We start from the raw sequence: 44,353 nt of genomic DNA on the forward strand, positions 1-44,353 counted from the left end.
GACCGACGCACTGATCACACGCTGCATCGCCGCCGACGTGATCGTCAGCGATCGTCGGGTGCCGAGGCGATGCCGGGCGAGGTGGCTGACGCTCGATCGCGACACGCTGCGCTCGACCGGCGGGGTCGCGATCGACTTCGCCGCCGGCCGTGTCACCGCCGTGCGTCAGCCCGGTGACCTACATCCCTGGATCGCGGCCCCCGATCACCGATCCGATCGATGGCGATGGCGCTGATCCGGCGCGACGCGGCAAATCTGCGCGCCGCTCAGTCGTAGCGGCGCAGGATCCCCGCCAGCTTGCCCTGCACTCGTACCTGCGCGGGGGCATAACGCTGTGGATCATAGGCCCGGTTGGCTGGGTCGAGCCGGATCATCGCGCCCTCGCGCCGAAAGAACTTCAGCGTCGCTTCACTTTCTTCGATCAGTGCGACGACGATCTCACCGTCGCGCGCGATCTCCTGACGGCGGATCAACGCGAAATCGCCGTCGAGAATTCCCGCCTCGACCATCGAATCGCCCGCGACCTCAAGCGCGAAATGCTCCCCGCTGCCAAGCAGCGCCGCCGGCACCGGCAGCATCGTCGACCCTTCGAACGCCTCGATCGGCACACCGGCGGCGATCCGGCCGTGCAGCGGGATCTCGACCACATCGTTGGCGGGTTCGGGAACGACCCGCCGCGTGGACGGCGGCGCGGCCTTTTTCGGTTCGGGCCGTTCAGGCGTCTTCAGCACCTCCAGCGCGCGCGCACGATTGGGCAGCCGGCGCAGATAGCCGCGCTCTTCCAGCGCGCTGATCAGGCGATGCACCCCCGACTTGCTCTTCAGGTCAAGCGCCTCCTTCATCTCCTCGAACGAGGGGGACACGCCACTGTCGTTAAGGCGGTCTTCGATGAAGCAGATCAGTTCGTGCTGCTTGCGCGTCAGCATGGTTCGGGTCCCTTCCAGGTGCGAACGGATTGGGAACCTTTATGGAACACTTTGCCGCGCGTCAAGCGATCCGCAGGATATCTGCCGAGTCGCCCGCGCGTGCGGGTGGGGCGTGTGGCGGGCGGATGATCAGGCAGGTCGAGCGCGCAAGGGTGCGCAGCATCGAACTGTCCTGAATGGTCGACGCGAACGCCTGTCCGTCGCGCAGTTCGCCCCGCAAATAGTCAGTGCGATCATTGTTGGCGGGCAGCGCCTCGCCCAGGGTGACGCGGATCGGCCGGGGGAACGGATCGGCGGCCCCCGCAAGATGCGCCACCAGCGGACGGACGAACAGCAACGCGGTGACGAAGGCGGAGACGGGATTGCCGGGCAGCCCCAGCACCGCCATGCCATCCGCCCGTCGACCGGCCAGCATCGGCTTGCCAGGCCGCAGCGCGACCCGCCAGAAATCCAGCGCCACACCAGAGGCTTGCAGCGCCGGTCGGACGAGGTCGTGATCGCCCACCGATGCGCCCCCCGTCGTCACCAGCATATCCGCCGTCGTTCCCGCGAAGGCCGTGGTCAGGGCGTCTAGCCGGTCGGGCAGGATGCCCAGATCGACGATCTCGACCCCCAGATCCGCCAGCAATGCCCGCAGCAGCAACCGGTTCGATTCGGGCAGCATATCGGGCCCGGCGCTGCCATCAGGCTCGGCAAGCTCATCCCCGGTGGCGGCGATCGCGACCCGTACCCGCCGCGCTACCGGGATCGATGCCGCTCCCCCGGTCGCCGCCACCGCCAGTCGCGCCGCGGTGATCCGCTCGCCGGCCGCGATCAGGGTGTCACCCTCGGCGAAGTCGAGTCCGCGATGCCGCACGTTGCGGCCGAGATATGCCGGTCCCTCGCCGTCGAGCATCAATCGCTCGCCATCGCGCGCCGCTTCTTCCTGCACCATGACGGTATCGGCCCCCATGGGCATCGCCGCGCCGGTGAAGATGCGAACCGCTTCGCCCGCTCCGACCGATCCGGCGAAGGGGGCGCCGGCGGCGCTCTCGCCGATGACGCGGAACGGCCCGGGCAGATCGTCGAAGCGCAGCGCATAGCCGTCCATTGCCGACAGATCCCGGGCGGGCTGCGTCCGCGCCGCAATCACCGGGGCGGCGGCATAGCGGTTCAGCGCGTCGATCAGCGGCACGCGCTCCCCGGCGACAGGCGTGCCGAGCGCCAGAACGCGGCGCTGGGCTTCGACGATGGGAAGTAAGGACATCGTGGCGCGATCGCGAGCCACGCCCGCCGGGTCAAGCGATTCGGCCAAGGCGGCGGCCGCAGCATCGCAGGCGATATGGGGCCCGATGAGCCCCGTCACTGCCGCTCAGGCCTGCCAGTGCCCGGATCGGCCACCGCGCTTTTCCAGCAGACGAATGCCTTCGATCCGCATCGCCTTGTCGATCGCCTTGGCCATGTCGTAGATCGTCAGCAGCGCGACCGAAACCGCGGTCAGCGCCTCCATTTCCACGCCGGTCTTGCCATCGGTCGCCGCGGTCGCGGTGGCGGTGACGCCATCGTCCTCCACCGCCAGATCGAGCGACACGCGCGTCAACGGCAGCGGGTGGCACAGCGGGATCAGGTCACTGGTGCGCTTTGCGGCCATGATCCCCGCGATCCGCGCCACCGCGATCACGTCGCCCTTCTTCATCGTGCCGGCGCGGATCGCGTCGATCGCGGCGGGGGCGATCAGGATGCGGCCGGTGGCCACCGCCTCGCGTCGCGTGATCGCCTTGTCGCCGACATCGACCATGTGCGCGGCGCCATCGGAATCGAGATGCGTGAGATCCGCCACCTCAGCCGACCATGGCGCGGGTCGCGGCGGTGATGTCGTCCTGCCGCATCAGCGACTCGCCGATCAGGAAGCAGTGCACGCCGTTCGCCGCCAGTTCGTCGAGATCGGCGCGCGAGGTCAGCCCGCTTTCCGCAACGAAGGTGCAGCCGGGTGGTGCGTCAGCGACGAGATCGAAGGTGCGGCGGAAATCGACCTCGAACGTGCGCAGATCGCGATTGTTGACCCCGATCAGGCGGGAGCGCAGCCGTGCGGCGCGTTCCATTTCGCCCCGATCGTGCACCTCGACCAGCACGTCCAGCCCCTGTTCGATCGCCGCAGCCTCGCATTCCGCCAGCAATCCATCGTCAAGGGCAGCCACGATCAACAGGATCGCATCCGCCCCGATGCTGCGCGCCTCGATCGCCTGCCACGGATCGACGGTGAAATCCTTGCGCAGGACAGGCAGGTCGCACGCGGCGCGCGCCGCGATCAGATAATCCTCATGTCCCTGAAAATAGGGTGCATCGGTAAGGATCGATAGGCATGTCGCGCCGCCGTCGCGATAGGCGCGGGCATGCGCTGGCGGATCGAAGTCGGCGCGGATCAGCCCCTTCGACGGGCTCGCCTTCTTGATCTCCGCGATCAGCGCGTGGCCCCCGGCGGCGACGCGACGATCGAGCGCGGCGCGGAACCCGCGGGGTGCGGTCTGCGCGGCGGCACGGGCGGCAAGGTCCGACAGCGATGTGGCGGCACGGCGCGTGGCCACCTCATCACGCTTGGTGGCACAAATCGTATCGAGAATGGTCATTACCAGGCGATCCAGCGATCGAGCAGAATGTTCGCCGCCCCCGAATCGAGCGCCTCGGCGGCGCGCGCGGCGGCATCGGTCAGCACCGGGTCCGTGCCGGCAAGGATCAGCGCCGCGGCGGCGTTGAGGATAACGGCGTCGCGATAGGCGCCGCGCTCCCCGCGCAACAGCCGGCGTAACGCGGCGGCGTTATAGGCGGGATCGCCGCCACGGATCGCCGAGGTCGGATGGCGCGCCACACCGGCATCTTCCGGCACGATCCGCGCGGCGATCGGCACCTCGCCGACGACGACCACGCGCGTCGGGCCCGCGCCGGAGATTTCGTCCAGTCCCTCTTCCCCGGACACCACCAGCGCGGCATCGCTGCCGAGCTGCGCGAGCGCCTCGGCATAGATCGGCGCGTAATCGGGTCGCGCGATGCCGATCAGTTGACGTGTGACGTGTGCGGGGTTGGCAAGCGGCCCCATCAAATTGAAGATCGTCCGGCGGCCGATGCGCCGGCGGATCGGGGTGATCCGCCGCATCGCGGGATGATGGTTCGCTGCGAACAGGAAACAGATGCCAAGCTCGCCCAGCGTAGCCTCCGCCTGCGCGCCGGCACGCTCCATATCGAGCCCGAGCATCTCCAGCGTATCCGCTGCCCCGGCCTTTGAAGAGGCGGCGCGATTGCCATGTTTCGCGACCGGCACGCCGCATGCGGCGACGACCAGGCTGACCGCCGTGGAGACGTTGAGCGTGTGCTGGCCGTCGCCCCCTGTTCCGCAGACGTCGATCGCCCCCGGTGGCGCGACCACGGCGATCAACCGCTCGCGCATCGCGCGCGCTGCTTCCGCGATCTCGACGCTGGTCTCGCCACGCTCCGACAGACGTATCAGGAATTCGGCGATCGCCTCCTCGCTGACGCGCGCGTCGAGAATGTCGGCGAACGCCTGCGCGGCGCTCTCGCGTGACAAGGGAGATGACGGATCGGGTAACTGGATCAGCCCGGTCATCCGTGAGGGAACCCCGCCACGCGCAGGAAATTGCCGATCAGCGCATGGCCATGTTCGGTCGCGATGCTTTCGGGATGGAATTGCACCCCGTGGATCGGCAATTCGCGATGCCGCACCCCCATCACCGAACCATCCGGCGCAGTCGCATTGACGGCCAGTGCCTCGGGTACGTCGGTGACGATCAGTGAATGGTAGCGGGTCGCGGTGAACGGAGACGGCAGGTCGGCGAACACGCCCGTGCGGTCATGCTCGACAGGGCAGGTCTTGCCATGCATCAGGCCGCCACGCACCACCTTGCCGCCGAAATGCTGGCCAATCGCCTGATGTCCCAGGCATACTCCGAGCAACGGCCGGCGCGCCTCCGCACAGCCGGCGACCAGATCGAGGCTGATGCCCGCTTCGTTCGGGGTGCATGGGCCGGGTGAGATCAGGATCGCCTGAGCACCGCTCGCCAGCGCGTCAGCGGCGCTCAAGGCGTCGTTGCGGACGACACGCACCTCGACCCCCAGCTCCATCACGTAATGGACGAGGTTCCACGTAAAGCTGTCGTAATTGTCGATTACCAGGATCATGGGCGCCAGGATCATGGGCAACGCCATAGCCGATCGACGCGGCACCGCAACTGTTGCGGCGCGGCAATCAAATGTCATGCGGTGGCGATGTCGCTGGGGGAAAGAAGTGCCAGGCCGCGCGTTGGCACGGAAGAGAAGGAGTTTGTCATGCTACGCTCGCTGGTTACGCTCGGTTTGCTGATGATGCCGATCGCCACGGCACAGGGCGTGGCGGCACAGGGCGTGGCGGCGCAGACGGTCGACGCGAATGATCGCGGACGCGTTCCGCAACGGGTACGCAGTATCACGCTGGAGGGCAATGAGGCCTGTCCCCAGGCGCAGGGTGATGAAATCGTCGTGTGCAGCCGGATCAGTCCCGACGAACAATTCCGCATCCCGAAGCAATTGCGCAACACCGCCGAACCCAGCGCGCGCAACCAGGCATGGACCAATCGCGTCGCCGTCGCAGACCGCGCGGGCCGAGTGGCGGCGGGTATCCCGGACACCTGCTCGCCGGTGGGCACCGGCGGACAGACGGGGTGTTCGATCCTGTGGAACCAGGCATTCGCTGCGGAGAAGAAGGCCGCGGAAAAGAACGACTCGATGATTCCGGGCGGCCGATAAGCGATTCCGGGCGGCCGATAAGCGTCGGAATGGGTACGGCGGCATGTCGTACCCCTGCTGGTTCGCGTCTGGCCGTTCGCGTGTTCGCCCGTACTGATGACGGGCGAAGCGGTTCGGCGTAAACCTCGCGATATGTTCATCGGCCATTACGCCCCCGCCTTTGTCGCCGCGGCGCTGCCGCGCTCGTCGCGTCTGGGTCCTTTGTTCGTCGCCGCTCAGCTCGTCGATATCGCCTACTTCCTGTTCGTCCTTCTCGGGATCGAGCGGATGCGGTTGACGCCCGGACTGACCGCGATGAACGCGGGCGACTTCTGGTACATGCCCTATACGCACAGCCTCATCGGTTCGGCCGGCTTCGCCGCCGCCTGGGCGATCGTCGTGCGCATGACGGGCGGATCATGGCGGGTGGCCTGGATCGGGGCGGCGGTGGTGGCATCGCATTGGTGGCTCGACTGGCTGGTACACGCCCCGGATCTGACCCTGCTGGGGGTGGGCCGGCGCCATGGGCTTGCGCTGTGGAACCGGCCGATGGTCGCCATGCCGCTCGAGCTGGGTCTGACGGCACTGGCAGTCACTTTCTATGCCTCACGGACCCGCGCGCATGGACTCGCCGGGCAGATGATGCTGGCGCTGCTCGTATCAATTCTGGTGACGCTGCAACTGATCGACTGGCTGACCCCGCAGCCCGCGAACATGATCGATCCCGCACCGGCGACGGTGCCGCTGACCGCACTTGCCGCCTATACGCTGCTCGCCCTGCTTGCCTTCGCGACGCAGCACTGGCGGCGTATCGGGGGTGGTAACGCCGCCGCTATGCTGTAGGAACACCCGCGCGCTACCGCGGCGCACAGGGCGACACCGGCGGACTGAGGGGCGATGAAGGCGACGATCTGGCACAATCCCCGCTGTTCGAAGTCGCGTCAGGCGCTCGATCTGCTGCGCGATGCCGGCGTCGAGGTAACCGTGGTGGAATATCTGCGCACGCCGCCGACCCGCGACGAACTGGCGCGTCTTTATGCCCGCGCCGGCATCGCGCCGCGTGACGCCTTGCGCAAGGACGCGGGCGCGGTGGCGAATGATGACGCGGCACTCGACCTGATGGTGCGTGATCCCGCGATGATCGAGCGGCCGCTGGTGGAAACCGCGAAGGGCGTTCGTCTGGCGCGGCCGCCCGAGCTGGTTCGGGACCTGCTGTGATCCTGCCTGACCGCGCGTTCTGGCGAAAGGCGCGCGCTACCCGCGCCAGCGTGATCGTCGATGCCGACGCCTATTTCCGACGCGCGCGGGAGGCGATGCTGAATGCGCGGCACCAGATCATGCTGGTCGGCTGGGATTTCGATGCCCGCATCACGCTCGCTTTCGAGGATGATGCGTCCGAGGTGCCCGTCACCGTCGGCGACTTCATCGGCTGGCTGGTGAAGCGGACGCCGGGGCTGGAGGTCTATCTGCTGCGCTGGGACAAGGGCGCGCTGAAGACGCTGTTCCGCGGGCAAACCTTGTGGACGCTGATGAAATGGCGCTTCCTGCAGAAGCGGATCCACCTGTTGCTCGACGGGCATCATCCGGTCGCGGCATCGCATCATCAGAAGATCGTCGTCATCGACGACGACTTGGCCTTTTGCGGCGGCATCGACATGACGGACGAGCGCTGGGATACGCGCGCGCATCGCGATGACGATCCGCATCGCCGGTCGCCGGGCGGCACGCCCTACAAGCCGTGGCATGATGCCACCACGGCGCTGGAGGGGCCGGTTGCGGTCGCGCTCGGCGAACTGTGCCGCACCCGCTGGCAGGTGGCGGGGGGCGAGGCGATCGTGGCACCGCCACCGCGTCGCGGCGCCTGCTGGCCGGCCAGTCTCTCCGCCGACTTCACCGATGTCGATGTCGCCATCTCCCGCTCCCAGCCGGATCATGGCGGCCTCGCGGCGATCCGCGAGATCGAGGAATTGTATCTGGCGCTGATCGCGGCGGCGACCACGTGCATCTATGCCGAGAGCCAGTATTTCGCATCGCGCCGGATCGCCGAGGCGATCGCGGCGCGTGTGGCGGAGGATGATCCGCCCGAAATCGTCATCATCAATCCGGTCAGCGCGCAGGGCTGGCTGGAGCCGATCGCGATGGATACCGCGCGGGCACGGCTGGTAGAGCAAATCCGGCGGCGCGATCATCGCGGCCGGTTTCGGCTATATCATCCGGTCACCGCGCGCGGCCAAGCGATCTATTGCCATGCCAAGGTGATGGTGGTCGACGATCGCGTCATCCGGGTCGGCTCGTCCAACTTCAACAACCGCTCGCTTCGGCTCGACACCGAATGCGATGTGACGATCACCGACGAGCCCGAGACGATCCGCCGCATTCGCGACGACCTGCTGGCGGAGCATCTCGGCGTCGCGGTCGACCGGGTCGCGCGCAGCGTCGCGGAGGAAGGCCTGATCGCGACGATCGAGCGGCTGCGCGGACAGGGGCGCACGCTGATCGCCTACGAAACGCCCGAATTGAACGGTGTCGAGGAATGGCTGGCGGACAATGAGGTGCTGGACCCGGAGGGGCCGGAGGAAATGTTCGAGCCGTTCACCGCGCGGCGGGGCTTGCTGCGGCGGTTGCGGCGTCGATAGCCAGCGGGGCGCCCGGTCTCGGCGCGGGGAATGGCGGCGGTGGCCGACGGACGGCGCGCTTGCCCTTTCCCCGTCGCTAGCATGCCGCTATGCGCCCGCACCATGACCGTCATCACTCCCGAGATCGTTGCCGAACACGGCCTGTCGTCCGACGAATATGATCGCGTGCTGCACGCGCTGGGCCGCGAGCCCAACCTCGTCGAACTGGGCATCTTCTCGGTGATGTGGTCGGAGCATTGCAGCTATAAATCCAGCCGCATCCACCTGAAGAAGCTGCCGACCGAGGGGCCGCGGGTGATCTGCGGGCCGGGCGAGAATGCCGGCGTGGTGGATATCGGCGACGGCCAGGCGGCGATCTTCAAGATGGAGAGCCACAACCATCCGTCGTATATCGAGCCGTATCAGGGCGCGGCGACCGGGGTGGGTGGCATCCTGCGCGACGTCTTCACGATGGGCGCACGGCCGGTCGCGAACATGAACGCGCTGCGTTTCGGCCGCCCCGACCACCCGAAGATGCGGCACCTGATTTCGGGCGTGGTACACGGCATCGGCGGCTACGGTAATTGCGTCGGCGTGCCGACGGTGGGGGGGGAGGTGAACTTCCACCCCGCCTATGACGGCAATATCCTCGTCAACGCGATGACGGTGGGTATCGCCGATACCGACAAGATCTTCTATTCGGCGGCATCCGGGGTCGGCAATCCGATCGTCTACGTCGGCAGCAAGACCGGGCGCGACGGCATCCACGGCGCGACGATGGCCTCCGCCGATTTCGGCGAGGACGCGGAGGAGAAGCGGCCGACGGTGCAGGTCGGCGATCCCTTCACCGAAAAGCTGCTGATCGAGGCGTGTCTGGAACTCATGGCCTCCGACGCGATCGTCGCGATCCAGGATATGGGCGCGGCGGGGTTGACGTCTTCCTCGGTCGAGATGGCCTCCAAGGGTGGGGTCGGCATCGAGCTGATCATGGACGACGTCCCGCAACGCGAGGACGGCATGACCCCCTATGAGATGATGCTCTCCGAATCGCAGGAGCGCATGTTGATGGTGCTCAAGCCGGGTCGCGAGGATTTCGCGCGCGCGATCTTCGAGAAATGGGAGCTCGATTTCGCGGTGATCGGCCATGTCACCGACACCGGGCGGATGGTGCTGAAGTTCAGGGGGGAGACCGTCTGCGACATCCCGCTCGGCCCGCTTGCCGACGACGCCCCGCTCTACGATCGCCCGCACGTGCCGACGCCGCCCGCCAAGGCACTCGTCGATGTGCCGGAAAGCAGGGATCCGGCGGCCGACCTGCTGGCGCTGATGGGCTCACCCGATATCGCCTCGCGGCGCTGGATATGGGAACAATATGACCATATGGTCGGCGCCGACACCGTGCAGCGCCCGGGCGGCGATGCGGCGGTGGTGCGGGTGCACGGCAGCGGGAAGGCGCTGGCGATCACCACCGACTGCACGCCACGCTATTGCTTCGCCGACCCGGTGGAAGGCGGCAAGCAGGCGGTGGCGGAGACGTGGCGCAACCTGACGGCGGTCGGCGCCGAGCCGCTGGCGATCACCAACTGCCTGAACTTCGCCAATCCGCAGCGGCCGGAAATCATGGGGCAGATCGTCGGTTGTCTCGACGGCATGGCACAGGCGTGTCGCGCGCTCGATTACCCGATCGTGTCGGGTAACGTCAGCCTGTATAACGAAAGCAAGGCGACCGGCGGCGGCTCGGCGATCCTGCCGACCCCGGCGATCGGCGGCATCGGGCTGCTACGTGACTGGCAAAAGAACGCGACGATCGCGTTCAAGCAGACCGGCGACATCATCGTCGTGGTCGGTACGCGGCGTGGCGATCTCGGCCAGTCGCTCTGGCTGCGTGAATTGCACGGCCGTGAGGATGGCCCGCCCCCGCGCGTCGATCTTGAGGCGGAGCGTCGCACCGGCGACTTCATTCGCGCGCAGATCGCCGCGGGGCATTTGGGTGCGGTGCATGACGTGTCTGACGGCGGGATCGCGGTGACGATCGCCGAAATGGCGCTGGCGGGCAATATCGGCGCGATGATCGATCGCGCCTTGCCGTTCGACACCGCCGCGTCGCTGTTTGCGGAGGATCAGGGCGTGTATATCGTCACGGTCCACGATCACGCGCTGCTCGACTTCCTCCAGGCCGCGCTCGACGCCAATATCGAGGCGGAGCCGCTTGGGCGGACGATCGGCACGCGGATCATCTTCGAGTTGCGCGACGGCGATTATTGCGTGCCGCTGGATGACCTGCGCGCCGCCCACGAAGGCTTCTTTCCGAAGCTGATGGATGGAGAGGTGGCGGTCTGAGGCGCGCGTCCGGCCCCCCCGTCAGGGCATAGACCGGACGGGGGCGGTGCGGATCATTGCCCGAAGCCCGGCGCGTTTGCCTGCGCGATCGCTTCGCGCGCCGCCGCCAGCAGCGCCCCCGATTTGGCCTCGCACTCGCGCTGTTCGTACTGAGGATCGCTGTCGGCCACGATTCCCGCCCCGGCCTGAACGTGAATCGTGCCGTCCTTCACCACCGCGGTGCGCAGAACGATGCATGAATCCATCGAGCCGTCGGGCGAGAAATAGCCCACTCCCCCGGCATAGGCGCCGCGCTTTTCCTGCTCCAGCTCGGCGATGATCTGACAGGCGCGTACCTTCGGCGCGCCGCTGACCGTTCCGGCGGGGAATCCCCCCAGCAGCGCGTCGATCGCGTCATGGCGGGGGTCGAGCCGCCCGACGACATTCGAAACGATGTGCATGACGTGGCTGTATAGTTCGACCGCATAGCTGTCGGTCACCTGCACCGTGCCGGGCAGCGCGACGCGGCCGACGTCGTTGCGGCCCAGATCGAGCAGCATCAGATGTTCGGCGCGTTCCTTCGGATCGGCCAGCAGGCTGGCGCGATGGGCGGCATCCTCCGCCGTGGTGCGACCGCGCGGACGGGTGCCCGCGATCGGACGGATCGTGACCTCGCCGTCACGCGCGCGCACCAGGATCTCTGGGCTGGAGCCGGTCAGCGCGAACCCGGGAAGATCGAGGTGATAGAGGAAGGGTGAGGGATTGATCCGCCGCAGCGCGCGATACAGTTCGAATGCGGGCAGCGGGAAGGGCGCGGTAAAGCGCTGCGCCAGCACCACCTGAAAGATGTCGCCCGCCGCGATATATTCCTTCGCCGTGGTGACCATCTCACCATAGCGCCCCTCGGGAAGCACCGGCGTGAGCGCCGGCTCGCTATATTCGGCGCGGACACGTGGCGGCAGCGCGTCCATCGACAGGCGCGCTTCGACCCTGTCGAGCCGTTCCTCCCCCGCCGCGATGATCGCCGCGGGATCACGTGTGGCGTCGGGCCATACCGGCGAGACGAGGAACAGCGCGTCCGCGAGGCGATCGAAAACGAGGATCACCGTCGGCCGCACGAACATCATGTCGGGCAGGCCGAGCGGATCATGTGCGGGGGGCGGTATCTTCTCGACCAGCCCGATCGTCTCATATCCGAAATAGCCGACCAGACAGGCGAGGGCGCGCGGCAATTCGGGCGCGACATCCATCCGGCATGAAGCGACGAGTTCGCGTAGCGCCGTCAGCGTCGGCTTCTCGCAGGGGACAAACGCGCTGCGGTCGACCAGCCAGTCGCGGTTGATCGCGGCGACGTCACCCTCGGCGCGAAGGATCAGGTCGGGGGCAAGGCCGATCAGGCTGTGACGGCCGCGCACCGCGCCGCCCTCGACCGATTCGAGCAGAAAGTCGCCGCGCCCCGGTTCGATCAGCTTCAGCGCGGCGGCGACGGGTGTCTCCGTGTCAGCGATCCGCCGGCGCCACACCAGCGCGGGATGCCCGGCGGTCAGCGCGGCGACCGGGTCGATGAACGCGGCGTTATTGCTCCCCGCCACCCAGAAGGTCCTTCTTCAGCTTGTCGATCGCGGTCTGGTTGCGCTTGGCCCCCTGGAAGGCGGTTACCGCGCGGGCGAATTGCTCGGCATATTCGCGCCCGATCACCCGGCCGAGATCGGCGCGCGTGGCCGCCACCGCCATTGGCTGTTTGGCAACATCACCGGGGACGATCCGGTCGAGCCGGGCGATCAGCATGCCATTGGCTTGCGGCGCTTCCAGCGTGCGCGCGGTGCCCGCCTTCATCGCGAACAGCAGCGTCAGCACCGGGTTGGGATTGCGCGGATCGATCTGTGCCCGTGCGGCGTCCACCGGCTGGGGGGCCGGCCCTTTGACGCCGGCCTGGGCGAGCGCGGCGGCCATGGGTGTGCCGGCATTGATCTTCGCCACCACCGCGCGCGCCGCGGCACGCGCCGCATCGCGCTGACGATCGGCGATGATGTCCGCCACCACCTTGTCGCGCACCTGCGCGAGCGGCACCGGCGTGGCGCGAACGATGCGATCGAGCGCGACGACCGCGAAGCTGCCGTCGTTGCCGAGCGGCGTCGTGGTCGGGGTGTCGCCTTCCTCGGCCGCGAACCCGGCGGCGATGATCGGCGCCAGTTTCGGATCGGGTTGGGCCTGCGGTTGATCGGGGTTGATCCCGCTCGACAGCAGCGCGGGAGTGGTTTGCGCGGTCAGCTTCTGGTCCGCGACGACCTCGCTGATATTGGCGTTTTCGCCGAGCGAGTCCTCGATCGCATCGCGGATCTTGCCGATCGCCTCGTTCGCCTTCTGCTGGCGGAGCTTCTCCACGATCTCGTCACGCGCCTGTGCCAGCGTCTTGCCCGGCACCTGCGTCACGCCGTCGACGCGTGCGACGACGAAGCCGATCGCGCCCCGTACCGGCCCGACCACGCTGCCCTTGGCCGCCGCGAAGATCGCGTTCGCCACGCCCGGCGATGCCTGCGTCGACAGCGCGGTCCGATCGGTCTTGGTGACGGTGCGCGGTTCCAGCCCAGCGGCGCGCGCCGCGGCGTCGATCGGCGTACCGGCCTTCACCTTGGCGGCGAGCGCCTGCGCGGCCTTTTCGTCGAGCACGGTGACGAGCGTGACGTCGCGCTGCTCTTTGGCGGCATAGGCCGCCTTGTCGCTGTCATAGGCACGCTGCACCTCGGCATCGCTCGGGTTCGTCTGCCCCGCCACCAACTGCGGGCTGACGATCGCATAGCGGATCACCCGGCGCTCCGGCGTGGTGTAGCGCGCGATCTTCGCCTTGTACGCCCGTTGCACATCGGCATCGGTGGGGGCGGGGCCTCGATCCATCGTCGCATAGGGAATCAACCCTACCTGACCGGTGCGCCGTTCGAGCAACAGCCCGGCATAGGGCATCGCCAGCTGCTGCGGCACCTGTCCGGCGCCGACGGTCGGGACCATCAGGAACTGCGCCATCGTCTCGCGCGCGATATCCGCCTGTACCTGGGCGTCGGTCATGCCCTGTTGCGCGATCAGCCGCTCATAGGCGCGCTGATCGAACTGTCCCGTTGGGCCGGCGAAGGCGGGAATGTTGCGCAATTCGCTGCCGACCAGTGCGCGGCTGACCCGCATTCCCTGATCCTGCCCGAACGTATCGAGCGCAAGCCCGGTCAGCGCGCGGGTGACAAGCCCGTCGACCCCGCCCTGGGCGACATATTGCGCCATATCCAGATCGGGCTGTTGCTGCCGCGCGAAGCGCAGCTCGTCCTGCGCGCGCTTGCGCAGGTCGGCTTCCGACACGCTCTTGCCATCGACGCTGGCGATCGGGTTGCCGAACAGCCCGCCGCTGGAGGAGGCAAGCCCCGTCACGTCGCCGGCCGCGAACGCGATCGCGATCACGAGCAGGATGCCGAAGGTGACGATGACGCCGACCTTCGAATAAATGATCCGGCGGATAAAGCTGAGCATGTAGGCGGGCGCCCGGTACAGAGTGGTAAAGTGGACGCGCTTTAAGGGCGCAGGGCAGTGGCATCAAGCCGGCAGACTGCTATCGCGATCCCCGGAATGACCACGACCACGACGATCAGGAGGGACAGCGGCATGGCGCGACGTAAGCTGGTGGCAGGCAATTGGAAGATGAACGGCGATCGTGCCGCCCTGGCGGAGCTGGATGGTATCGCCGCCGCCGCCGCCGTGCATACCGACGTCGATGTTGCCGTGGCGGTGCCCGCGACGCTGATCGCGGGGGCGGCGGAGCGCGTCCCCGCGCTGGCGATCGGCGCGCAGGATGTCCATCCGGCGGATCGGGGCGCCTATACCGGCTGTCTGTCGGCGCCGATGCTGATCGAGGCGGGCGCGCGCTTCGCGATCGTCGGCCATTCGGAGCGGCGCGCCGACCAATGCGAAAGCGATATATTGGTCGCCGCCAAGGCGGAAGCGTTGCACCGCGCCGGACTGCAGGCGATCGTCTGCGTCGGCGAGACGCTGGAGCAGCGTGACGCGGGGGAAGCGGAGCGGGTGGTGACCGCCCAGGTCGAAGGCTCGCTGCCCGAGGATGTGAGCGCGGACTGGTGCGCGATTGCCTATGAGCCGATCTGGGCGATCGGGACGGGGCGGACCCCGACGATCGACGATGTCGCCGCGATGCATCGCGCGATCCGTGCCAAGCTGCGCGACCTGCTGGGAGAGCGGGCGGACGGCTTCCGCCTGTTGTATGGCGGCTCGGTAAGCCCGGACAATGCCGCGGCGTTGCTCGACGCTGAGGATGTCGACGGCGCGCTGGTCGGCGGCGCTAGCCTGACCGCGGCCAAGTTCGTCCCGATCATCGCGGCGGCATCGCGCTGATCGCGACGCGGCGCCACGTTGCCCCTGCTTTACCCGAACCGCGTCTTCAGCATCGTATAGGCGGCGCGCAGGCCATAAGCGTCGCCGCCCCGCGGCCGCGCCGGCTTGCCGACCGGCCGCCACGCGAACGTATCGAGATGCGCCCAGGGGATTGACGCGGGGACGAAGCGCCGGAGGAACAGCGCGGCGGTGATCGAACCGGCGAAGCCGCCCTCCGGCGCGTTGACCAGGTCGGCGATGTCGGACTTCAGCATATCGTCGTACCCGTCCCATAGCGGCAGCCGCCAGAGCGGATCGTGCGCGCGGGTGGCGGCGTCGAACAGGTCCGCCGCCAGCTGTTCGTCCTGAACGAAGGTGGCGGGCAGATCGGGGCCGAGCGCAACCCGCGCGGCGCCGGTCAAGGTGGCGAAGTCGATGATCAGGGCCGGCGCGCTTTCGACCGCCTTGGCGAGCGCATCGCCGAGGATCAGCCGACCCTCCGCATCGGTATTGGTATTCTCCACCGTCAGGCCCGCGCGCGTCGGCAGCACGTCACCGGGCCGGAAGGCATTGCCAGCGATCGCATTCTCCACCGCCGGGATCAGCAGGTGCACGCGCACCGGCAGCCGCGCCTGCATCACCAGCGTGGCAAGCGCGAGCGCGTGTGCGGCGCCGCCCATATCCTTCTTCATCAGCCGCATGCCCGCCGACGGCTTGATATCGAGACCGCCCGAATCGAAGCACACGCCCTTGCCGACGATGGCGATTCGCGGGTGGGCTGGATCACCCCATTCCAGCTCGATCAGGCGGGGCGCGCGATCCTTGCTGGCCGCCTGTCCGACGATATGGATCATCGGATAGCCGGTCGCGAGCGCATCGCCGCGCGTGACGGTGACGGTCGCGCCGTGCACCCGGGCCAGCGTGTCGGCCTCCGCCTCCAGTTCCGCCGGCCCGAGGTCGCTCGCGCCCGTATCGACCAGATCACGGAGCCGTGCGGTGGCGGCGGCCACCCGCACGGTTTCGTCGATCGCGGCCACGTCGCGAGTCAGCAGGATCCGTGGCCCGACCGGCTCGACCTTGCGATAGCGGGCGAAACGGTGCTGCCCGAGCAGCCAGCCCAGCCCCGCCGCGCCGACCTCCCCGTCGCCTGCCAGGCGGTAGGTTCCTTCCGGCAACCCGTCGCCCAGCGACGCGATCCGCCAGGGCGAGTCAATCGGATCGTTGCATACCAGCAGGAACGACCAGTCGTCGGCATCATCGCCGGGCAGCACCGCGCGATGGCCAGCCTTGCCGGTCACCTTGTTGGCAGCGACGGCGGCGCGGACGCGGGGCGGCTGCCCCTTCAGCCAGGCATCGAAGGCATCGGGGCGGACGACGTGGATCGCGCGGGCGGTCTGGCCGCGATCGGGCTGCAACATGGCGGCAAAATCGGTCATGCCCTGACCAAAGCAGGACTTTAGCGGCTTCGCAACGCGTGGTTCCCTTGCGCTGCCCGGCATCCTACATCGCGGGCATGACCACGCACTCGACTCGCATGCTGATCCTTGGTTCCGGCCCTGCCGGTCTGTCCGCCGCCATCTATGGCGCGCGCGCGGGAATGCAGCCGATCGTCGTCCAGGGCATCCAGCCGGGCGGCCAGCTGACCACCACCACCGACGTGGAGAATTATCCCGGCTTCGCCGACGTCATCCAGGGCCCGTGGCTGATGGAACAGATGCAGAAGCAGGCCGAGCACGTCGGGACGCGATTGATGTGGGACACGATCGTCGCCGTTGATCTGTCGCGGCGCCCGTTCCGGCTGACGGGGGACAGCGGCGATGTGTACGAGGGTGAGGTGCTGGTGATCGCGACGGGCGCGCAGGCCAAGTGGCTGGGGCTCGACAGCGAGGAGGCGTTGAAGGGCAAGGGCGTGAGCGCCTGCGCCACCTGCGACGGCTTCTTCTATCGCCGCAAGAAGGTGGCGGTGATCGGCGGCGGCAATACCGCGGTCGAGGAGGCGCTGTACCTGACCAACCATTCCGATGACGTCACCTTGATCCATCGCCGCGACAGCCTGCGCGCCGAGCGCATCCTGCAGGAGCGTTTGTTCGCGCATCCGAACGTTACGGTGCTGTGGAACAAGGAAGTGCGAGAGTTCGTCGACGGCGGCGGCATGAAGGGGCTCGTCGCGCTCGAGCTGGAAGATACGGTGACCGGCGAACGCTCACGGATGGATGTCGATGGCGGGTTCGTGGCGATCGGCCACCATCCGGCGACCGAATTGTTGCGCGGTCATCTGGAGCTGGATGCGGATGGCTATATCGCGGTGCAGGCGGGTTCGACACGCACCAGCGTACCGGGCGTGTTCGCGTGCGGCGACGTAATGGACAAGGTCTATCGCCAGGCGGTGACCGCAGCGGGAACCGGCTGCATGGCGGCACTCGATGCCGAGCGATTCCTGGCGGCGGCGGAGTTCGAGGAAGTGAAGGAAGCGGCCGAATAGGCCGATCCGCTTTCGCGACGCCGGATCGCTTACAGCGCGGCGCGAATGATATCCTCCAGCGCTGCCATGTCGCCCGGGCGGGCGAAGCTGTGCGAGTCGCTGGCGATCCGCTCGATCCGCAGCCCCCGGTTGCGCGCGGCCGCGTCGAATGCGCGGGCGGTATGATCGCGCTCCGCCAGCACGATGGTCGCCCGATCGCCCCAGCCGATGATCGCTTCGATCACCGCCGTGTCGGCCGTCGCCGCACGCAGCGACTTGCGCACCCCGCGTGCGAGCTTCCGCAGGTTGACCCCGCCTGACAGCAATCGTCGCCATTCCGATGGCCGGCGCAGTTTGTCCGCATAGGTCGCGCGGATCGCGGCGGCGGGCGGGAGGGTATCGCTCTCCTCCATCAGCCAGGGATTGGCGAGGACGAGGCGATCGATCGGCAATGTCCCGCCGGCGCGCGCGAGCAACGCGGCCGCGTCGCAATTGCCGAAGGCGACGATCCGCGTCACGGGGGCGTGACGGCGGAAGATGTCCAGGGCCGCGGCCAGATCGGCCGTGCCCTCCGCATTGCCACGGTTGATGCCGGCCGAATCGCCCACGCCCCGCCGGTCGTAACGAAATACCGGGATGCCGTCCCCGGCCAGTCGCGCCGCCAGCAGCGCCATGCCGCGATGTGCCCCGGCGCGCACTTCATTGCCGCCCGATACGATCAACAGCCCGGTCGTCCCCGACGCGCTGTCGAGTGAGCCGACCAAGGGCTCACCGGCGGCCTCGAAGACGATCGCGGAGCGGGTCATGCCGCGCCGATCCACGACGCGATGTCGGCGGCGCATCGGGCGGCAAGCTGACTATCGACCTCGGGTTCGCTGCGGCGCCAGGGCGGAGCGGCGGGGAAGGTGATGTCGGCTTCGCGCGGATCGTCCGCCAGCCGCGCCACGCGCACCCGCCCGTCGGTCAGCGGCCGCGCCGCCGTCAAACCGGCCAACAGGTCCGGATGAAGGCGATTGCCGCCATGATCGGCGCCACCGCTGGCGATCCGCAAACGCTCCAACTCGCGGCGTTGGGCTTCCCCGGACAGGGGTGACAGATACCAGCGTGACACGGCCGGTACGTCACCGTCCAGCAACGCGGCCCCGCGCAGGGCGACGATATGGATGGGACCCGGCAGGCGGTGCGCCGCCGCGACGAGCGCGGCGCGCCAGTCCGGCAGGCGCGCGTCCTCGGTCGGTATCAGGCTGTCGTTCTGGCCCGGCAGGTCGGGCAGCGCCCCGCCGATGCCGTGCACCGCCAGCAGGCGCAGGATCGCGACGATCAACGCGCGGGTGCGGTTGGCTTCCTCGAACAGTGCCGGCAGCGCCAGCACCGTTGGCCCGTGCCGCGGCCCGAGACGGAGCATCGCCTCTCGTCCGCGCGGAGTGTCGATATATTCGACCGCAAGGGTCAGGCGGTCACCCGCTCGGCGGCGAAGCGGGTCAGCGCCCCGAATGTCTCCAGCATCTCGCCATCGACCTCGTCGTCTTCGATCACGATGCCCAGCCGGTCCTCGAGTTCGGTCAACACCCCCGCGACCGCCATCGAATCAAGCTCCGGCAGCGCGCCGAACAATGCCGTGTCGGCGTCGAAGGTATCGACCTGCGCATCCGGCAAGGCCAGCACATCACGCAGCACGCCGCGCACGGTGTCCTCCACCCTGTTCATCGCCTCAGGATCCACGCGCCCTCCCTCGTTCATGCCGCAGTGGCGAAGCGGCGAAGACGATCGCGTTAAGGCCGGGGGATGAAATCCGCAACGGCTTGGCGCTATGGCAGGGCGATGGTGCCGCTCGACCCTGTCCCGCTTCCGATCGACCACGTGCTGCGCGGCGCGCCTGACGCGCCTGCGTTGATCGAGCGGCAGGGGGCGCTCGATTATGCCGCAATGGAGCTGGCGGTCGCCCGTCTGGCGGGATGGCTGGCGGCGATGCGGTTCGCACCGGGCGCTCGGGTCGCGACATGGTTGCCGAAGACGCGCGCCGCCTGCCTGATGCCGCTCGCGGCGGCGCGTGCGGGCCTGATACATGTACCGATCAATCCCGTCCTGAAACGCGCGCAGGTGGCGCATATCCTTGCCGATAGCGACGCCTCGCTGCTGCTGACGCAGCCCGCCCGCGCGGGGACGCTCGAACCCGGCGATCTGCCCGCCACCTGCCGGCAGGAGACGGCTGACGGTGCGGGTGATGCTTTGCCGCGGAGTACCCTCGATCCCCAAACGCTTGCGGCGATCCTCTATACCTCGGGCTCGACGGGCCGACCGAAGGGGGTGATGCTCAGCCATGCCAATCTTTGGCTCGGCGCGGTCAGTGTCGCGCACTATCTGTCGGTAACGCCCGACGATCGCGTGCTCGCGGTGCTGCCGCTGGGCTTCGATTACGGCCAGAACCAGCTCTTCTCGACATGGCTGGCGGGCGCCGCGGTGGCGCCGCTCGACTATCTTGCCGCGCGTGACGTGGTGAAGGCGGTGGAGCGGGTCGGTGCCACCTCGCTGGCGGGGGTGCCGCCCTTGTGGACGCAATTGCTGGATGCCGTCTGGCCCGAGGATGTCGCCGCCAGATTGCGCCGCCTGACCAATTCGGGCGGTGCGTTGACCCCGGCGATGGTGCGGGCGCTGCGAGCGCGCTTTCCGGCGGCGCGATTGTTTCCGATGTACGGGCTGACCGAAGCGTTTCGTTCGACGTACCTCGACCCCGATCTGGTCGATCGCCATCCTGATTCCATCGGGCGCGCGATCCCGTTCGCCGAGGTGATGGTGGTGACGGCGGACGGAAATGCGGCTCGACCGGGCGAACCGGGAGAGCTGGTGCATGCCGGGCCGCTGGTGGCGAAAGGCTATTGGCGGGATGCGGAGCGTACCGCGCTGCGCTTTCGCCCGGCGCCCGGCTTTTCGCGCCAGGGCGGGCTTGCGGTCTGGTCCGGCGATACGGTCATCGCCGACACCTCCGGACTGTTGCGGTTCGTGGGACGCGACGACGAAATGATCAAGACCGCCGGCCACCGCGTCAGTCCCCAGGAGATCGAGGAAGTGGTGACCGCCGGCGATGAAGCGCGCGAAGCGGTCGCGATCGGTGTGCCCGACGCACGACTGGGCCAGGCGATTGTCGTCATCGCACGCGGCGCGGCCGCCGCCGAGGCAGCATTGCGCGCACGACTGAAGCGTGATCTGCCGACCTATATGCAGCCTGTGCGGATCGAGTGGCGCGACGAACTGCCACGCAACGCCAATGGCAAGCTGGACCGGGCCGCGATCGCGCGGGCGGCGAAGGAACAACAGGAATGAAACCGACCGGCCCCCTGCCGCCCGAATTTGCCGGACAGCGCGGCATGCTGACGATCGCCGGTCAGCGCGCCGACGATCTGCTCGCTGCTTATGGCTCGCCGCTGTTTGTCTATGACGCCGCGATCATGGCGGCGCGGGTGGCGCGGTTTCGCGCGGCGATGCCGCCAGCACTCGATCTGCATTTCGCGGTCAAGGCCAATCCTTATCCTCCGGTCGTGGCGGCGATGGCTGCGCTCGTCGATGGACTGGATGTCGCGTCCGCGGGGGAGCTGGACAAGGCGCTGTCGGCGAAACCGGCCGCCGCGATCAGCTTCGCGGGCCCCGGAAAGCGCGACCACGAGCTGGATGCCGCGATCCGCGCGGGAGCGACATTGAACGTCGAATCGGAGGGCGAGGCGCGCCGCGCACTGGCGATCGCGGAACGCCATGGCGTCACCCCCCGGCTTGCGGTGCGCGTCAATCCTGATCTCGAGCTGCGCGGTTCGGGGATGAAGATGGGCGGCAGGGCGTCACCGTTCGGGGTCGATGCCGAGCGCGTACCCGCGCTGGTGCGCGCGATCGTCGCGGGTGGCGGGGACTGGCGGGGCTTTCATATCTTCGCGGGGAGCCAGGCGCTGGATGCCGGTGCATTGATCGAGACGCAGGCGGCGACGCTCGCGCTGGCGGCCCGGCTGGCGGAGGAGGCCGGAATGGCACCGCCGCTCGTCAACCTTGGCGGTGGTTTCGGAATCCCGCATTTCGCGGGCGATCGACCGCTCGATATCGAGCTGATTGGCGACGCCCTGGCGACCGCGCTGGACAGACGCGCGGCGGTGCTGTCCGACAGCCGCTTTGCGATCGAGCTGGGCCGCTGGCTGGTGGGGGAGGCCGGCGTTTATCTGACGCGCGTGGTGGACCGGAAACAGAGCCGGGGTGACACCTTCCTCGTCACCGATGGCGGGTTGCATCATCAACTGGCGGCAAGCGGCAATTTCGGCACGGTCGTCCGTCGCAACTATCCGATCGCGGCGGCCACACGGATGGGGGAGCCGGGAACGGAGGAAGTGTCGGTGGTCGGCTGCCTGTGTACCCCGCTCGACCGGCTGGGGGATCACGTGCTCCTGCCCGAGGTGGAGGAGGGCGGGATCATCGCGGTGTTCATCGCCGGTGCCTATGGCCTGACCGCCAGCCCCAGCGCCTTTTTGGGACACTCTGCGCCCAACGAGCTACTGCTACACACACACTAAACGCTATCTTCACCTCTCCTGTGCATAGCGAAATGTGATCGTGGCCGCGCGGATGACCCCGTCGGGCGCGCAAGGGAGGTTGGCATGCGTATCGGAACGGTATCGAAGGGCGGGCTCGCCATGCTGGCGGCGTCGGTGACGCTGACCGGCTGCGCTGGGGCCGGCGGCCGTCCCGAACTGCCGCCCGCGACCTTCGTCGCCACCAAGGAGCAGCCGGGCGAGGAATATGTCATCGGCCCGCTCGATCAGCTCAGCATCTTCGTGTGGCGCAATCCCGAACTGTCGGCGAAGGTGCAGGTCCGCCCCGACGGCCGCATCACCACGCCGCTGATCGCGGACATGCCCGCGGTGGGCAAGACCCCCGCGATGCTGGCCACCGACATGAAGCTGGCGCTGAGCGACTATATCAAGGATCCGATCGTCTCGGTGATCGTCGAGGGGTTCAGCGGCACCTATAGTCAGCAGGTGCGGATCGTCGGCGCGACGCAGAAGCCCGCCAGTCTGCCCTATCGCGCCAATATGACGCTGCTCGATGCGATGATCGCGGTCGGCGGGCTGGGCGAATATGCCGCGGGCAACAAGGCGCGGCTGGTCCGCTATGATCGGCAGACCGGCAAGCAGCGCGAATATGCTCTGCGCATCAATCGCCTGCTCAAGGACGGCGATCCTGCCGCGAATGTCCGTCTGGAGCCCGGCGACGTCATCATCATCCCGGAAAGCATGTTCTGAACGATGGGCGGCTTGTGGGAAGAGGTGCGAATCGCGCTGCACACGATCTGGGCGCGGCGCTGGCTGGGCCTGGGCGTGGCGTGGGGCGTGTGCCTGCTCGGCTGGCTGGTCGTCAGCCAGATGCCGAGCCGCTATGATTCGCGCGCACGTGTCTTCGTGCAGATGCGTACCGTGCTGCCGACCGGCAGCGACCCCAACGCCGCCAATGACAGCGCGCGCGACGTCGACACGGTACGGCAGACGCTGACCAGCGCGGTGAACCTGGAGAAGGTGGTGCGCGGCACCGATCTGGCGCAGACGGTGGCGAGCGACCGCGATGTCGCCGATCGCGTCGCCGGGTTGCAGAACGCGATCAAGATCGTCGCGCAGCAGGACAATCTGTTCGAGATTACCACCACCGCCGCGACGCCCCGGCTGGCCGCCGCGATCACGCAGAAGCTGATCGACATTTTCGTCGAGACCAACCTGTCCGACGATCGCACCCAGAACACGCAGACGTTGAGTTTCCTCGACGGCCAATTGCAGGAACTGGGCCGCAAATTGCAGGATGCCGAGGGCAAGCGCGCGGATTTCCAGAACCGTTATCTGGGGGCGCTGCCCGGCACCGGCACGGTGGGGGACCGGATCGGCGCCGCGCGCGCGCAGATGAGCCAGGTCGACGGCGATCTGGCGGCGGCGCAATCCAGCCTTGCCGCGGTATCCGGCCAGATGGCGGGGACGCCGCGTTCCGTGGCGGGGGGTGGTGGGATCGCCCCCGGCGTCGGCCCGGCGCGCGCGCGGCTGGCGGCGTTGCAGGGGCAATTGGCGGATGCACGGGGTCGCGGCTTCACCGATAATCACCCCGATGTCGTCGCGCTGAAGCGCCAGCTGGCCTCGGCGCAGGCCGCCGCGCGTGGTGAACCCGTCGGTGCTGGGGCCGACGGATCGGTGCCCAACCCCGCCTATCTTTCGCTGCAGGCGATGCTGGCCGACAAACAGGCGACCGTCGCCGCGCTGCAGATGCGCAAGCGGCAGTTGCAGGCCGATCTCGACCTGCTGAACGCCAAGCTGAGCGAGGATCCCGCCGTCGCCGCCGAACAGGGTGAGATCGACCGCAACTATGATGTGCTCAAGGCGCAGTATGACCAGCTGCTCGCCCAGCGCGAACAGGTGAAGCTGCGCAGCAACGCGCAGACGCAGACCGATTCGGTCAAGTTCAGCGTCATCGACCCGCCGACCGTGCCGCGCACACCGACCGCGCCGAACCGACCGTTGCTGTTGACCGGCGTGCTGATCGCGGGGCTGGCGGCGGGCGTTGGTGCCGCATTCGCGATGGGGCAGGTGCAGGCGACGTTCCCGACCGCGCAGCGGCTGGAGAAGGCGACCGGGATCGCGGTGATCGGCTCGATCGGCGAGATGATGACCCGCCATCAGGAAGAGCGGCGGCGGCAGCGGCTGAAATGGTTCGCCGGCGGGGTCGGTGGGCTGGCGGTCGCCTATGTCGCGTTGCTGGGGCTGGAGATGCTGCAAAGGGGATTGGCGGCATGACCCGCCCGACCGAATCGCTGATCGAGCGGGCCGCGCGCGCCTATGATTTCGAGGCGGCGTTTCGCGGTGGGGGGGCTCCCCGCGCGGGGGCTGTCCCGCCACCACCACCGCCACCACCACCGCCGCCTGCGCCGGTGATGCCGGTCGCCTGGGCAGAGCCGGAAACGATCGCCGTCGCTCCGGAGATCACGGTAGCGGCCGCCACGGAAGACCGGCTCCGGCCCGAACCGGTACATATGCCGGCGGACGTGGCGCCGGCAGACGTGGCGCTGGCGGACGTGGCGCTGGCGGATATGGCGCCGGCCAAGCCCGCACCGGAGGTGATGCCCACATTCGCGGCGATCCCGGCAGAATTCCTCGCCCGCGGTGGCGAGGATGATTTCGACGCGCACGACGACTGGACACCCCCGCCGCCGGGCATCGCGCTGATCGATCGGGTGATGCTCGCGGAAAAGGGCATGCTCGTCCCCGGCGCGCCGATCGGTGCGCTCGCGGAGGAATTCCGCCTGGTGAAACGCCAGTTGCTCCTCACCGCGCGCGCGCTGCCGCAGGCGCAAGATTCGGATGCGGCGGAGGTTCGCGCGCGCACGATCCTGGTCGGTTCGGGCAAGCCGGGCGAGGGCAAGACGTTCTGCGCGATCAATCTCGCGATCAGCCTCGCCGCCGAACGCGATGTCGAGGTGTTGCTGGTCGATGCCGACTTCGCCAAGCCCAGCATCATGGCCACGCTGGGGCTGACGCATACGCCCGAGGATTCGCCGGGCCTGCTCGATATCCTGGCCGATCCGGGCCTTGATCCGGAAAGCTGCGTGATCGCCACCGACGTGCCGCAGCTGTCGCTGCTGCCCGCGGGCAAGCACAGCCATGCGGATACCGAGCTGCTCGCCTCTGCGCGGACCGCGCAGGTTCTGGAGGCGCTGCTGACCGCCGATCCGTCGCGCATCATCGTCTTCGATACGCCGCCGGCGCTGGCCGCCTCACCCGCCAGCGTGCTGGCGCTGCTGGTCGGGCAGGTGATGCTGGTGGTGCGTGCCGATCGCACCACCGAGAGCGATGTGCAGGAAGCGGTGCAGTTGCTCGACGGGTGCGAACAGATTCACCTCGTTCTCAACGCCGTCTCTTACGAGCCCAGGCGCGGGCGGTTCGGCAGCTATTACGGGGGCGGCGAATGACGCGCGTGGCGACGATCCTGCTGGCCGCATCGCTCGCCATACCGGCGGCGGCGGAGCCATCACGCTATGTGCAGCCCTATATCGAGCTGAGCCAGGCCGCCGCGGCGGATCTCAGCAACGACGGCGACGTGCTGACCTATACGCAGGCGGCCGTGGGCGTGGAGGCGGGGGTCAGCTCGCGGCGCGCGCAGGCGCAGGTCAGCTACCGCTACGAACGGCGGATCGACTGGCAGGACCCGGTGGTCGATCAGTCGGTGCACAGCGGGTTGGCATTGGCGCGGGTGCAATTGACGCCGGCGCTGTCGTTCGACGCCGGGGCGCTGGCGACCCGTTCGCGAAGCGACATCCGCGGCGATGCGCCCGGCAATCTGGTCGGCAATGTCGCCAATGTCGCGCAGGTATATGCGCTGTACGCCGGGCCATCGGTGGCGACCCGCGCCGGGGTGCTGGACGTTACCGCCGCCTATCGCTTCGGCTATACCAAGGTGGAGGTGCCGGACGTCCCCTCGGTGCTGCCGGGGCAGCCGCCACTCGATTATTATGACGATTCGCGCAGCCATCTGGTGACCGCCTCGGTCGGCGTGCCGGTCGGTCGCGTCGCGCCATTCGGTGTTACGCTGAGCGGGGCATGGGAACGCGAGGACGCCGGGCAGCTCGATCAGCGTTATGATGGCTGGTTCGGGCGTGGTGACGTGGTGATGCCGTTATCGCGCACCGTCGCGGTGCGGGCCGGCGTCGGCTATGAGAAAATCGAGGTGGGGCAGCGCGATCCGCTGCTCGACGCCGCCGGCAATGTCGTGCGTGACGGCAACGGCCGGTTCGTCACCGACACCGGATCGCCCGTGCGCATCGCCTATCAGACCGATGGGCTGATCTATGACGCCGGGGTGATCTGGCGACCGAGCCCGCGGCTGGAGCTGCAGGCGAACGCCGGCTGGCGTTATGGCAGTGAGACCTATTTCGGCTCCCTGAGCTACGCCATGTCGCGCGACGTGGCGCTCAACGTGGTCGTCTATGACGGCATCGAGACGTTCGGCCGGCAGCTGCGCGACGGCCTGTCGACGCTGCCGACCGCGTTCGAGACACGCCCCGATCCGTTCGGTCAGCAATTCGCCGGCTGCGTCTTTGGCGCGCGGCCCGGACAGGACGGTGCGACCGGCGGCGGGGCGGGCGGCTGTCTGAACGATGTGTTCCAGTCGATCGCGACCGCCAGCTATCGTGCGCGCGGTGTCGATGGCGTCATCAGCGCCGCGCGCGGGCGCAACCGCTTCGGCTTCGGCATGGGCTATGCGAACCGCCGCCTCTACGCACCGCGCAATATTCCGGGCATCTCGGTAATCGGGATCGAGGACGAGAGTGCCTATGCGCAGGCGTTCTGGAGCCGCAATCTGACGCGGGTCTCTGCGGTTGATGCCAGCATCTTCGCCAATTGGTATGCCAGTGGGCTGGCGGGGCTGGGCAACGGCGTCACCGCGACGACGCCTGGCGACGTCTGGGGCTATGGCGCCAACGGCACTTATTCGCACCAGTTCGGCCGGCTGGGGACATTGGCGTCGATCGGCGTCTATGGCTTTGATCAGCAAGGTTTCGACTCGCAATGGTCGGCCCAGGCGCTGGTCGGCGCGCGCTATACGTTCTGATGGGGATCGAAATGTACGAGTCGTTCTTCGGATTGCGCGATCGCCCGTTTCAGCTGACGCCTGATCCGCGCTTCTGGTTTGATACCGCCACGCACAAGAAGGCGATGGCGTATCTCGGCTATGGGCTGGCGCAGCGCGAGGGCTTCATCGTCATTACCGGCGACATCGGCACGGGCAAGACCACGCTGATGGGCCATCTGACGCAGCAGATCGATCCCGCCAGCCTGAATGTCATCACGATCGTCTCGACCGCGGTGGAGCATGAGGATCTGCTGCGGATCGTGGCGACCGGGCTGGATGTCGAGGCGGCGGGGAAGAGCAAGGCGGAGTTGCTGCTGCTGATCGAGCGCGGGCTGCACGCGGTAGCACGCGGGGGACGGCGAACGCTGCTGATCGTCGACGAGGCGCAGGCACTGCCGCATTCTGCGCTGGAAGAATTGCGGATGCTGTCCAACTTCCAGGCGGGCGGGCATGCGATGCTGCAGATCTTCCTGCTGGGACAGCCGGAATTCCGCGACCGGCTGACCGGCTCGGATCGGCTGGAGCAGCTGCGCCAGCGCGTGATCGCGGTGCATCACCTCGATCCGATGGGTGCCAGCGAGGTGAGCGCTTATGTGACCCATCGCCTGGGAGTCGCCGGGTGGCAGGGACGACCTGATTTCGCGCCCGACAGTTTCGCCGCGCTGCACCGTGCGAGCGAAGGCGTGCCGCGCCGGTTGAACCAGCTGATGTCACGGGTGCTGCTGCATGCTTCGATCGCGGGTGAGGAGCGGATCGACGCGGCGCTGATCCGCGCGATCGTCGCCGATCACGAACGTGAGCTGCCGGGCAACGCCAACGCCGCGCCGCAGCGCCACGATCGCGCGGTTCCACGGATGGCGATCGTCCCGCCCGCGCCGCCGCGCGCGGACGAGAACGAGGCGCCGCCGCCGTTCGACGCACGACTGATCGAGAGGGTCGCGCAGCTGGAGGCGCGGGTCGAGGAACAGGATGCCGCGCTGCGCCGCGTGCTCAAGCTGATGGTCGACTGGGTGGAGAACGATGCTTCGCGGTCGGAGACGGTGAAGGGCGCCGCGTGATGTACCAGCCTGCCGTTCGCGAATTCGCCGCCGGGGCCACCGGCATCGTCAACGCGATGTCGGTCGATATCGAGGAATGGTTTCAGGTCGGCGCCTTCGAACGCACGATCGACCGTGCCGACTGGGACCGGCTCGAATCGCGTGTCGCCGATAATACCGGGCGGGTGCTGGATCTGTTCGCCGCCGCCGGCGTGCGCGCGACCTTCTTCACGCTCGGCTGGGTCGCGGCCCGACAGGGCGCGCTGATCCGTCGCATCGTGGCAGGCGGGCATGAGATCGCCAGCCATGGCTGGGATCATCGCCGCGTCTTCACGATGACACCGCACGCCTTTCGCGCCGATCTGGCGCAGGCGCGCGCCGCGCTGGAGGATGCCGCGGGTGTGGCGGTCAGCGGATATCGCGCGCCGAGCTTTTCCATCGACGCGCGCACGCCCTGGGCGCATCCGATCCTCGCCGAACAGGGCTATGCCTATTCGTCGAGCGTCGCCCCCGTGGCACATGATCATTACGGCTGGCGCGAGGCACCGCGTTTCGCGTGGCGTCCGTGTGGCGATGCGCCGCTGATCGAACTGCCGGTAACGGTCGGGCAATGGGCGGGACGGCGGATCGCCACCGGCGGCGGCTTTTTCCGGCTGCTGCCCGCGCGCCTCACCCATATGGCGGTGCGGCAGGCCAATCGTCTGGATCAGCCGGGCGTCTTCTATTTCCATCCTTGGGAGGTCGATCCCGGTCAGCCGCGTGTCAACCATGCGCCGCTGCGCTCCCGGTTGCGCCACTATAGCGGCATCGAGGGAATGGCGGACAAGCTGTCGGATTTGCTGACGCGCCATCGCTGGGGACGCACCGACGCGGTGGTCGCCCGCCTGTCGCGCTGAGGCGCAGCGGCACGTGACCGGCGGACTGATCGTCCGGTGTGCGGACGATGCGGACCGCGCGCGGATTGCCGCCTTCGTCGCGGCGCATCCCGACGCCACGCCCTTTCATCAGCCCGGCTGGGCCGATGCGATCGAGCGAGGCTGTGGCCAGCGCACCCACTGGCTGATCGCGCAGCGTGGCACAGATGTCGCGGCGGTGCTGCCGCTGACCGAGGTGCGATCGCCGCTGTTCGGTGCGGCGCTGGTGTCGGCTGGTTTTGCGGTCGGCGGCGGCATCCTGGGGGAAGAGGAAGCGGTGCCCGCGTTGGGTAGTGCGGCGCTGGCGCTGGCGAAACGGCGTGGCATCACCGGGGTGGAATTGCGCGGCGGGGCGATACCGATGGGCTGGGCGGTCGATGACCAAAGCTATCTGGGCTTCGCTCGCGACCTCGCGCCGGACGACGACGCCCAGTTGCTCGCGATCCCGCGCAAACAGCGCGCCGATGTCCGCAAGTCACTGGAGGCGGCGCTCAGCGTGACGGTCGGACGGGACCAGGCCGCCGCTGATGCGCATTATCGCGTCTATGCCGAATCGGTTCGCAATCTGGGCACCCCGGTGTTTCCCCGCGCGCTGATGCGGGCGGCGCTGGCCATGATGGATGCCGACGTGCTGACCGTGCATCACGATGGCCGACCGATCGCGAGCGTCCTGAGCCTCTACTATCAAGGCACCGTCTATCCTTATTGGGGTGGGGGCACCCAACAGGCGCGCACGATGCGGGCGAATGACCGGATGTATGTCGCGTTGATGGCGCACGCGCGCGCTCGTGGATGCACCCGTTTCGACTTCGGCCGATCCAAGGCGGGGACGGGCGCCGCCGCCTTCAAAGGCAATTGGGGGTTCGAGGGTAAGCCGCTGCGCTATGCCTATGGCGACGCTTCGGAAGGGCAGGCACCGCGCCGCGAGGTCAATCCGCTCGATCCGCGCTACGCCCTGATGGTGCGTGCCTGGCAGCGTCTGCCCGTGCCGGTGGCGACCCTGCTGGGGCCGTGGATCAGCCGGGGCCTGGGCTGAGGTGGACATTCTATTTCTGGCGCATCGGGTCGCTTATGCCCCCGACCGTGGCGATCGCATCCGCAGCTATCACGTGCTGCGTCATCTGCAGCGCCGCGCGCGCGTGCATCTGATCGCCTTTGCGGATGACCGGCGCGACGTTCGACCCCCGCCGGCATTTTTGCGCGGGCTGGCCAGCTGCACGATCATCGAGCGGCGCAAGAGCCGTGCGCGAGCGTTGACCGAGGCGTTGCTGACCGGGCAGCCGGCATCGCTGACCGCTTTTGCCGACCATATGATGCGGGACGCGGTGGAGCGGGCAATGGCACTTTACCCCATCGGTGCCTGTTACGCTTTCTCTGGTCAGATGGCACCCTATTTGCCCGGTGGCGTCATCCGCGTGATGGATTTCGTCGACGCCGATTCCGCCAAGTTCGCGGCCTATGCCGCCGCGGATCGCGGTGCCCGACGCTGGCTGTTGGCGAGGGAGGCGCGCTTGATGGCGGCCTATGAGCGCCGGATCATCGCGCAGGTCGATCATGCGCTGGCGGTCAGCGCGGAGGAGGCCGCGTTGCTGCCCGGCGCGACAGTGCTGGAGAATGGCATCGACGCCGCATATTTCACACCCGAAGAGAGTATCGCCGGTCGATCGGATCGCAACGAGGCCGGTGGGGAAGCGCCGCTGATCGTCTTCACCGGGCAGATGGATTATCGCCCCAATGTGGAGGCGGTCGCGATGTTCGAGCGCGACGTCCTGCCGCAGATCCCATGTGCGCGTTTCGCGATCGTCGGCCGCGCGCCGACCGGCACGGTACGCGCGCTGGCAAGCGAACGGGTCATCGTCACCGGCGAAGTCCCTGATGTCCGCTCATGGCTATCGCGCGCCGCGGTCGTCGTCGCCCCGCTGACGATCGCGCGCGGGGTGCAGAACAAGGTGCTGGAGGCGATGGCGATGGCACGCCCGGTGGTGGCGACGCCAGCGGCGGCGGAGGGGATCGATCACGCCGGCGCGATCGCGATCGCCGATACCCCCGCCACGCTGGCGGCGACGATCAACGTGCTGCTGAACGATCGGGCGCGGGCGGAGCGATTGGGCGCGGCGGCCCGACGGCAGGTGCTGGCCCGTTACGATTGGCAACAACGTCTCGCGCCGCTGGACGCGATGCTGGGGCTGGCGGCGGCATGACGTCACAGGCGCTCTCCATGGGTTGGCGTGCCAGCCGCTGGCCTCGGCATATCGCCGCGCTCGTGATTGGCGTCGCCCTGTTGCTGTGGCTCTTCCGCGCCGACGTGCGGGCGTTGCTGGGCATCTGGTGGACCAGCACCACCTACGGCCATTGCCTGTTCATCCCGCCGGTCGTGGCGTGGCTGATCTGGAACCGGCGCGGCGCACTGGCGAGGCTCGATCCGGTGGGCTGGGCGCCGGCGCTGGCGATCGTCGCGGCGGGTGCGGGGATGTGGCTGATCGGCGACGCCGCCGGGGTGGCGCTCGTGCGCCAGCTAGCGCTGGTCATCATGGCCGAGGGGATCGTCGTGGCGACACTCGGGCCGATGGTCGCGCGTGGATTGGCGTTTCCGCTTGGCTATGCCTTTTTCATGGTGCCGTTCGGCGCGGAGTTCGAACCACCGTTGCAGGATATTACCGTCGCCATCGTGATGCCGCTGCTCCGTCTCGTCGGGGTCGCCGCCAGCGTGGATGGCGTGCTGATCCACGCGGGCCGCTATTATTTCGAGGTGGCGGAGGCGTGTTCGGGCGCGAAATTCGTGATCGCGATGATCGCTTATGGCGTGCTGGTCGCGCATGTGTGCTTCCGACGTTGGCGGCGTCGTGCGATCTTCCTGGTCGCCTGCGTGATCGTGCCTGTCCTCGCCAATGGGGTCCGTGCGTTCGGTACGATCTATGCCGCGCATCTTACCTCGGTGCAGGCGGCCACCGGGTTCGATCATATCGTCTATGGCTGGATCTTCTTCGCGCTGGTGATGGCGGGGCTGATGGCGGCGGCATGGCGCTGGTTCGATCGCTCGCCCGATGATCCCCCCTTCGATCCGGCGACGCTCCGCCAGCGGGTGCGCTGGCGGCTGCAACCCGCCATCGCGACAGCGCTGGCGCTGGCGATCGCGGCGGTCGCACCGGCGTGGAGTGCGGCGGTCGCCCAACGCGCTCGCGCGATGCCGCATTCGATCGCGTTGCCTGACGTGCCCGGCTGGCGCCGCGTGGCGGTGATACGGGGCGCGGGCGCCTGGGGGCCGTGGCATCCGGGTGCGGATCATCACCTCGCCGGTCGGTATGCCGACGGCACTGGCGAGGCGGTCGACATGGCGCTCGCCAGCTATGCCGGGCAAGGCGAGGGACGCAAGCTCGCCGCCTTCGGCACCGGCGCACTGCGCCAGGGGGATCGCTGGATCCGCGTCGCGGACCTGCCCGCGATCGATGGTGGCCGTGCGATCCGCATCGTCAGCGCCGCGCCGGGCGGCAGCACCGTGGAGCGGATCGTCGTGACATGGTATCGCGTCGGCGAGACCGTGACCGGAGACGACAGGATAGTGAAGTTCGCGACGATGAAAGACCGGCTGGGCGGGGGCGACCAGACCGCGACTGCGCTGCATCTGTCGGCGCTGGTGCGGCCGGATGGCGATGCGATCGGCGCGATCCGGCGATTCCGGCGAGCGCTCGGCCCAGTCGATCGCGCGGTCGACCGGATCGTCGCGCCGGCCTATTGAGATGTGTGCGATCGCGGGGCTGTTCTACCCCGCCACACCAAAGCCGGTCGATCCGGCGCGCGTGCGTGCGATGGCCGATGCGATGGCGCATCGCGGCCCCGATGGTGCTGGCAGCTGGACCGCGCCGGGCGTCGGACTGGCGCATCGTCGGCTGGCGATCATCGACCTTGCCGGATCGCCGCAGCCGATGGCGAGCGCTGACGCGCGCTATGCGATCGTCTTCAACGGCGAGATCTACAATTATCGCGAGCTGCGTGCCGAGCTGATCGCCGCCGGACGGCCGATGCATACCCAGGGCGATACCGAGGTGCTGCTCGAAGGCTATGCGCTGTGGGGGCCGGCGCTGCTCGATCGGCTGGTCGGCATGTTCGCCTTCGCGATCCACGATGCCGCGACGCAGAGCCTGTTCATGGCGCGTGACCGGCTGGGCGTGAAACCGCTTCATTATGCCGAACTGGCGGATGGCGCGCTGGCCTTTGCGTCGGAATTGAAGGGATTGATGGCGCATCCGCTGGTGCGTCGCACCCCCGATCTGCGCGCGGTCGAGGATTATCTCGCCTTCGGTTATGTGCCCGACGACGCCTGCCTGCTGGCGGGGGTCCGCAAGCTGCCTGCCGGGCATTTTCTGCTTGTCGAGCGCGGCAAGCCGGTCGCGGCGCCCCGCCGCTGGTGGCAATTGAGCTTCGCCGAGCGGGCGCGGGGGCGGAGCGGCGATCTGCAGGAGGCGCTGTTGGCGCATCTGCGCGAAGGGGTTCGCTCGCGCATGGTGGCGGACGTGCCGACGGGGGCGTTCCTGTCTGGCGGTGTCGACAGTTCGACCGTCGTCGCGCTGATGGCCGAGGCGAGCCGCGCGGCGGTGACGACCTGCACTATCGGCTTCGAGGAAACCGATCACGACGAGCGGGACCATGCCCGATCGGTCGCGCAACGCTTCGCGACCGCGCACCATGAGCGCGTCGTCGCGGCGGGCGACATGGCCTTGATCCCCGCGCTGACCGCCGCGTTCGACGAACCCTTCGCCGACGCTTCGGCGCTGTCGGGTTTGCAGGTCGCCGCCCTGGCACGCGAGTCGGTGACGGTGGCGCTGTCGGGTGACGGTGCCGATGAGATGATGGCGGGCTATCGCCGCTATCGTTTTCAGGCGGCGGAGGAACGTGTGCGCGCGATGATCCCCGCGACGTGGCGCGCGCCCGTGTTCGGAGCGCTGGGGCGGGCATGGCCGAAAGCCGATTGGGCGCCGCGTCCGCTGCGGGCGCGCACGACGCTGCTGGCCCTCGCGACGGGCGGGGAAGAGGCCTATGCGCGTTCGGTCGGGGTAACCTCGCCCGAGGTGCGGGCATCGTTATTCTCGGCCGAGGCGACGGCGGCACTGCAAGGCCATCGTGCGGAGGATCGGTATATCGCCGCGATGCGCGCGGCGCCGGCGCGGCACGCGCTCGATCGCGCGCAATATGCCGATATGACGATCTGGCTGCCCGGCGATATCCTGACCAAGACCGACCGGACCAGCATGGCGGTATCGCTGGAGGTGCGCGAGCCACTCCTCGATCATCGATTGGTGGAATTCTGCGCGACACTGCCGCCAGCGCTACGGCTGCGCGGCGGGCAGGGGAAGTGGCTGATGAAACGGGCAATGGCGCAGCATTTGCCCGATGAGATCCTTCATCGGCCCAAAATGGGCTTCGTCACCCCGGTCAGTGCATGGTTTCGCACCTCGCTGGCGGCGCGGGCGGCGGCGCTGCCGCGCTCTCGCGTCCTGGCTGAGACCGGCTGGTTCGACCTTGACCAGCTGGCGCGGCTGACGGATGCGCATCGCGCCGGGCGAGCGGAGCATGGCCGCACGCTATGGCAGTTCCTGATGCTGGAGCAGAGCATCGCGCATCTGTTCGGCTGATCCCGCCGGACCCCGGCAGATCAGCCTAGCGCAGCTTCGCGATCGACAGGCCGTCCGCCTTGGCGCGATCCTTGGTCGATTCCTCGCTTCGCTTCAGCGCCTTGGCGATCGCCTTCAGCGCCATGCCCTTCTTCGCCAAGGTATGCAGCTTCTGGATTTCGTCCGCCGTCCACGGCTGGCGATGGCGTTCGAAGCTATCCCCCTTCGCCATCAGAACACCGTCAACGCGGCGTGGAGCGTCAGCGCGGCGAGCATGAGCGTGGAGGCGAGGAACAGCATGAAGCGCGGCTGTACCCGATTGACGGTCGCCTGCACCAGGCTGTGCGCGATCCGCAGCGCGACATAGGCCCATGCCAGCCACGTCGCGGGGCCATCGCCCGTACCGGACAATGCGATGACGCCGCAGATCGCATAGAACAGCGTCGGCTGTTCCAGCAGGTGATTGTAGTTATGCGCTTTCCACTGAACATTCGGGGGCAGCGCGCGATCGGCATCACTCGCTTTCGTCCCCACCAGATTGCGCAGGTCGACGCCCGACGCGCGCATCGCCGGCAGGCGTGTCGCCAGCATCCACACCAGCATGACGAGGGTCCAGGCGATCAGGACCACGACCGGCTGCAAGATCGAAACAGGCACGAAAAACCTCCCCCAGACGATGTGGGGGAGGTTGTTTCATATTCCGCGTGACGGCGCCATCAATCCGCGAAGATCGACGCCCATTTGCGTACCGGGCGATCCTTCCAGAAGCCGCGGTGATAGGCGTCGGATGCCAGCAGCGGCATCACCGAGCCGGCTTCCGCAAAGACCATCTGCTCGATCCCGGTGTTTACCTTGCCCCAGCTGGCCGCTTCCTGCAACGTCGAGGACGAGCAGGCGCCGTCGCGCACGTCGGCGACGGTGATCTGCACCGCATATTTGTGCACCTCGACATCCTCATGGCCGAGGATCTCGGCACACACGACCGTGTCCTGGATGAAGTTCTTCGGCACGCCGCCGCCGATCATCAGCAGGCCGGTGGTGCCAGCCTCGATCTTGATCTGGGTCAATTCGCGGAAATCCGCGATCGCGTCGATCATCATGTACGGGCGGCCTTCCTTGGCGGCGTCGACCTGATGCTTGACGAGGCCGAAGCCGGCGGACGAATCGACGAACGCCGGGCAGAAGATCGGCACGTCATGTTCGTAGGCGAGCTTGACGAGGCTGTTGTCCTTCTTGCCATGCTCGGCAAGATACTTGCCCATCTCGCGGATGAAGGCGCGCGACGAATAGGCCTTGGGCTCCAGCGACTCGGCGATCTTGTTGATCGTGAAGTCGCAGTCCTGCAGCTGCTCCTCGTCGATATAGGTGTCGTAGATGCGGTCGATGTACAGCGAGCGCAGCACGTCATCGCTGGGGATTTCCTGGGCCTGATAATGTTTGTGGCCCAGCCCCTCGAAGAAATCCATGTCGACGATCGTGGCGCCGGTGGCGACGATCACGTCGACCATATTGTTGCGGACCAGTTCGGCATACAGGTCCATGCAACCCCCGGCGGAGGTCGATCCGGCGATGACGAGGCAGACGGTGCAATCCCGATCGGCCAGCATATCGTTATAGATTTTCGTCGCGCGACCCAGGTCACGACTGGTGAAGCTCATGTCGGCCATCGCATCGACGATCGGGCGCGCATCGAAGCTCTTGATGTCGATGTGCTTCACCGTCTTCGACAGCAGTTCCGCCTTGCGCGTGTCGTTGATCGGCGCATTGGCGGCCGCGGTCTTGGTGAGGGTGTCGGTCATGGGTTGCTCCCACAGGGTAACACACGTCGTTCAGGGGGACGCGAAAACCCGCACGGCGGCGACGCGGATCATCCGCATCGCCGCCGAATCAGTGAAGTCGTTCTATTACAGCTTGACGACGTTGCGCGTGCGCAGCGGCTTCACCGTCAGGTACATCGATTCCATCGGCTCGTCGCTGGCAATCACCGTCTCTTCCGACGTGAAGCCGTTGAAGGCGGTGCGCATCGCCGCGCCATACGCGCCGAGCATCCCGATCTCGATATAGTCGCCCGTCCCGACGTCCGCCGGCAGCGGAAACGGCCCCGGCATATGGTCAAGGTCGTCGCAGGTCGGGCCCCAGAAGCTGAACGGATGCTCGCGCACCGTCGACTCCGGCTCCCGCAGCAGCGCGACCGGATACTTCCAGCCAATGTGCGCGGCATCGAACAACGCGCCATAGGCACCGTCGTTGATATACAGTTCCTCGCCCCGGCGGCGCTCGACGCGCACCAGCACCGAGCTGTACTCCGCGCACAGCGCGCGACCCGGCTCCGCCCACAGTTCCGCCGAATAGCTGACCGGCAGGCTCTCGAACGCGCGGTGGATCGTCTCGAAATAACGCTCCAGCGGCGGCGGGGTCATGCCGGGATAGACCGACGGGAAGCCACCGCCGACGTCGACGACGTCAACCGTTACCGCCGCCCCGACGATCGCCTGGCGCACACGCTCCATCGCCTCTGCATAGGCGTCCGGCGTCATTGCCTGCGAACCGACGTGGAAGCAGATGCCGAGGGCGTCGGCGACCTGGCGAGTCGCGATCAGCAACTCCTTCGCCTCGTCCGGCGCGACGCCGAACTTGGAGCCGAGCGACAGCTTCGCATGCTCCGACGACACGCGCAGCCGGACGCACAGCGTCAGGTCCGCAGCGCCGCGGGTCGCACGGACGATCTTCGACAGCTCTTCCATGCTGTCCAGCGAGAAGGTCCGCACGCCATGGACGAAATACGCCTCGGCGATCGATTCCTCGGCCTTGACCGGGTGCATGAAGCACAAGGTGGCGTCGGGCACGGTGTTCGCGACCAGGCGCACCTCGGCGATCGACGCGACGTCAAACGTCGTCACGCCATTGTCGTAGAGGATGCGGATCAGGTCAGGCGACGGGTTCGCCTTCACCGCGTACATCGCCCGACCCGGAAACTTCGTGGCGAAGAATCGGGCGGCGCGTGCCGCGGCATGCGGACGAACGATCGTCACCGGCTGAACCGGCCGACGGGCGGCAATGTCGATGGCTCCGGCAACGGTGGACGGAGCGGTCGAGGGGGCAGCTAGCCCCAGCGCGCGATGATGCTGGTGCAATTCAAGGGACCTCCAATTGCCTTGCGGCATACGGTGACAAAAAGCTGCCTTGCGGTTGGAAGTCCCATGGGGCAGCGGAGGCGCGAATTAGGATCGGCTGACCCGCTTGTAAAGTGGGTCGAGCGACGAAAGGTGCTTTTGTGACGATTTTACGACAGCCGACTCGCGCCGGGGTCCGCGATGCGGCCGCGAAAGTCGCCGCGATCCTCCCGCCGACGCCCATGTTTGTCCGTTCAATCAAGGGCGTGGATGTCGCGTTCAAAGCCGAATCGCTGCAACCGATCGGTGCGTTCAAGATCCGCGGCGCGTGGCATCGACTGACCGCGCTGAGCGAAGAGGCGGCGCGCCGGGGCGTGGTCGCCTTCTCGTCGGGCAATCATGCGCAGGGCGTTGCCTGGGCCGCCCGCCGGCTGGGCATCGGCGCGACGATCGTCATGCCGCGCGATGCCCCGCGCGCGAAGCGCGAGGCGACGCTCGCGATGGGCGCGGAGGTGGTCGACTATGATCGCGCGAGCGAGAGCCGGGAGCAGATCGCCGCGCGCCTTGCGGAAGCGCGAGGCGCGACGCTGGTGCCGAGCTTCGACGATCCCTGGATCATCGAAGGGCAGGGGACGGCTGCGCTGGAAGCGGCCAGGCAGATGATCGCGCTGGGGCTCGGTGAGCCGGTGCATGCGGTGGTGCCGTGCGGCGGGGGCGGGCTGGCGGCGGGAACCGCATTGGCATTGAAGGAAGCGCGGATCACCGTGGTGGAACCCGAAGGCTGGGACGATATGCGGCGGAGCCTGGAGGCCAGTTGGATCGAGCCGGTCGCCCCCAATCCACCGCCCACCGCCTGCGACTCGCTGCAGACGCCGCTGGTGTCACCGCTCACCTTTGACGTGCTATCGCGCCGCGACGCCACGGGGGTCGCGGTCAGCGAGGCGGAGGTGCGCGACGCGCAACGTTGGGCGGCGGAGAAATTGCGGCTGGTGGTTGAGCCCGGCGGCGCGGTCGGGCTGGCGGCGCTGCTGGCGGGCAAGGTGACGCCCGAGCCGGGGATGTTCGTCATCCTGTCGGGTGGGAACGTCGACGTGAGCGCCTATGCGCGCGCGGTCGCATCGTGACGGCGGCGATGGGCGGTATCGCTGCCGCCGCGCCGGCGATCGCGATGCTGGGCGCGATCGCCTGTCTGATCGGCGGGGGCTGGATGATCGCAAGCGGGCGCGACCGGATGAAGGGCGCGCTGTTGCTGGTGATGGCGGCCGTACTGGTGGGAAACGTGCTGATCTGGACAATGTAACTCGCCCGATCATGTCGCTTAGGCCACCAGCGGCACCGCCGACCCGCTCATTTGATCGGTGAGTTCGGGTCCAGGCGCATATCGAGGTAATTGTCGACCGAGCGCATCAGGTCGTCCATCTCATGCTCAAAGAAATGGTTCGCGCGCGGGATGACGTCATGATGGATCGTGATGTGCTTCTGCGTCCGCAGCTTGTCGACCAGCTTCTGCGTCGCGAGCGGGGTCGCCACCTCGTCTTCGGCGCCCTGGATGATGATCCCCGATGAAGGGCAGGGGGCGAGGAAGCTGAAGTCGAACATGTTCGCCGGGGGCGCGATCGAGATGAAGCCGCGAATCTCCGGGCGGCGCATCAGCAACTGCATGCCGATCCACGCGCCGAAGCCGAAGCCCGCGATCCACGTCGATTGCGCTTCCACATGGAAGCTCTGCACCCAGTCGAGCGCGGACGCCGCATCGGACAGTTCGCCGATGCCGTTATCGAACGTGCCCTGGCTCTTGCCGACGCCACGAAAGTTGAAACGCAACGTGGCGAAGCCGCGCCGCTGAAAGGTCTTGTAGAGTTCCTGGACGATCCGGTTGTTCATCGTGCCGCCCGCGCTGGGATGCGGGTGCAGGATCATTGCGACGGGCGCGCGCGGCTTCGGCGCCGGGGCGAAGCGCCCTTCGATGCGACCTTCGGGTCCGGGAAAGATGACGTCGGGCATGGTCACTCTGTTCTTTGGGCGGGCGTTGGGCCGCGCGGAAAGGGCGCTATATAGGGGCCGCGCGCCAGAAGGGAACGTTTCTTGTCCGAACCATTGTATCTCGACCATGCCGCGACCACCCCGATGACCGGCGCGGCGCAGGCGGCGGTGGTAAGCGGCATGGCACGATGGGCGAACCCCTCGTCGCCGCATGCCGCCGGGCGTGCCGCGCGCGCCGCATTGGAGGAGGCGCGCGCGGCGGTGTCGCTCGCTTATGGCTGGACGCATGAAACATTGTTCACCAGCGGCGCCAGCGAGGCACTCGCGATCGGGATCGGACGCTGCACGCGGGCGCGCCGGTTCGTCGCTGCCGTCGAGCATGACGCGGCACTGCGGGCAGCGGGCGAGGCGTTCGTACTGCCGGTCGACTCGCTCGGTCGTGTCGACCCCGCCGCGATCCCCGACGTCTCCGACGCGGTCGTGGCGGTGCAATGGTGCAACAGCGAGACCGGGGTGATCCAGCCGATCGCCGCGATCGCGGCCGCGGTTCATGACCGGGGCGGGCTGTTGCTGGTCGATGCCGCCCAGATGCCGGCAAGCGACCGCCTCGCCGCCGATGCCGACGCCATCGCACTGTCGGCGCACAAGCGGGGCGGACCGGCGGGGATCGGCGCGCTGCTGGTGCGTGACCTGGCGACGCTTCATCCCAGCGGCGGACAGGAGCGCGGCTATCGCCCGGGTACGGAGAATTTGCCCGGTGCATTGGGCTATGCCGCCGCGCTGGCGGAGCCGGAGCCGGACCATCAGGCGCTGCGCGCGATGCTCGACGATGCGATCCGCCGGTCGGGCGGCGAGGTGGTTGCGGACGGGGCCGAGCGGCATCCGGCGATCGCCTCGTACCGGATGCCGGGTGTGGCGGCGGCCGCCCAATTGATCCGCTTCGACATGGAACGGATCGCGGTGTCGGCCGGCAGCGCCTGCGCGAGCGGCAGCCTGAAGCCGAGCCACGTGCTGCGTGCGATGGGGTGGACCGAGGCCGCCTCCCGCGAGGTGATCCGCGTCAGTTTCGGGCGCACCACCACGCGCGACCATGTCGAGCGGTTCATCGCCGCCTGGCGTGCGATGGCGCGTAACGGACGGCGCTTCGCGGCATGATCTACCTCGACTATCAGGCGACGACCCCGCTCGCGCCCGAGGCGTTCGACGCGATGGTGCCATGGTTGCGCGATCAGTTCGCCAATCCGCATTCGCCGCACCGCGCGGGGCGCGCCGCGAAGGCGGCGGTGGAGGTCGCGCGTGAGCAGGTCGCCGCCCTTCTGCCGGCGGGCGGGCGGGTCGCTTTCACCGGCGGTGCTACCGAAGCGCTCAACTGGGCGATCAAGGGCGCCCCGCCCGGGCCGGTGGTGACGATCGCGACCGAGCATGCGGTGGTACTCGACAGCGTCGCGGCGCGGGGCGGCGGCATCGTCCTGCCGGTCGGTGCGGACGGGCTGGTCGATCTGGCAGCGGCGGAGCGGGCGATCGTCCCCGGCGTATCGCTGGTGGTCGCGATGCTGGTCAATAACGAGATCGGGGTGGTGCAGCCGGTCGACGAGCTGGCGCGGCTGGCGCATCGGTCGGGCGCCCTGCTGCTGTGCGATGCGGTGCAGGGCTATGGGCGGGTCGCAATCCCCGATTCCGTCGATATGGTCGCGCTGTCCGCGCACAAGGTGCACGGGCCGAAGGGCGTCGGGGCGCTATGGTTGCGCGATGGTGTGCGGCCGGCGCCGCTGCTGCATGGCGGCGATCAGGAGGACGGGCGCTCGGGCACCTTGTCGCCCGCCCTGTGCGCTGGCTTCGGCGTGGCGGCGCAACTGATGCGCGCGCGCGCGCGGGACGATGCCGCGCACGTCGAGCGATTGTGGCGACTGGCGCTCGCCCGACTGGAGGGCTGGACGATCAACGGCTCGGTGGAGCGGCGATATCTTGGCAATCTGAACATCCGTCGCGACGGGATCGACGTGGCCCGCATGATCAGCGACTTGCGCGACGTAGCCTTTTCGGCCGGTTCCGCCTGCGCCAGCGGCTCTGGCCGCCCAAGCCATGTGCTGCGCGCGATCGGCCTGTCCGATGCGGCGGCACGGTCGACCATCCGGCTTGGTTTCGGTCGCTATACCAGCGCGGACGATCTGGCCATCGCGCTCGATCGGATCACGGCGGCCGCCGCGGCGCAGCGGGTGGCGGCATGAGGGTGGTGTTTCTCGCGGCCGATGACGTGCGGGAAGAATCGGCGCGGGCGGGTGAGCGGCTGCTCGACGTCGCGCAGCGCGCCGGCCTGCCGCTGGAGGGGACGTGCGGCGGCGATCTGGCGTGCGCGACCTGTCATGTCGTGGTTGATCCGGCGGACTTCGCGCGGCTGCCCCCCGCCAGCGAGGAAGAGGAGGACATGCTAGACCTCGTTCCCGGTGCGCGACGCACCAGCCGATTGTCCTGCCAGATCCGCCTCCTGCCGGAATGGGACAAGCTGACCGTCGGCTTACCATAAGGTTCAGGAAGCATGCAGCCATGCAGCTTATGGTGATGGTCAGCGGGAACATGGAGCAGGAGTAGATGCACATGAAACTAATGGCTTTGAGCATCGCCGGCGTATTGGCGGCCAGCACCTTCGCGGCCGCGCCGGCGTCCGCACAGCGGTGGCATGATGGACGCGGCTGGCACGAGGGCCGATATCAATATGGCGGGCGATGGTATGCGCCGCCGCGTGGCTATTATCGTGGCGGCTATTGGGACGGGCGCCGCTATCTGCGCGGCCCGCGCTATCGGACGGTCTGTCGCTGGCGTCCGGGCCCTTATGGCCGCGTAGAGGTGTGCCGCCGCGTCAGGTAGAGGCGGTAGCGACCTGATCTGACGACTTGATCCGTCCGTCCGGCTCCGCCATATGGCCTGCGGGAGTCGGGCGGACGTGGTCGTCGCCAACCTGGTCAGGTCCTGACGGAAGCAGCCACAACGATTTCGCCGCGGGTCGTTCCGGCTCCCACCGCGCCGAGGCGCCCTTCGACAATTCCGGCGCGCGTGCCTATATCGCTGGCGATGTCCGACTCCCTTGATCTCGGTACGCCCGCGCAGCCGGCCGGGCAGCAGCCCTATCGCGTACTGGCGCGCAAATATCGTCCGCAGACGTTCGCCGCACTGATCGGGCAGGCCGCGATGGTGCAGACGCTCGGCAATGCGATCAAGCGCGACCGGATCGCGCATGCCTTTCTCCTCACCGGGGTGCGTGGGGTCGGCAAGACCAGCACGGCGCGGCTGATCGCCAAGGCGCTGAACTGTGTCGGTCCGGATGGGCAGGGCCATCCGACCATCGATCCTTGCGGGGTCTGTGAGCCATGTCGGGCGATCGCCGAGGGGCGGCACATCGACGTGATCGAGATGGACGCGGCGAGCCATACCGGCATCGACGACATTCGCGAGATCATCGAGGCGTCGCGCTATGCGGCGGTTTCCGCGCGATACAAGATCTACATCATCGACGAAGTCCATATGCTGTCGAAGGCCGCCTTCAACGGCCTGCTCAAGACGTTGGAAGAGCCCCCCGCGCACGTGAAATTCCTGTTCGCCACCACGGAGGTAAACAAGGTGCCGGTGACGGTGCTGTCGCGCTGCCAGCGGTTCGATCTGCGGCGCATTCCCGCCGATGCGCTGGCTGATCATTTCGCGCGCGTCGTCGAGGCGGAGGGCGCGCAGGCGGAACCGGAAGCGCTGGCGCTGATCGCGCGCGCGGCGGAAGGTTCCGCGCGTGACGGTCTGTCGATCCTCGACCAGGCGATCGCGCATGCCGATATGTCGGGCGGCGGTGTCCGCGCCGAGGCGGTGCGCGACATGCTGGGCCTGTCGGATCGCAACGCGGTGCGCGATCTGCTGGCGCTGGTGCTGACGGGTGATGCGCCCGGCGCGCTGGCGGCATTGCGACGGCAATATGATCTGGGCGTCGATCCGCTTGGAGTGATCCGTGCGCTGTTGGAAGCGATCCATGGCGTGACGCAGGTGAAGGTCGGCGCCGCCGACGATCCCGCCCAGCCAGTGGAGGAGCGCGCCGCCTACCGCGACTGGGCGGAGAAACTGTCGTTCCCGGTGCTGCACCGATTGTGGCAATTGTTCCTGAAGGGGCATGAAGAGGTGGCGCGCGCCGCGCTGCCGATCGAGACCGCCGAGATGGCGATCCTGCGCGCGATCCACGCCTCGATGCTGCCCGATCCCGGCGATCTGGCACGGCGGCTGGCACAAGGGGGCGCCGCGCTCGCGCCGATGGCGCTCGCCGCCGCGCCCGCTGCGTCGCCCACTGCGTCGGCCCCTGTGCCGCCACCTGAGCCGGTCGATCGCATGCCACCGGCGTTCGCCGGCGTGCTGTCGCTGCTCGATCAATCCGGCAAGCTGGACCTCTTGGTACGGTTGCGGCGCGGCGCGAGCCTGGTCAGCTATCAGCCCGGCGCGATCGTGTTCAGCGGCAACCGGCCGCTATCGACCGATACGCTCAATGATCTGGCGGCGGCATTGCGCGAGGCGACCGGCAAGCCGTGGCAGATATCGATGGCTGATGCGCCCGGCGCACCGACCATATTCGAGGCGGAACAGGATGTGGTG

43 protein-coding genes, 1 other RNA gene and 1 pseudogene are annotated in these 44,353 nt (G+C 68.0%); 28 read left to right on the plus strand and 17 right to left on the minus strand.

The window, feature by feature from the left end; genetic code table 11:
- Positions 1-235: pseudogene (locus ACFDSW_RS01220) on the plus strand (competence protein ComEC); the annotation flags it as partial.
- 31 nt (positions 236-266) lie between these two features.
- On the opposite strand, the gene lexA reads toward ACFDSW_RS01220, so the two are convergent.
- The 6 genes from lexA to ACFDSW_RS01250 form a co-directional block, all read right to left on the minus strand.
- A complete protein-coding gene (gene lexA / locus ACFDSW_RS01225; RefSeq protein WP_375248448.1) occupies positions 267-926 on the minus strand; it encodes a transcriptional repressor LexA in 660 nt (219 codons plus the stop codon).
- 61 nt (positions 927-987) lie between these two features.
- On the minus strand, positions 988-2,172 hold the full coding sequence (locus ACFDSW_RS01230; RefSeq protein WP_375248449.1) for a molybdopterin molybdotransferase MoeA: 1,185 nt from the start codon (positions 2,170-2,172) through the stop codon (positions 988-990).
- 105 nt (positions 2,173-2,277) lie between these two features.
- Positions 2,278-2,745, minus strand: a complete 468-nt coding sequence (gene moaC, locus ACFDSW_RS01235; RefSeq protein WP_375248450.1) for a cyclic pyranopterin monophosphate synthase MoaC — start codon at positions 2,743-2,745, stop codon at positions 2,278-2,280.
- A gap of 1 nt (position 2,746) precedes the next feature.
- Positions 2,747-3,532, minus strand: a complete 786-nt coding sequence (gene trpC, locus ACFDSW_RS01240) for an indole-3-glycerol phosphate synthase TrpC (protein ID WP_375248451.1) — start codon at positions 3,530-3,532, stop codon at positions 2,747-2,749.
- The gene (gene trpD / locus ACFDSW_RS01245; protein WP_375248452.1) at positions 3,532-4,524 is read right to left on the minus strand and encodes an anthranilate phosphoribosyltransferase; all 993 of its coding nucleotides are present in this window, start codon (positions 4,522-4,524) and stop codon (positions 3,532-3,534) included. Before trpD ends, trpC begins: the two co-directional genes overlap by 1 nt.
- Complete coding sequence (locus ACFDSW_RS01250) at positions 4,521-5,096, minus strand: anthranilate synthase component II (RefSeq protein WP_375248488.1); 576 nt, start codon at positions 5,094-5,096, stop codon at positions 4,521-4,523. Before ACFDSW_RS01250 ends, trpD begins: the two co-directional genes overlap by 4 nt.
- Before the next feature lie 147 nt (positions 5,097-5,243).
- On the opposite strand from ACFDSW_RS01250, the gene ACFDSW_RS01255 reads away from it, so the two are divergent.
- From ACFDSW_RS01255 to purL, 5 genes are all read left to right on the plus strand, one after another.
- On the plus strand, positions 5,244-5,699 hold the full coding sequence (locus ACFDSW_RS01255; protein ID WP_375248453.1) for a hypothetical protein: 456 nt from the start codon (positions 5,244-5,246) through the stop codon (positions 5,697-5,699).
- A 96-nt stretch (positions 5,700-5,795) separates the two neighbouring features.
- Positions 5,796-6,521: a hypothetical protein gene (locus ACFDSW_RS01260; RefSeq protein WP_375248454.1), complete on the plus strand. Its 726-nt coding sequence runs from the start codon at positions 5,796-5,798 to the stop codon at positions 6,519-6,521.
- 54 nt (positions 6,522-6,575) lie between these two features.
- Entirely contained in the window at positions 6,576-6,896 is a 321-nt protein-coding gene (locus tag ACFDSW_RS01265) for an arsenate reductase family protein (protein WP_375248455.1), read from the plus strand.
- The gene (locus ACFDSW_RS01270) at positions 6,893-8,314 is read left to right on the plus strand and encodes a phospholipase D-like domain-containing protein (protein WP_375248456.1); all 1,422 of its coding nucleotides are present in this window, start codon (positions 6,893-6,895) and stop codon (positions 8,312-8,314) included. Before ACFDSW_RS01265 ends, ACFDSW_RS01270 begins: the two co-directional genes overlap by 4 nt.
- 102 nt (positions 8,315-8,416) lie before the next feature.
- Positions 8,417-10,633, plus strand: a complete 2,217-nt coding sequence (gene purL / locus ACFDSW_RS01275) for a phosphoribosylformylglycinamidine synthase subunit PurL (RefSeq protein WP_375248457.1) — start codon at positions 8,417-8,419, stop codon at positions 10,631-10,633.
- Positions 10,634-10,686: 53 nt separating this feature from the next.
- Here the strand turns inward: purL and ACFDSW_RS01280 are convergent, their stop codons facing one another.
- The gene (locus ACFDSW_RS01280; protein WP_375248458.1) at positions 10,687-12,204 is read right to left on the minus strand and encodes an anthranilate synthase component I family protein; all 1,518 of its coding nucleotides are present in this window, start codon (positions 12,202-12,204) and stop codon (positions 10,687-10,689) included.
- On the minus strand, positions 12,188-14,125 hold the full coding sequence (locus tag ACFDSW_RS01285; protein WP_375248459.1) for a peptidyl-prolyl cis-trans isomerase: 1,938 nt from the start codon (positions 14,123-14,125) through the stop codon (positions 12,188-12,190). Before ACFDSW_RS01285 ends, ACFDSW_RS01280 begins: the two co-directional genes overlap by 17 nt.
- Positions 14,126-14,257: 132 nt before the next feature.
- Between ACFDSW_RS01285 and tpiA the strand changes: the two genes are divergently transcribed.
- Positions 14,258-15,001, plus strand: a complete 744-nt coding sequence (gene tpiA / locus ACFDSW_RS01290; protein ID WP_375248489.1) for a triose-phosphate isomerase — start codon at positions 14,258-14,260, stop codon at positions 14,999-15,001.
- Positions 15,002-15,030: 29 nt separating this feature from the next.
- On the opposite strand, the gene ACFDSW_RS01295 is transcribed toward tpiA, so the two are convergent.
- Positions 15,031-16,416 (minus strand): M17 family metallopeptidase, encoded by a 1,386-nt coding sequence (locus tag ACFDSW_RS01295; RefSeq protein ID WP_375248460.1) that lies wholly within the window; start codon positions 16,414-16,416, stop codon positions 15,031-15,033.
- Positions 16,417-16,493: 77 nt separating this feature from the next.
- Here ACFDSW_RS01295 and trxB point away from each other — a divergent pair, with 77 nt between their 5' ends.
- Complete coding sequence (gene trxB, locus ACFDSW_RS01300; protein WP_375248461.1) at positions 16,494-17,462, plus strand: thioredoxin-disulfide reductase; 969 nt, start codon at positions 16,494-16,496, stop codon at positions 17,460-17,462.
- 29 nt (positions 17,463-17,491) lie between these two features.
- Here the strand turns inward: trxB and ACFDSW_RS01305 are convergent, their stop codons facing one another.
- Genes ACFDSW_RS01305 through ACFDSW_RS01315 form a run of 3 tightly spaced genes read right to left on the minus strand, consistent with a single transcriptional unit; the run spans position 17,492 to position 19,148 of the window.
- Positions 17,492-18,247 carry a hydrolase 1, exosortase A system-associated gene (locus ACFDSW_RS01305; protein ID WP_375248462.1) on the minus strand — a complete coding sequence of 252 codons (756 nt, stop codon included), beginning with the start codon at positions 18,245-18,247 and terminating at the stop codon, positions 17,492-17,494.
- A complete protein-coding gene (locus ACFDSW_RS01310; protein WP_375248463.1) occupies positions 18,244-18,846 on the minus strand; it encodes a hypothetical protein in 603 nt (200 codons plus the stop codon). The genes ACFDSW_RS01305 and ACFDSW_RS01310 overlap by 4 nt, the downstream gene beginning before the upstream one ends.
- 44 nt (positions 18,847-18,890) lie before the next feature.
- Entirely contained in the window at positions 18,891-19,148 is a 258-nt protein-coding gene (locus ACFDSW_RS01315; protein WP_375248464.1) for an acyl carrier protein, read from the minus strand.
- A 114-nt stretch (positions 19,149-19,262) separates the two neighbouring features.
- On the opposite strand from ACFDSW_RS01315, the gene ACFDSW_RS01320 reads away from it, so the two are divergent.
- The 12 genes from ACFDSW_RS01320 (at position 19,263) to ACFDSW_RS01375 (ending at position 34,658) form a co-directional block, all read left to right on the plus strand.
- Positions 19,263-20,762 (plus strand): AMP-binding protein, encoded by a 1,500-nt coding sequence (locus tag ACFDSW_RS01320; protein WP_375248465.1) that lies wholly within the window; start codon positions 19,263-19,265, stop codon positions 20,760-20,762.
- Positions 20,759-21,988: a pyridoxal-dependent decarboxylase, exosortase A system-associated gene (locus ACFDSW_RS01325; RefSeq protein WP_375248466.1), complete on the plus strand. Its 1,230-nt coding sequence runs from the start codon at positions 20,759-20,761 to the stop codon at positions 21,986-21,988. Before ACFDSW_RS01320 ends, ACFDSW_RS01325 begins: the two co-directional genes overlap by 4 nt.
- 84 nt (positions 21,989-22,072) lie before the next feature.
- Complete coding sequence (locus ACFDSW_RS01330; RefSeq protein WP_375248467.1) at positions 22,073-22,717, plus strand: XrtA/PEP-CTERM system exopolysaccharide export protein; 645 nt, start codon at positions 22,073-22,075, stop codon at positions 22,715-22,717.
- Between the two features lie 3 nt (positions 22,718-22,720).
- Positions 22,721-24,244 carry an XrtA system polysaccharide chain length determinant gene (locus ACFDSW_RS01335; RefSeq protein ID WP_375248468.1) on the plus strand — a complete coding sequence of 508 codons (1,524 nt, stop codon included), beginning with the start codon at positions 22,721-22,723 and terminating at the stop codon, positions 24,242-24,244.
- Complete coding sequence (locus ACFDSW_RS01340) at positions 24,241-25,416, plus strand: AAA family ATPase (RefSeq protein WP_375248469.1); 1,176 nt, start codon at positions 24,241-24,243, stop codon at positions 25,414-25,416. Before ACFDSW_RS01335 ends, ACFDSW_RS01340 begins: the two co-directional genes overlap by 4 nt.
- Entirely contained in the window at positions 25,413-27,056 is a 1,644-nt protein-coding gene (locus ACFDSW_RS01345) for a hypothetical protein (protein WP_375248470.1), read from the plus strand. The genes ACFDSW_RS01340 and ACFDSW_RS01345 overlap by 4 nt, the downstream gene beginning before the upstream one ends.
- Positions 27,057-27,067: 11 nt before the next feature.
- Complete coding sequence (locus tag ACFDSW_RS01350; protein ID WP_375248490.1) at positions 27,068-28,135, plus strand: ExeA family protein; 1,068 nt, start codon at positions 27,068-27,070, stop codon at positions 28,133-28,135.
- Positions 28,135-29,010 carry an XrtA system polysaccharide deacetylase gene (locus ACFDSW_RS01355; protein ID WP_375248471.1) on the plus strand — a complete coding sequence of 292 codons (876 nt, stop codon included), beginning with the start codon at positions 28,135-28,137 and terminating at the stop codon, positions 29,008-29,010. The genes ACFDSW_RS01350 and ACFDSW_RS01355 overlap by 1 nt, the downstream gene beginning before the upstream one ends.
- Positions 29,011-29,023: 13 nt before the next feature.
- On the plus strand, positions 29,024-30,064 hold the full coding sequence (locus ACFDSW_RS01360; RefSeq protein ID WP_375248472.1) for a FemAB family XrtA/PEP-CTERM system-associated protein: 1,041 nt from the start codon (positions 29,024-29,026) through the stop codon (positions 30,062-30,064).
- 1 nt (position 30,065) lies between these two features.
- The gene (locus ACFDSW_RS01365) at positions 30,066-31,229 is read left to right on the plus strand and encodes a TIGR03087 family PEP-CTERM/XrtA system glycosyltransferase (protein ID WP_375248473.1); all 1,164 of its coding nucleotides are present in this window, start codon (positions 30,066-30,068) and stop codon (positions 31,227-31,229) included.
- A gap of 17 nt (positions 31,230-31,246) precedes the next feature.
- Positions 31,247-32,764: an exosortase A gene (xrtA, locus tag ACFDSW_RS01370; RefSeq protein ID WP_375248474.1), complete on the plus strand. Its 1,518-nt coding sequence runs from the start codon at positions 31,247-31,249 to the stop codon at positions 32,762-32,764.
- Between the two features lies 1 nt (position 32,765).
- Positions 32,766-34,658, plus strand: coding sequence for an XrtA/PEP-CTERM system amidotransferase (locus ACFDSW_RS01375; RefSeq protein WP_375248475.1), 1,893 nt, complete (start codon positions 32,766-32,768; stop codon positions 34,656-34,658).
- Positions 34,659-34,683: 25 nt separating this feature from the next.
- On the opposite strand, the gene ACFDSW_RS01380 is transcribed toward ACFDSW_RS01375, so the two are convergent.
- From ACFDSW_RS01380 to ACFDSW_RS01395, 4 genes are all read right to left on the minus strand, one after another.
- Positions 34,684-34,869, minus strand: a complete 186-nt coding sequence (locus tag ACFDSW_RS01380) for a hypothetical protein (protein WP_375248476.1) — start codon at positions 34,867-34,869, stop codon at positions 34,684-34,686.
- Positions 34,869-35,294, minus strand: coding sequence for an MAPEG family protein (locus tag ACFDSW_RS01385; RefSeq protein ID WP_375248477.1), 426 nt, complete (start codon positions 35,292-35,294; stop codon positions 34,869-34,871). The genes ACFDSW_RS01380 and ACFDSW_RS01385 overlap by 1 nt, the downstream gene beginning before the upstream one ends.
- A 59-nt stretch (positions 35,295-35,353) precedes the next feature.
- A complete protein-coding gene (locus ACFDSW_RS01390; RefSeq protein WP_375248478.1) occupies positions 35,354-36,436 on the minus strand; it encodes a deoxyhypusine synthase in 1,083 nt (360 codons plus the stop codon).
- A 105-nt stretch (positions 36,437-36,541) separates the two neighbouring features.
- Positions 36,542-37,771 carry an alanine racemase gene (locus ACFDSW_RS01395; protein ID WP_375248479.1) on the minus strand — a complete coding sequence of 410 codons (1,230 nt, stop codon included), beginning with the start codon at positions 37,769-37,771 and terminating at the stop codon, positions 36,542-36,544.
- Between the two features lie 221 nt (positions 37,772-37,992).
- On the opposite strand from ACFDSW_RS01395, the gene ACFDSW_RS01400 reads away from it, so the two are divergent.
- Together ACFDSW_RS01400 and ACFDSW_RS01405 are read left to right on the plus strand one after the other, a co-directional pair.
- A complete protein-coding gene (locus tag ACFDSW_RS01400; RefSeq protein WP_375248480.1) occupies positions 37,993-38,874 on the plus strand; it encodes a threonine/serine dehydratase in 882 nt (293 codons plus the stop codon).
- An 8-nt stretch (positions 38,875-38,882) separates the two neighbouring features.
- Positions 38,883-39,050, plus strand: a complete 168-nt coding sequence (locus tag ACFDSW_RS01405; RefSeq protein ID WP_375248481.1) for a hypothetical protein — start codon at positions 38,883-38,885, stop codon at positions 39,048-39,050.
- A gap of 47 nt (positions 39,051-39,097) precedes the next feature.
- Here ACFDSW_RS01405 and ACFDSW_RS01410 read toward each other — a convergent pair whose 3' ends face one another.
- Positions 39,098-39,754, minus strand: coding sequence for an alpha/beta hydrolase (locus ACFDSW_RS01410; RefSeq protein ID WP_375248482.1), 657 nt, complete (start codon positions 39,752-39,754; stop codon positions 39,098-39,100).
- An 81-nt stretch (positions 39,755-39,835) separates the two neighbouring features.
- Between ACFDSW_RS01410 and ACFDSW_RS01415 the strand changes: the two genes are divergently transcribed.
- The 6 genes from ACFDSW_RS01415 to ACFDSW_RS01440 form a co-directional block, all read left to right on the plus strand.
- The gene (locus tag ACFDSW_RS01415; RefSeq protein WP_375248483.1) at positions 39,836-40,888 is read left to right on the plus strand and encodes a cysteine desulfurase family protein; all 1,053 of its coding nucleotides are present in this window, start codon (positions 39,836-39,838) and stop codon (positions 40,886-40,888) included.
- The gene (locus ACFDSW_RS01420; protein WP_375248484.1) at positions 40,885-41,961 is read left to right on the plus strand and encodes a cysteine desulfurase family protein; all 1,077 of its coding nucleotides are present in this window, start codon (positions 40,885-40,887) and stop codon (positions 41,959-41,961) included. The genes ACFDSW_RS01415 and ACFDSW_RS01420 overlap by 4 nt, the downstream gene beginning before the upstream one ends.
- Entirely contained in the window at positions 41,958-42,257 is a 300-nt protein-coding gene (locus ACFDSW_RS01425) for a 2Fe-2S iron-sulfur cluster-binding protein (protein ID WP_375248485.1), read from the plus strand. Before ACFDSW_RS01420 ends, ACFDSW_RS01425 begins: the two co-directional genes overlap by 4 nt.
- A gap of 71 nt (positions 42,258-42,328) precedes the next feature.
- Positions 42,329-42,598 carry a hypothetical protein gene (locus tag ACFDSW_RS01430; protein WP_375248486.1) on the plus strand — a complete coding sequence of 90 codons (270 nt, stop codon included), beginning with the start codon at positions 42,329-42,331 and terminating at the stop codon, positions 42,596-42,598.
- Between the two features lie 58 nt (positions 42,599-42,656).
- Positions 42,657-42,754, plus strand: an RNA gene (gene ffs, locus ACFDSW_RS01435) — signal recognition particle sRNA small type.
- Positions 42,755-42,802: 48 nt separating this feature from the next.
- Positions 42,803-44,353: DNA polymerase III subunit gamma/tau (locus tag ACFDSW_RS01440; RefSeq protein ID WP_375248487.1), on the plus strand; the 1,551-nt coding region annotated here is incomplete at its 3' end.

Source organism: Sphingomonas sp. (assembly GCF_042091075.1).
Lineage (GTDB): Bacteria > Pseudomonadota > Alphaproteobacteria > Sphingomonadales > Sphingomonadaceae > Sphingomonas.

What these genes read in the sequence shown, in the direction of transcription:
- xrtA (WP_375248474.1), top strand. Translation starts at nt 31,247, where the DNA reads ATGGGTTGGCGTGCCAGCCGCTGGCCTCGGCATATCGCCGCGCTCGTG.
- ACFDSW_RS01345 (WP_375248470.1), top strand. Translation starts at nt 25,413, where the DNA reads ATGACGCGCGTGGCGACGATCCTGCTGGCCGCATCGCTCGCCATACCG.
- ACFDSW_RS01325 (WP_375248466.1), top strand. Translation starts at nt 20,759, where the DNA reads ATGAAACCGACCGGCCCCCTGCCGCCCGAATTTGCCGGACAGCGCGGC.
- ACFDSW_RS01230 (WP_375248449.1), bottom strand. Translation starts at nt 2,172, where the DNA reads ATGTCCTTACTTCCCATCGTCGAAGCCCAGCGCCGCGTTCTGGCGCTC.
- ACFDSW_RS01310 (WP_375248463.1), bottom strand. Translation starts at nt 18,846, where the DNA reads ATGCTCCGTCTCGGGCCGCGGCACGGGCCAACGGTGCTGGCGCTGCCG.
- ACFDSW_RS01425 (WP_375248485.1), top strand. Translation starts at nt 41,958, where the DNA reads ATGAGGGTGGTGTTTCTCGCGGCCGATGACGTGCGGGAAGAATCGGCG.
- ACFDSW_RS01390 (WP_375248478.1), bottom strand. Translation starts at nt 36,436, where the DNA reads ATGACCGACACCCTCACCAAGACCGCGGCCGCCAATGCGCCGATCAAC.
- purL (WP_375248457.1), top strand. Translation starts at nt 8,417, where the DNA reads ATGACCGTCATCACTCCCGAGATCGTTGCCGAACACGGCCTGTCGTCC.
- tpiA (WP_375248489.1), top strand. Translation starts at nt 14,258, where the DNA reads ATGGCGCGACGTAAGCTGGTGGCAGGCAATTGGAAGATGAACGGCGAT.
- ACFDSW_RS01340 (WP_375248469.1), top strand. Translation starts at nt 24,241, where the DNA reads ATGACCCGCCCGACCGAATCGCTGATCGAGCGGGCCGCGCGCGCCTAT.
- ACFDSW_RS01420 (WP_375248484.1), top strand. Translation starts at nt 40,885, where the DNA reads ATGATCTACCTCGACTATCAGGCGACGACCCCGCTCGCGCCCGAGGCG.
- ACFDSW_RS01335 (WP_375248468.1), top strand. Translation starts at nt 22,721, where the DNA reads ATGGGCGGCTTGTGGGAAGAGGTGCGAATCGCGCTGCACACGATCTGG.
- ACFDSW_RS01285 (WP_375248459.1), bottom strand. Translation starts at nt 14,125, where the DNA reads ATGCTCAGCTTTATCCGCCGGATCATTTATTCGAAGGTCGGCGTCATC.
- ACFDSW_RS01305 (WP_375248462.1), bottom strand. Translation starts at nt 18,247, where the DNA reads ATGACCCGCTCCGCGATCGTCTTCGAGGCCGCCGGTGAGCCCTTGGTC.
- ACFDSW_RS01250 (WP_375248488.1), bottom strand. Translation starts at nt 5,096, where the DNA reads ATGATCCTGGTAATCGACAATTACGACAGCTTTACGTGGAACCTCGTC.
- trpC (WP_375248451.1), bottom strand. Translation starts at nt 3,532, where the DNA reads ATGACCATTCTCGATACGATTTGTGCCACCAAGCGTGATGAGGTGGCC.
- ACFDSW_RS01315 (WP_375248464.1), bottom strand. Translation starts at nt 19,148, where the DNA reads ATGAACAGGGTGGAGGACACCGTGCGCGGCGTGCTGCGTGATGTGCTG.
- lexA (WP_375248448.1), bottom strand. Translation starts at nt 926, where the DNA reads ATGCTGACGCGCAAGCAGCACGAACTGATCTGCTTCATCGAAGACCGC.
- ACFDSW_RS01380 (WP_375248476.1), bottom strand. Translation starts at nt 34,869, where the DNA reads ATGGCGAAGGGGGATAGCTTCGAACGCCATCGCCAGCCGTGGACGGCG.
- trxB (WP_375248461.1), top strand. Translation starts at nt 16,494, where the DNA reads ATGACCACGCACTCGACTCGCATGCTGATCCTTGGTTCCGGCCCTGCC.
- ACFDSW_RS01355 (WP_375248471.1), top strand. Translation starts at nt 28,135, where the DNA reads ATGTACCAGCCTGCCGTTCGCGAATTCGCCGCCGGGGCCACCGGCATC.
- ACFDSW_RS01295 (WP_375248460.1), bottom strand. Translation starts at nt 16,416, where the DNA reads ATGACCGATTTTGCCGCCATGTTGCAGCCCGATCGCGGCCAGACCGCC.
- trpD (WP_375248452.1), bottom strand. Translation starts at nt 4,524, where the DNA reads ATGACCGGGCTGATCCAGTTACCCGATCCGTCATCTCCCTTGTCACGC.
- ACFDSW_RS01410 (WP_375248482.1), bottom strand. Translation starts at nt 39,754, where the DNA reads ATGCCCGACGTCATCTTTCCCGGACCCGAAGGTCGCATCGAAGGGCGC.
- ACFDSW_RS01265 (WP_375248455.1), top strand. Translation starts at nt 6,576, where the DNA reads ATGAAGGCGACGATCTGGCACAATCCCCGCTGTTCGAAGTCGCGTCAG.
- ACFDSW_RS01255 (WP_375248453.1), top strand. Translation starts at nt 5,244, where the DNA reads ATGCTACGCTCGCTGGTTACGCTCGGTTTGCTGATGATGCCGATCGCC.
- ACFDSW_RS01430 (WP_375248486.1), top strand. Translation starts at nt 42,329, where the DNA reads ATGAAACTAATGGCTTTGAGCATCGCCGGCGTATTGGCGGCCAGCACC.
- ACFDSW_RS01405 (WP_375248481.1), top strand. Translation starts at nt 38,883, where the DNA reads ATGGGCGGTATCGCTGCCGCCGCGCCGGCGATCGCGATGCTGGGCGCG.
- ACFDSW_RS01330 (WP_375248467.1), top strand. Translation starts at nt 22,073, where the DNA reads ATGCGTATCGGAACGGTATCGAAGGGCGGGCTCGCCATGCTGGCGGCG.
- ACFDSW_RS01400 (WP_375248480.1), top strand. Translation starts at nt 37,993, where the DNA reads ATGTTTGTCCGTTCAATCAAGGGCGTGGATGTCGCGTTCAAAGCCGAA.
- ACFDSW_RS01320 (WP_375248465.1), top strand. Translation starts at nt 19,263, where the DNA reads ATGGTGCCGCTCGACCCTGTCCCGCTTCCGATCGACCACGTGCTGCGC.
- ACFDSW_RS01375 (WP_375248475.1), top strand. Translation starts at nt 32,766, where the DNA reads ATGTGTGCGATCGCGGGGCTGTTCTACCCCGCCACACCAAAGCCGGTC.
- ACFDSW_RS01350 (WP_375248490.1), top strand. Translation starts at nt 27,068, where the DNA reads ATGTACGAGTCGTTCTTCGGATTGCGCGATCGCCCGTTTCAGCTGACG.
- ACFDSW_RS01260 (WP_375248454.1), top strand. Translation starts at nt 5,796, where the DNA reads ATGACGGGCGAAGCGGTTCGGCGTAAACCTCGCGATATGTTCATCGGC.